Raw genomic sequence first — 56,560 nt, 5'->3', positions numbered from 1 at the left:
CAAGGTGTAGCATGCCCACATGTGCCGACCGATGTGAGGCGAGAACGCCGCAAATGGTATGGGACCACATTTCCATATCTCGTAAAACCGTTTGTATGAGAACGCCCTTCCGGTTTTTCCTGAAAAAAATAACTCTTCTGGCGGCTCCCAATCGTTCAATCGTTGCGACACACGTCGGATCGTTAGCTTACGCGTAGTGTCACGAAACAGGTGCAGCTCTATAAGAAGATCTGTGGAAATCAGTACGGATCTCTCTTTGCCGCGCTTACTTAAATCTTGCGGGCTACGCTGTCCCTTAGTACCATAACAAACGGTCATCTTAACTTCTTTGCGGCCATCTGTGGGCAAAGGAGGGAGTTGCTCTTCGCGAAAATGAATGATCTCGTCCGCACGAAGTCCCACTCCTACGCTCATTTTTGCCATCAAGCTCGCGCCCAGGCCCTTGTGCTTCTGCAGGTGGGTTAGCCAAGCTTTGGTCTCATCCAAGGTAGGCAGGCGCAGCTTGCTGGGATGGCTCCTTACAGCTCTCGTCCTGGTAGATTTTGAGGGAGCCGGCGCCGCGGACAGTGACGTTGCGAGGCGAAACCTCGCTATGTCGATTCGCTCGAAGCCACAGCAGGTCTCAAGGTAAGTGAGGAAATCGGAACACACACCCACCCGTCTTCGGATCGTCGTCGAGGACAGGGGCCTGTGCGCGTTCCTGCGCGACCAGACACCTGACTCCATATCGGCGCTATATTGCCCGGGCACCTCAGGATGCATGACTTGTCTCAATTCCAATCCGCGCACATCACGCCAATCGATGAAACAAGCTAAGTCATATCCCAGCGCCAAAGCTGAATTCTCAGATAGTGGTTTTGGTTTGGCGTAACCTGTTAGCGTCGCCTGATCAGTCCACTTACCAGTGCCCCTTGCGATCAGATATTCGCTCGCCTCGGTGTCGCACTCCCAGTGACTGGTCCAAATCATCGGTATGTGCCCGAGGTGAGGATGGCCAAGTTCCCTGCAGGTTCTTGGGTCCGAGCGCACAACGTAAACCATGTGACAGCGAGCCTAGCCCCTCACTCCGTCGAACAATCAAATTACTTCCTAAGAATGAGTATCTGGCGCAATCACCGGCTATAGTCAAGATGATACAGCGCCAAGGCCACAGCCTCGATTGTAGGAATCGAAGTATAAATTTCCTACAATGCGCATATTTAACTGTTTTTCTTCGCGGTTGAGCTCCGGCAATCCTACAACACAACAGCGCACCGTTGCCCTCGGCCGCCTTTTTTTGCGCATAGCCAATACGTTAATTAACATAGCGGCAGTTTCATCATTATAGGATGAAGTCCGAAGTGAGTGGGCTGCCCTTGCCCCCGGGGCTCGCCCCGTATGTTATCGGAAAGCCTTGCGCCTTGCGCTCGGGGCATAGGCGGCGTCCAACTGCCTCCATCGAACGAGTTTTGGGTATATGCGGCATACTATCAGGCAGCCGATACGCGTTATCGATGAGTGGCACTGTCACCAGCAGAAGCCGAACGCGGTAAGTCGCGCGCGCAGATGGTGCGCGAGACACCGCTGCTCAGGATAGCGAATCGCCCCGGCTACCTTTTCCGCTAACTCTTCAATGCCTGACGTGGCGGTTCGCAGCTCGCTCTAAGCGCTTATCGATCTGGCAGATATATCCGCGATAGTCCGAATCGATCGTGCCCGGAGCGTTCGGCACCGAGATGCCATGCTTGAGCGCGAGCCCCGAACGCGGACGCACCTGGATCTCGTAGCCGGGCGGAATCGCAAGCGCGAGCCCCGTCGCCACGGCGTGACGGCCACCGGGCGCCAGGGTCACGTCCTCAGCGGCGAGCACATCCATCCCTGCTGCACCCGCGGTGGCATAGGCAGGAAGCTCCAGGCCTTCGAAATGCGGCAGGCGCTTGACCAGTACGGGGATGCTAGGTTCCGAGTGCAAGGGCGATCCTTTCGACGATGGCCCTCCCTACCTCTTCCTTGGGCATTTCCGGAAGGTCCTCGATTCCCTTCTCGGTCACGATATGCACGGTATTCGACGAACCGCCCATGACGCTCTCGCCGCTCGGGCCCGACACGTCGTTGGCGATGATCCAGTCGACGCCCTTGCGCTTGCGCTTGTCGCGCGCGTTGTCGAGCACGTTCTCGGTCTCGGCGGCGAAGCCGATCAGCAGCTTGGGCCGCTTGGGGTGGGCCGAGACCGTCGCAAGGATGTCCGGATTCTCGGTCAGCATCAGCACGGGCGGCGCCGATCCGCGCTTCTTTATCTTCTCCTGCGCCGTGTTCTGCGTGCGCCAGTCGGCCACGGCCGCGACCATCACGCCAACGTCGGCGGGCAGCGCGTCCTTGACTGCATTGCCCATCTCCACCGCGGTCTCGACGTCGATGCGGTCGACCCCCGGCGGCGTCGGCAGATTGACCGGGCCCGAGACCAAGGTCACCCGCGCGCCCAGCGCGGCGGCGGCGGCGGCGATGGCATAGCCCTGCTTCCCCGAAGAACGGTTGGCGATATAGCGCACCGGATCGATCGGCTCGTGCGTAGGCCCGGCGGTGATCAGGATATGCTTGCCATAGAGCGGACGATGCGCGGGATCCCCCTCGAAATCGGGCTGGCCCGCCAGAACGTCCTCGGGCGCCTCGCCGAAAGGCTCGGGCACGGCGCCATGCGGCGAGACCAAGTGGTTGAGCGCCTCGGCATCGGTCGGCGGCGCAGCCCGCGCCTTGCCCTTCTTCGACAGCAGCGGCCCCGAGAGATCGAGCGGCGGCGTCTCTTCCACCGCCTCGGGGGCGAGGAAGGCCGGGCCGGTAAAGGTCACGTCGTCGAACGGATCGTCGGCGAAGACGATCGGCGTCTTGCGCGCGATCATCGTGCTCGACAGGCCGCCCAATCCGCCGGTTTCGGGTTCAGCCTCAGCCTCGTCATCAAAGGCTACCGGTAGCGCCGGCGACTGCACCGCCGGGGAAGCCAGGCCGAAATGGCCGGCAATGCGCGCCCAGATCGCCTCGGGCTCGGGCAGGCGACCGGGACCGTACTCGCCGCAGGCCATCGCACCCTCGTCGGGCGCCATCACGTCGACGCCGGCGGCGCGCAGGGTCTCGACGTTGCGCACGGTCGCAGCGTGCTGCCACATCCGCACGTTCATCGCCGGCACGGCCATGACCGGCTTGTCGGTGGCGAGCAGCAAGGTCGTCGCGAGATCGTCGGCGATGCCCTGCGCCATCTTGGCGAGCATGTTGGCCGTCGCCGGGCAGACGACGACGAGGTCCGCCTGCCGCGAAAGCTGGATATGCCCCATCTCGACCTCGTTCTTGAGATCCCAGAGCGTCGTGTGGACTTCGTTCTCGCTGAGCGCGGCCAAGGCCAGCGGCGTGACGAACTTGGCGCCGCCGTCGGTCAGCACGCAGGTCACTTCGCCGCCGCCCTTGCGGATCAGGCGGACGAGTTCGCAGGACTTGTAAGCGGCGATCCCACCGCCCACGATCAGCAGGATGCGAGGCGTACCCATCGGCGCGCTTGTGCCCGCACTATGGTTTACGCGCAATTACCTTGTTCACCTCGACGCTTCGGGCGCATCGGGAAAGGCGGACGCGATCAGCGATTTCACCGCGCGGCCCGAAAAAGCCAGGCCGATGAACATGGCCGGCGCGATCTCCGCGCCCCAATAGAAGTTGTCAGGCCGCCCGGCGATCATGAAGGCCAGACCATAGCCGAGGAACAGTAGGGTGCCGAAGGCGCCGGCCCAGCTCCGCCAGTTCGCCCAGCCGGCGATCATCAACACGATCATCGGCCCGGCGAGCCAGTGCGGCAGGAAGCGCAGGTTGCTCGACATCACGATGTTCGACAGCCAACCAGAAAGCCCGCGCAACGCGAGCCAGGGATCGGACGGGCGATCACTCGGCAGCACCTGCGCGGCGATGACCTGATGGTGCACCGACAGCGCGATCAGGAAAGCGGCGACGAGCGCGCTCCAGGCCGCGCCCTCGCGCCAGTCGCGGCGCCAGAAGGCCATGGCTGCCATGAGCAGGACGAAAGGCAGGGCATGCTCGCGGATCGCGAGCGCGAGCGCGGCAACGGCCAGCGCAGCGCCCCAGCGTCCGGTCCCGTCCTCGCGGACCCGGTGCAGGCCAAAAGCCAGTGCGAGCAAGGTGCCGCTCCACAGCTCGTGCAACACGAAGTAATAGCGGTTGAGCCCCAGCGAGACGCCCAGGAAGAGGAAGGCCAGGGTCAGCAGCCGGCGCTTCTGCTCGCCGCCGGGCTCTTCGCCCAGCCGGCGCCACCAGGCGAGCAGCACGGCGAACATCAACACGATCGCGGCGACGATCTGACCCGGCTCCCCGATCCAGGCCTCGATATAGGCCAGAGTCGGCAGGCGGATCGCGAAGCCGGGATTGACCGGATAGTTGGCGCGGCGGTGTTCGGCGACGATGAAGTCGTAGTAGTTCTCGCCCTTTCGGATGCGCGCGATAACGCGGTCGTAGAGCACGAGATCCTCGTCGCGCGGGCGCTCGGCGCCATTCTTCGCGTCGGCGCCGTTCTGGCCCGGTTTCAGGTTCTCGACGAAGGATCGGGTCTCGATCTTGTCCTCGCGCTCGCCGATCGGCACGAGGGCCGCCGCGACGAGCAGCAGGACCAGGGCCAGCAGGCCCAGCCGCGCGCGCAGCGCCGGCCAGTGGGCGAAGCGATCCCAGGCGGGCGCCAAAGCAGCCGCCTCAGGCCTTATCCCAGCACTATCCCCTGCGTCGTGGCCCATACCAGCGCGCCCCCTGCCAATGCCGCGAATATATAGCCCAGCCACGGTTTACCGCGGCGTTTACGCTGCCACATGATCTCGACATGCGGCAAGGGCGCCTGATCGGGCGCGCCGCCCTTGGCTGGGAAGCGATCCTCGATGCGGCGGATCAGCTCGGGCAGGCGCAGCAGCGTCGAGACGTCGCTGCGCAGCCGATCGGCGATCGCCGCCTCTGGCCCGAGCTCGTCGCGGATCCAGCTGCGCACGAAGGGCGCGGCGACGTCCCACATGTTGATCTGCGGATCGATCGCCGTGGCCAGCCCCTCGACCATCACCATGGTCTTCTGCAGCAACAGCAGGTGCGGCTGGGTCTGCATGTCGAAATCGCGGGTGATCGCGAAGAGCCCGTCGAGCATCTGCCCGACCGACAACTCGCTGACCGGCTTGCCCCGCATCGGCTCACCGACCGCGCGCAGCGCCGTCGCGAACTCCTCGACCGAATGGTAGCTCGGCACGTATTGCGCCTCGAAATGGATCTCGGCGACGCGACGATAGTCGCCCGTGGTCAGGCCATAGAGGATCTCGGCCAGCCACTGGCGCGCGCGGCGGTCGATCCGGCCCATGATGCCGAAGTCGATCGCGACGATCGTGCCGTCGGCCTGCACGAACAGGTTTCCCTGGTGCATGTCGGCATGAAAGAAGCCGGCGCTGATCGCCTGGCGCAGGAAGGTCAGTACCAGGCGGTGCGCCATATCGGCCATGTCGTGGCCCTGGGCGCGCAGCACGTCGATCTCGCTGATCTTGATGCCGTCGATCCATTCGATCGTCATCACGCGGCCGTTGGTGCGATCCCAGTCTATGCCGGGAATGCGATAGCCCTCCTGCCCCTTCATCGCCTCCGCAAGCTCGGATGCCGAGGCCGCCTCGCGCCGCAGATCGAGCTCGCGCACGGTCCAGCGCTTGAGATTGGCGACGATCGCGCGCGGACGCAGCCGCGCTGCCTCGCCGCCGAGCGCCTCGAGATGGGCGGCCGCCCATTCATAGGTCTCGATGTCGCGCGCGAACTTCTCGCGCACGCCGGGGCGCAGCACCTTGACCGCAACCGTGCGGCCATCGGTCGTGACCGCGCGGTGGACCTGCGCGATCGAGGCGGCGCCCACCGGCTCTGTCTCGATCGAGGCGAACAGCGCGTCGAGCGGCGCGCCGAAGCTGGTCTCGATCTCGGCACGGATAAGGTCGAAACCGATCGGCGGCAGGCGATCCTGCAGGCTCAGTAGGTTGCGCGCCGCCTCCTCGCCGACGACGTCGGGGCGCGTCGCCAGGGTCTGACCGAGCTTGATCGCCGCGGGGCCGATCGCGCGAAAGGCCGCGGCATAGTCGGGCACGCGCGGCTGAATGGTGCCCAGGCGCGCGAGCTTGCACAGCCGGCGCACGGGCGCGGGGGTGCTCGCCCCCTCCTCGATGATGCGCAGCGCGCCGTGGCGGGCGAGCACACGCCCCCAGCGCAGCAGCCGCGCGATATGCGTCGCGGGTGTGGTCAAACCTTCCACCCGGAATGGATCGCAACGAGCCCGCCCAGGATCGGCTCGACCCTGGTCTGGCTGAATCCGGCGGTACGGATCATCGCCTCGAACTCGCGCATCGGGGGAAAGCGGCGGATCGATTCGATCAGATAGCGATAGGATTCGGCGTCGCCGGCGATCGCCTGGCCGATCTTGGGGACGAGCTTGTGCGAATAGGCATCGTAGGCTTCCTTGAAGCCCGGCCATTCGGTGGTCGAGAACTCGAGACAGAAGAAGCGCCCGCCGTGCCGAAGCACGCGGAACGCCTCGGCCAGGGCCTTGTCGACGTGCGTCACGTTGCGGATGCCGAAGGCGATCGTATAGGCGTCGAAGGTGCGGTCCGCGAAGGCCAGCTCCTCGGCATTCTGCCGCGACCAGACGAGGCCGTCGATGCCGCGCTTCATCGCGCGTTCGATGCCGACGTCGAGCATGTCCTGGTTGATGTCCGAGACGGTGATCTCGGCGCCCTCGTCAGCCATGCGGAAGGCGATGTCGCCCGTGCCGCCGGCCATGTCGAGGATCACCTCGCCCTCGCGCGGCTTCACCCGGCGCACGAACTTGTCCTTCCACAGCCGGTGCATGCCGACCGACATGGCGTCGTTCATGACGTCGTACTTGCGCGCGACGCTTGAGAAGACCGCGCCGACCCGCTCGACCTTCTCGTCCGCGGGAATGTCCTCGTAACCGAAGGATGCCTGTTCGCTCATGGTGTTGCGCCTTAGGGGGAATTGCCGCGCGGGCAAAGGGTGATAGAGCGCGCAAATGCCCGAATTACCCGAAGTCGAAACCACGGTCCGCGGCCTTGCCCGTTATCTCGACGGTGCGAAGATCGCGCGGGTGTCGGTCAACCGGCCCGACCTGCGCCGCCCCTTCCCGCCTGGCCTTGTCCAGACACTGACCGGCGCCACGGTCACCGGGCTCGGCCGCCGCGCCAAGTACGGTCTGATCCACACCGATCGCGACCAGACGGTGGTGTTCCACCTCGGCATGTCGGGCCGGTGGCGAATCGAGCCCGACACGATCGAGAAGCACGACCACCTCGTACTCGAGACCGCTGCCGGCCACGTCCTCGCGCTCAACGACGCGCGCCGCTTCGGTTCGGTAGATCTCGTCGACAGCGCCGCGCTCGACCAATGGCCGCCGTTTGCCGCGCTCGGCCCCGAGCCGCTGGGCAACGATCTCACCCCGCGCCATCTCCATCAGGCCTTCAAGGATCGAATCGCACCGGTGAAACCGCTTCTGCTCGACCAGCGGATCGTCGCCGGGCTCGGCAATATATATGTCTGCGAGGCGCTCTTCCGCGCGGGCATCCGCCCGGACAAGGAGGCCGGCAAGATCTCGCGCCCGGCGCTCGAACGGCTGGTGCCGGCGATCAAGACCGTCCTCGCCGAATCGATCGAGGCCGGCGGCTCGACGATCCGCGACTATGCCCAGCCCAACGGTGAACTCGGCTACTTCGCCGCCTCCTGGCGCGTCTACGGCCGCGAGGGCGAGCCCTGCGCCTGCGGCGGCACCGTCGCACGCTTCAACCAGGGCGGGCGCAGCACCTTCTGGTGCCCGAAGTGTCAGAAGTGACGGCACCGCCGTCGCGTGTGCCATCCGCGAGATTGCTTGACGATTCGGACCCTCGCCGCTAAGGGCCGCGCTTTCCGGCGGGCTTGCTCGCCCGCGAAGCTATCGATTTTTTACCAGCTACGGCCCCTGCGGCCATGACAGAGGACAGACATGGCCAATACGCCGCAAGCCCGTAAGCGCATCCGTCGCAACGAAACCCGCGCCCTGATCAACGGCAACCGCCTGAGCCGCATCCGCACCTTCGTGAAGAAGGTCGAGGCCGCTCTCGCCGGTGGCGACAAGGATGCGGCCGCCGCTGCGCTCAAGGAAGCCCAGCCGGAACTGCAGCGTGGCGTCGCCCGCGGCGTGCTTCACAAGAACACCGCATCGCGCAAGCTGTCGCGTCTCACGAAGCGCGTCTCCGCGCTCTGATTCGCCCTTGAAGTGATGTGCGATTCGCTGGCTCACAAGGTGAGCGAGCGGGACGAAAACGGAACATGGCCGGTGCATTGCGCACCGGCCATTTTTTCATGTCCGAACGACAGGACGATGACGTTCCGGTGAAGTCCTTGAAATCCCGCGATTCGGCGCGCGCCCTGCAAAAAATCATAATGAAATCATAGGGTTGACTGCGCGTTAGGGATTGCCTCAGCCGTTCCGCTGTCAAGGCAGTATATTTCAATTTTTTTGCAGACCGCGCCTTGCTCTTCCCGCCAAGTCCTCCATAAATCGGTCCTCCCAGCGCAGGGTCGCGCCGGGAGATTGCTTACAGATATTTCGAGTGGGGCGCCGCATCCTCGATGCGGCGAGAGGGTTTCGTGCGCATGTACGATTTCCAACGGGAATCGTGTGCGTGTGTGGGGTCGTCAATTTTAAAGGAGGACCGTGTGACGGTTTCTCAGACGGGGGGACGCGTGACTGCGACACCTGGCAAAGGTAAGGTTTGCGACGCGAAAATGGATGAGGATCGGGAAGCGCTCGACTTGGCGGCCGACTGGGCCGACATCAGCCAGGGGCTCCGCAAGGACCTGGGCCAGCAACTTCACAGCCAATGGATCAAGCCGATTCAGGTCGGCTCGTTCTGCAAGGAAACGGGCACGCTCGACCTGTTCCTGCCGACCGAATTCTCCGCCAACTGGGTGGCCGATCGCTTCGCCGATCGCCTATCGCTGGCATGGAAGATCGCGCGGCCCGACGTGCGCCACGTGCGCATTTCGGTTCATCCCGGCCGTCGCCCGCTGCCCGAGCTGCGACTCGGCGGTGCCGGCGGTGGCGCGCGCCGCCCGGCAAACGATGGCGCTCCATCGCTCGACACCGGCGCCGCCAGCCTCGGCGGTCAGGAATTCGGCGCACTAGTCCAGGGATCGGTGGGCCTCGACCCGTCGCTGACCTTCACCAGCTTCGTTACGGGCAATGCCAATGTGCTTGCCTGCAACGCCGCGCAGCGCATGGCCGCGGTCGAAGCGCCGCAGTTCTCGCCGCTCTACCTCAAGGCCGCCACCGGCCAGGGCAAGACGCACCTGCTTCACGCGATCGGCCACGCCTATCTCGCCGCACACCCGCGGGCGCGCATCTTCTACTGCTCGGCTGAGCGCTTCATGGTCGAATTCGTCCAGGCGCTGCGCCAGAACCAGATGATCGAGTTCAAGTCGCGGCTGCGCGGCTTCGACCTACTGCTGGTCGACGACATACAGTTCATCATCGGCAAGGCTTCGGCACAGGAAGAACTGCTCTACACGATCGACGCGCTGCTGGCCGAAGGCAAGCGGCTGGTCTTCGCCGCCGACCGTGCGCCCCAGGCGCTCGACGGCGTCGAACAGCGCCTGCTCTCGCGCCTGTCGATGGGTCTCGTCGCCGACATCCAGCCGGCCGACATCGAACTCCGCCGCTCGATCCTCGAGCATCGGCTCGCGCGCTTCGCGCCGAGCGACGTGCCGAGCGACGTGATCGAGTTCCTCGCGCGCACGATCAATCGCAACGTCCGCGAACTGGTGGGTGGCCTCAACAAGCTGATTGCCTATGCGCAGCTGACGGGCCAGGCGGTCTCGCTGCAGCTCGCCGAGGAACAGCTTACCGACATCCTCTCGGCGAATCGCAAACGCATCACGATCGACGAGATCCAGCGCACGGTCTGCCAGTTCTACCGCGTCGACCGCACCGAAATGGCCAGCAAGCGCCGCGCCCGCGCGGTCGTGCGCCCGCGCCAGGTGGCAATGTATCTCGCCAAGGTGCTCACGCCGCGGAGCTATCCGGAGATCGGCCGCAAGTTCGGCGGCCGCGATCACTCGACGGTGATCCACGCCGTCCGCCTGATCGAAGATCTGCGCACGCGCGACGCCGACATGGATGGCGACGTGCGGAGCCTGCTGCGCCAGCTTGAGAGCTAACGCCAGTCATCCTTCGACAAGCTCCGGATGAGCGGTTAGGGGCGATATTTCCCCAATCCCGCTCGTGCCGAGCTTGTCGAGGCACGCGTGCGCAAGGCCCGCCGACATGCTCTCGCCCGATCGCCTCAATCGTTTCGCACGCCATATCGTCCTGCCCGAAGTGGGGGGCACCGGGCAGGTCGCACTCGCGAAGTCTCACGTCACATTGATGGGCTGCGGCGGTATCGGCAGCCCCGCGCTGCAGTACCTGGCGGCCGCGGGAATCGGTCGGCTGACGCTGATCGACAGCGACGTGATCGAGGAAAGCAATCTACAGCGGCAAACGATATTCACGCCCGCCGATCTTGGCCGGGGCAAGGCCGAGGTCGCGGCGGACTGGGTAACGCGCTTCGATCCGGCGATCGAGGTCCGTGCGGTCATGGCCAGGGTGGGAACCGGCAATGCCGCGGAAATCCTCGAAGGCAGCGATCTGGTACTCGACGGCTGTGACAACTTCGCGACTCGCCTCGCCGTGTCCGATGCCTGCGTCGCGCTCGGCATTCCGCTGACCAGCGCCGCGCTCGGCCGCTTCCAGGGGCAGATCGCCAACTTCGCCGGGCATCTTGACGGCGAGGCCTGCTACCGCTGCTTCGTCGGCGATGCCTTCGATGCCGAGGATTGCGACACCTGCGCCGCCGACGGCGTGCTCGGCGCCATGGCCGGCGTGGTCGGGACCTTCGCGGCGATGCATGCGATTCGCGTGCTGCTCCAAGGCCATGCCGCGCTTGGCGAGCCGCTGTGGGGCAAGCTCCAGCTGTTCGACGGTCTCGCGCCGAGCCTCCGGCCCTTGACGATCGCCAAGGATCCCGAGTGCCGGGGCTGCTCAGGCCTTCGCTAGAATTTCATCCACCCAAGCCGGCACGATCTCGCTCGCCGGCCCCAGCCGGCTCTCGTGAAACCAGGCCGAGCCCTGCGACGGCTCGAGATTGAGCTCGAGCGTCTGTGCGCCGAGATCGCGCGCGCCGCGCACGAAGCCCGCGGCCGGATAGACCGCGCCCGAGGTGCCGATCGAGACGAAGAGGTCCGCATGGCGTAGCGCGTCATGAATCTCGTCCATGCGATAAGGGATCTCGCCGAACCAGACGACGTCGGGTCGCAGCGCCCGTTCGCCACAGGCCGGGCAGGCCGGCCGGTCGATCAGCGGCCCGGTCCAGCGCGAACGCACGTCGCAAGCCGTGCACCAGGCGTTGAGATGCTCGCCGTGCATGTGCAACACCCGTCCGGCGCCGCCGCGTTCGTGGAGATCGTCGACGTTCTGCGTGACGATCAGCAGGTCTCCGCGCCATTCGCGATCGAGCCGCGCCAGCGCGAAGTGCGCTTCGTTCGGTTGCTTCTCCTGGATCGCCGAGCGCCGCATGTCGTAGAAGCGCAGGACGAGATCGGGATCGCGCGCGAAGGCTTCGGGCGTGGCGACGTCCTCGACGCGGTGCTGCTCCCATAGGCCCCCACCACCGCGGAAGGTGTCGATGCCGCTTTCCGCGCTGACACCAGCGCCGGTGAGGATCACGATGTTGCGGACCACGCGCATACCTAGCCTTTTGCCGTCACCCTGAACTTGTTTCAGGGTCCATTGTGCCCCAAGGACAGGTCCGTGTGTGAGGCACGATGGTTGCTGAAACAAGTTCAGCATGACGGTTGAGTGTGAGGCCAGGATGGCGCGTATCGGAATCATCGGCAGCGAGGGTCGCATGGGCCAGGCGATCGCCGCGGCCCTGGCGACGGCGGGCGAGACGCTGTCGGGCGGGATCGACAAGGGCGGCGACGTCGAGGCGCTGGCGAAGGACAGCGACGTGCTGATCGACTTCTCCTCGCCGCACGCGCTCGAGGCCAATCTCGACGCGGCAGTCGCCGCGGGCATTCCCATCGTCGTCGGCACGACGGGTCTCGAAGAACGCCACCATTGGCTCTGCGACGCCGCGGCCGAGAACACCGCGGTGCTCCAGACGGGCAACACCTCGCTCGGCGTCACGCTGCTCGCGCATCTGGTCCGCGAAGCGGCGCAGCGGCTCGGCGACGACTGGGACATCGAGATCGTCGAGACCCACCATCGCATGAAGGTCGACGCGCCCTCGGGTACCGCGCTGCTGCTCGGCGAAGCGGCCGCCACGGGCCGCAACATCGCCTTGGCCGACAACAGCGAGCGCGGCCGCGACGGCATCACCGGCAAGCGCGGCACGGGCACGATCGGCTTCGCAAGCCTGCGCGGCGGCACGGTCGCGGGCGACCACACGGTCCACTTCCTCGCCGACAACGAGCGCATCGCATTGTCGCACCTCGCCGAGAATCGCACGATCTTCGCCAAGGGCGCGGTGCGCGCGGCGCAGTGGCTGCTCGGCAAGCCCAAGGGCCGCTACACGATGCCCGAAGTGCTCGGACTTTGAAGCAGGCAGACGTCTTCGAGTTCTTCCGCCGTCTCGCCGAGGCCAACCCCTCGCCCGAGACCGAGCTCGAATTCGGCAATACCTACCAGCTGCTCGTCGCCGTGGTGATGTCGGCGCAGTCGACCGACGTCGGCGTCAACAAGGCGACGCGCGCGCTGTTCCGGGAGGTCAAGACGCCGCAGCAGATGGTCGACCTCGGCGAAGAGGCGCTCAAGCAGCACATCAAGACGATCGGCCTGTTCAACGCCAAGGCCAAGAACGTCGTCGCCCTGTCCGAAATCCTAGTGCGCGACTACGGCGGTGAGGTCCCGGCCGACCGCGACAAGCTGGTCGAGCTGCCCGGCGTCGGCCGCAAGACCGCCAATGTCGTGATGAATTCGGCCTTCGGCGCCGAGACCTTCGCGGTCGACACCCACATCTTCCGTGTCGGCAACCGCACGGGCCTGGCCAAGGGCAAGACACCGCTCGCGGTCGAGAAGGGGCTCGACAAGAAGGTCCCCGGCCCGTTTCGCGTCGGCGCGCACCACTGGCTGATTCTGCACGGTCGCTACACCTGCAAGGCGCGCACGCCCGAATGCTGGCGTTGCGCGGTTGTCGACCTCTGCGCCTACAAGGCCAAAGTGCTCGAGAAAGGTGCCAAGCCCGCCGCAAAAGCGCCCAGGACGGCTGCCTGAGGCATCAGGCGGGCCGCTGCGGCATAGTTCCCGCTGAAATCACCGTTGCCGCGACGAGATCGCCGACGACGTTCAAGGTCGTGCGGCACATGTCGAGGAAGCGGTCTACTCCGAGGATCAGACCGATCCCCTCGGGCGGGACCCCGACGCTGCCGAGGATCAACGCGATCACCGGCAGCGAGCCCGCGGGAACGCCCGCCGTGCCGATCCCGGCGAGGATGCAGACGAGCATGACGAAGAGCTGCTGGCTCAGCGTCAGGTCGATCCCGAAGAACTGCGCGAGGAACAGCACGGTCACGCCCTCGAACATCGCCGTACCGTTCTGGTTGGCGGTAGCGCCAATCGTCAGAACGAAGCGCGCGACCTGCGGCGGCAGGCGCAGCCGCTCGTCTGCGACGCGCAAGGTGGTCGGCAGCGTGGCGTTGGACGAGGCCGTGGCGAAGGCCATCACCGTCGCTTCCTGGATCTGGCGATAGAAGGTGACGGGGTTCTTGCCGGCGAGCAGCCGCAGCAGCAGCGGAAAGACGACGAACATCTGCACGCCGAGCGCCAGCAGCACGACGCCGACATAGGCGGCGAGCTTGAACAACAGGTCCCAGCCGAACTGCGCGGCCAGGTTGAACATGAAGCAGAAGATGGCAATCGGGGCGAGCTGGATGACGAGGCCGATCAGCTTCATCGATATCTCGAACAGCCCCTCGAACACGGTCTTGAGCGTATCGGTCTTCGGCCCCTGGGTGAGCAGCAGGCCGACCCCGAAGAACAGCGCGAAGAACATAACCGCCAGGATGTCGTTCTCGCTCATCGCCGTGATCAGGTTCGAGGGCACGATACCGACCAGCGCATCGACCCCGGTCTTGGCCTTGCCCGATTGCTCGACAACCCCCGCCGCCCCGGCGCGGGCCTGCTCAATCAACTGGCTGGCGGCCGCCGGATCGATTCCCCCGCCCGGCCGCAGCACGTTCACCGCTATCAGACTGACGGCCACGGCGATCGACGAGACGACGAGCGTGTAGATCAGGGTCCTTACCCCGACCGAGCGCAGGGCCCGAATCTCGCCCATCTCGGCGATCCCCACGACGAGCGCCGAGAACAGCAACGGCAGGACCAGCATGAACAGCAGCCGCAGGAATATCTGCCCGATCGGCGTCGTGACGTAGGTGATCGTCGGAGCGACCCAGGCCGCATCGCGCATCGTGGCGTAGACCAGCAGACCGATGACCAGGCCCAGGACGAAGCCGGCCACCATCCGCCACTGCAGCGCCGAATGCGATGCCTCGGGCGCTGTGGCATCGGGAACTGTGGCGACTTCGGTCATGTCACCTTATCGCCGGCCGAGCCTCACGGTTCCCGATCAATCGTCCGGCGTCGGGTCCAAGTTCAGGCCTTGGCGACCGTGGGCGACCGTATCGTGCGGCGCCTCGGCGACGAAGGGCGCGTCGGGATCGCGCATTGGCTGGAGCATGCCCTCCCATTTGGTGATGACCGCCGTCGCCACCGCATTGCCCAGCACGTTGGTGGCGGTACGGCCCATATCGAGGAAAGTGTCGACACCAAGGATCAGCGCGATGCCTTCAACTGGCAGGCCGAACTGGGTGAGCGTCGCGGCGATCACGACCAGGCTCGCACGCGGCACGGCGGCGATGCCCTTCGAGGTCACCATCAGGGTGAGCAGCATGGCGATCTGCTGGCCGATCGACAGGTCGATACCGTAAGCCTGAGCGATGAACATCGTCGCGAAGCTCGTGTACATCATCGAGCCGTCGAGGTTGAAGCTGTAGCCGAGCGGTAGCACGAAGCCCGAGATGCGCCGCGGCACGCCGAACTTGTCGAGCTGTTCGAACAGGCGGGGCAGGGCGCTTTCCGAGCTCGCGGTCGAGAAGGCGAGGAGCACCGGCTCGCGGATGTAGCGCGCGAGCGCGAACGCGCGTTTCTTGAGCACGAGCGCGCACATGCCGAACAGGATCGTCCAAAGGATCAGCAGCCCGAAGTAGAACTCGCTCATCAGCGCGGCATAGGTGATGACGATTCCGAAGCCGCGGATCGCGATGACCGAGGCCATGGCGCCGAACACCGCAAAAGGTGCAAAGCGCATGACGTAGTCGGTTGCCTGCATCATCACCTGGGCCAGCGCGTCGAGCCCCTTGACGATGATCTCGCCCTTCTCGCGCAGCGCGGAGAGCGCGACACCGAAGAACAGCGAGAACACCAGGATTTGCAGTACGTTGTTCTTGGCCATGGCGTCGGCCGCGCTGGTCGGGAAGACCTCGAGCACGAAGTGGCGGAAGGTGAAATCGCCGGTCGCGAGCTGGCCGATGTCGCCGCCCGCCTTGAACGCCAGCCCGACGCCGGGCTGGAACACGTTGATCAGCAACAGGCCGACGCCGATCGAGATCAGGCTGGCGGTGATGAACCAGGCCAGCGCGCGCCCACCGATCCGGCCGAGCGCTGCGCTGTCGCCCATGTTGGCGATGCCGGTGACCAGGGTGGCGAAGACCAGCGGCGCGATAATCATCTTGATCAGGTGCAGGAACACGTCGGGCAGCAGCTTCAAGGTGTCGGCGATCTGGGCGAGGGTCTTGTCGCCCTCGGGGAAACTGTGATGCAGCGCGGTACCCACCGCGATGCCCAGGAACAGGCCCGTCAGGATCCAGATCGTCAAACGTCGCGTCATTCGGGATACCCTGTCAGAAAGCCGTCGGCGCGCAGGCTATCAGCGCGGCGCAGGCCCGGCAAATACCGCAAGCGGCGCAGGCGTCAGTCGCCCAGCGCGGCGTCGGCCACGCGGCGATAGATCCGCGCCAGCACTTCGAGATCGGCGATCGCCACGGCCTCGTCGCGCTTGTGCATCGTCGCGTTGGACAGGCCGAACTCGATCACCGGGCAGAGCGCACGCAGGAAGCGCGCATCCGAGGTGCCGCCGCTCGTCGAAGCCTCGGGCACGAGGCTGGTCTCGACCTCGATGGCTTCGGATACCAGCCGCGAGAATTCGCCGGGCAGGGTCAGGAAGGCCTCACCCGAAATGACCGCGCGCGTGGTCCCATCATGGCGCGCGGCGATCTCCGCGACGCGCGCCGCGAGCCCCTCGCCCGTGTGCAGATCGTTGAAGCGGATCGACACGCGCGCCGAGGCCTTGGCCGGGATGACGTTGGTAGCCGGATTGTCGATGGCGATCTGGGTGATCTCGAGGTTCGAGGCCTGGAACCAGTCGGTCCCCTCGTCGAGCACCAGCGCGTCGAGCTCGGCCAGTAGGGCGACCAGCTTGGGTGCAGGATTGTCGGCCAGATGCGGATAGGCGACGTGGCCCTGGGTGCCCTCGACGTCGATCCAGATGTTGACCGAGCCGCGCCGGCCGATCTTCATCACGTCGCCGAGGCGCGCAGAGGAGGTCGGTTCGCCCACCAGGCAGAGATCGGGAATCGCTCCGACGCTGCGCATGTGCTCGATCAGCGCGACCGTGCCGTACTTGGCCGGGCCTTCCTCGTCGCCGGTGATGATGAAGCTCAAGGTTCCGGCGTCGGTCGGGATGTCGCGCACGGCGGCGACCATGGCGGCGATCGCGCCCTTCATGTCGACCGCGCCGCGGCCATGGAGCAGGTCGCCGCGCCGTTCGGGCGCGAAAGGCGCCGAGGTCCAGCCCTCGCCCGGCGGCACGACGTCGACATGGCCGGCGAAAGCGAAGTGGCGGCTGCCCGGCGGGCCCTGGCGGATGGCGAAGAGGTTCTCGACCGGCCCGTCGGGCGCCTCGCCGGTCACGGCGCGGTGGACCGCGAAGCCCAACGGCGCGAGCTGCGCCTCGAGGCAGTCGAACACGAGCCCCGCCGCCGGCGTAACGCTCGGACAGGCGATGAGGGCTTCGGCGAGGTCGAGGACAGTTTCGGCGACTTGCATGTGTGCGACCACGCATATGGGCTATAGCCTGCTCGCACAAGACACAGGCCGAGAACCAGGAGGGAGGTCCAAGTGCCCAAGCTCGATCTCGACGCGATCCCGCAGACCAACCGCACGGGCTATCCGGTGCCGTTCAACGAGGCGGTCAAGGGCCGCTGGTACCGCCGTCTCGCGCCGGTCGGCGGGCTCACTCAGCTCGGCGCCAGCCACGTCGTGCTCAAGCCCGGCGCCTGGTCCTCGCAGCGGCACTGGCATCGCGGCGAGGACGAACTGCTGATCATGCTCACCGGCGAGGCCGTGCTGATCGAGGATGGCGGACGGACCATCGTGCGTCCCGGCGACGTCTGCGCCTGGCCGCGCGACGTCGAGAACGGTCATCACCTGATCAACGAGAGCGAGGCCGACTGCGTCTTCGTCGCGATCAGCGCCGGACCCGACGCTGGCGGCTTCTATCCCGACATCGACATGATGTGGACGGGCGACGGTCGCTATCTGCACAAGGACGGCGAGCCCTACGAGAGCCCGGGCCGGCCGGCATGAGCCGCGTCAGACGCGCGCCGGCATCTCGTACTGCTCGATCACCCATTCCTCGGCCTCGGCTGCGGCGATCCACTGCTGGAGCCATTCGTGCTCCCAGACGGCTTCCATATAGGCCGTGGCGAAGCCGGGGACGCCGATGCCATAGGTCACGAAACGGCTGACCACGGGCGCATAGATCACGTCGGCCGCGCAGAACGAGCCGAACAGATAAGGCCCGCCTTTGCCGAAGCGCGCGCGCGCCTCGGCCCAGAGGCCGAGGATGCGGACGATGTCGCCGCGCGCATCGCCGTCGATCTCCCATTGCTCGAAGCGGCGGCGGATGTTCATCGGGCATTGCCGGCGCAGCGCGAAGTAGGACGAGTGCATCTCGGCCACCATCGAGCGCGCCATGGCGCGCGCATCGTCGGCCTTGGGCCAGAACCGATCGCGGCCGACCTTGTCGGCCAGATATTCGATGATCGCGAGGCTATCCCAGACCACCGCCTCGCCGTCCCACAGCACGGGCACCTTGCCCTGCGAGGGGGAGATCTCGCCGATCTGCTTCTTTTGCGCTTCCCAGTCGTCGCCGTGGATCGGGACCTGGATCTCCTCGAAGGCCAGGCCCGACTGCTTGGCCGCCAGCCAGCCGCGCAGCGACCAGCTCGAATAGTTCTTGTTGCCGATGATAAGCTTCATGCATCGAAAGCTAGGCGTTCAGGCTGGCGGTGTCGAGAATGAACAAGTCATCGAAGGATCACGAGCCGCCCAGAAAATCCATGAAGGCGGGTAAACGGCCCAAGTCCCCGCGTATGGGGCCATGATACTTAGATCGCCACTCCTCAAACCAGTCAAGCGCTACAGGCGAGCAATCCTGCCTTGCGGAGAATCGAAAAAAGTACCGGGTATCTCTTCGCGAACCAAAAGCAGAAGAAGGAATTCTCGCAGTGAAAGGAAAACATAATATGTAAGCTCCCTCCCGAACCGACAATCCCTGGTACGGCTCTTCAACGACAAACTGGCCATCGATAACCTGAAGATTTTCGTTACGATCGACAATTAGCCAATCAGGACTCAAGGCATCGATGTAGTCAACGGTCATATCCGCACGCATAGCTTTGATCTGCTCGTAACTTCCAACGAGCCCCTCAAGCTGAATGAAGCGAAACCGGTCGTCGAGAAAATAGCCGAGACTCCCCGCGCGATCACCCATTACGAAGGTCGTTCTGCCCGGGTCCGTGCGGTTTAACGCTTGCGCGACGAGCACGTTGTCGCGCTCAAAAAAAACCTCGACTTCGACCACCCCATTGTAACGCTCACCCAAAGGCCAAAAGCGTCCGTGATAAATCCAAAATGCCGCCGATATATGTGATAGAAGCACAATAAGGCCAATGATCCGCCCAGGTCCGCCCATCACAAAATATCGCTCTGTCAGACGACTTTCGATCCCTGCCAGTTCGACGAGGACAAAATAGACTGCCAGCATCACCGCCCAGAGATACCATGACCACAATGGCCAACCGGAAAACACGCCGTAATACAGAGCCGAAGCCGTCACGGCAATTAGGCAGGCCGTGAGCGCCGCAGGATTCCGGAATGAATAATTTCGCCGCAAGCGCAGCAACGCAAGTGGCGTTAGGACAATGAGCGTGGGAAGCAGCCGATGTAGTAACCGCAAGCCGGTCGGAAGATTCTCTCCAGGCACGTTGCCCACCGCTTTGGCCAATCCAGAAACGGGCACCGGAGAACCGAAGAAGAAATAATTCAGCGCAAAGTATGATACGACAGTCACCAGGAGGATGGCATGCTCTCGCCAGTCAATCCTGCGGCGGAGGATCAAATCGTATAGTGCGTGCCCGGCGACAAGAGCCAAAGCGTCAAGGCGGGAAAGAAACAGGAGGCTCGCGAAAAGCCCCCGTCTCTGCCAAGTTCGCGACTGGAAATAAAGAATGGCCAGCGGCGGAATTAGCACCGTTTCCATTCCCGAGGTCATGATATTGGGAAACAATAATATTGCAAGTGCCGCCGGCCAAGCACAACCATAGTGCCGTCGCGACAACACCATAAACCCGATGATGGCAGCGAGCTCGAGCGCGTGGGTCAGGACCACGAGCAGTACCCTGTCGCCCTCGACTATCTTCGCCGCGATGCTGAGGATCATCAGCCATAGCGGCTGGTAACCATTGGTTTCAATCGGAAGGCTGAACGCACTGATCCCATGCTCGGCCATGTTTCGAGCAATGCCTAGATAGTAATACGCATCGTCCTGAAAAAACTCGACCCATTCGAAGGGATCTAAGGTCAGGGTGATCCAGATGGCAAATATCTGCTGGACGATGACAAAAGCAATTAATGAAAAGGATGCGATATGTCCAAGCGCTCGGAAGAGCGGGTAGCCTGCGCGTCCTGACGTTGATCTTTCGGGTTTCGGACTGCTGCCCCATTCCATTATCGTTCCCCAACGATCATTGTCCAACTTCGAACGGCGACCACGACCCTGACGACCGTCAAATCTCCGCGTCGGCGAGCACGGCAGCGCGCAGTTCGTCGATGCCCATCTTGAGCTCGGACGAGGTAACCAGCACTTCGGGATAGGCGGCGGGGTGCTTGCGCGCTTCGGCCTCGGTCGCGGCCTTGACCGCGGCCAGGTCGCTGGCCTTGATCTTGTCGGCCTTGGTCAGGACCAGGCGATAGCCGACCGCCGACTGGTCGAGCATCTCCATCATCTCGACGTCGACCTTCTTGGGCCCGTGGCGCGAATCGATCAGCACCAGGGTGCGCCGGAGCACGTCGCGGCCGCGCAGGAAGTCGCGCACCAGCCGCTTCCAGTTCTCGACCACCTTGGGCGGCGCCTTGGCGAACCCGTAGCCGGGCATGTCGACCAGCCGCAGGACCGGCGGCCCGCCCTCTTCGAGCCCGCCTACGTCGAAGAAGTTGAGTTCCTGCGTGCGCCCCGGCGTCACCGAGGCGCGCGCGATCGAACGGCGGCCGGTCAGCGCATTGAGCAGTGACGACTTGCCGACGTTCGAGCGCCCCGCGAAGGCGATCTCGGGCGCGTCGGGATCGGGCAGGAACTGGAGCGCGGGCGCACTCTTGAGGAATTCCACCCGGCCCGAGAACAGCCTCCCGGCCCGCTCGATTCGCTCCGCCTTGAGTTCGTCCTCGGGGCTCACTTCGTCGAGCGCGCCGTCACGACGGCGTCCTTGCTGGCTTGCGCCTTAAGCTGCGGATGCTTCGAATAAAGGTACTTCTGTTGCGCGATCGTCAGGATGTTCGAGGTGATCCAGTAGATCAGCAGGCCCGCGGCGAAAGGCGCCATGACGAACATCATGACCCAGGGCATGATCGCGAACATCTGCTGCTGGATCGGATCCATCGCCGCCGGGTTCAGCTTGAACTGGAAGTACATCGTGATGCCGAGCAGCAGCGCGAGCACGCCGATCGCCAGGAACGAGGGTGGGGTGAAGGGCAACAGGCCGAACAGGTTGAGGATATGCAGCGGATCGGGAGCCGAAAGATCCTTGATCCACAGCACAAAGGGCTGGTGGCGCATCTCGATCGCCAGGATCAGCACCTTGTAGAGTGCGAAGAAGATCGGGATCTGCAGAAAGATCGGCAGACAGCCGGCGAGCGGATTGACGCCCTCCTGCTTGTACAGCGCCATGATCTCCTGCTGCTGCTTCTGCTTGTCGTCCTTGTAGCGATCCTGGATCGCCTTCATCTTCGGCTGGATAGCGCGCATCGCCGCCATCGAGGCAAACTGCCGCTGGGCGACGGGGAACATGATGCCGCGCACGATCAGCGTCAGCAGGATGATCGCCACGCCGAAGTTGCCCACCGTGTGGAACAGCGCGGTCAGGAGCATGAAGATCGGCTTTTCGAACCAGCGGAACCAACCCCAATCGATCGCCAAGCCGAAGCGCGCGATGCCGCTTTCCTCATAGCGATCGAGCACGGCGCTTTCCTTGGCGCCGGCGAAGAGCCGCGTGGTGCGCGTCAGTTGCTGACCCGGCGCGATGGCGACCGAGCGGTAGAGCAGGTCCGAGCGGAAGATGCTGCCGCCCAGCGAGCGGAAATCGCTGGTCGCCTGAACCTTGTCGGGAATCAGCGCCGAGAGCCAGTAGACGTCGGTGAAGCCGACCCAGTTCGTCTTGCCGGGATTGGCGATCGTCCCCGCCTCACGCACGTCCTCGTAGTTGGTGCCGAAATTCGCCGAACCGTCGAAGGCACCGATCGGGCCCGAGTGGACGTTGAAGCTGTCGAGGCTGGCGGTCTTGTCGGTGCGGTTGACCAGCGCGAAGGGGCGGACGGTCACAGGGGCGCCGCCGCGGTTCACCACGCTCTGCGTCGCCGTGATCATATAGTCCTGATCGATCGCGAAGCGGATCGTGAAGGTCTGGCCGGTGGGGTTGGTCCAGGCGATGCTGACCGGCGTCGCCGGGGTCAGCTTCGCGCCGGCCGGCGCGGTCCAGACGGTCGCAGCGTTAGGCAGCGCGACGCCCTCACCCACCCAGCCGAACTGCGCGAAGTGCTGCGCCGGCGTGCCGGCGGGCGAGAAGATGCGCGCGGGGCCGCTGTTCTTCTCGACGCTCGCGGTGTGGCGCTTCGTGGTCAGATCGTCGACCAGCGCGCCGGTCAGATTGATCGAGCCGGCCAGGCCCGGTGCGTCGACCGGAATGCGACCGCCCGTGGCGAGCGCGGACTTGAGGTCGCGCGCTTCGAGCGCAATGTCGGCCGAATTGGTCAGCCCACCCTCGCGCGTCGGCTTGCCGGGCGCCGCCGCTTCGGGCGCGGCCGGCGCCGCGGCGACGGGCTTAGGCTTGTTGGCGTTCGGGTAGACCTGCTTGACCCCGTAGTCCCAACCGAAGAGGATCAGCGCGGTCAGCACGACCGCAATGATGATGTTACGCTGATTGTCCACGAAGGGTCCCTATTCTTGTCCGGCGCGATCAGGGGACCGGATCATAGCCGTGTCCGCCCCAGGGGTGGCAGCGCAATATACGCTTCAACGTCAGCCAGCCACCCTTAATCGCACCGTATTTCCCCACCGCTTCGATGCCATATTGGGAGCACGACGGGGCATAGCGGCAGGAGGGCGGAAGCACGCGCGAAGGGCCGAGTTGCCAGGCGCGCGCAATCCAGATGAGCAAGTGCTTCACCGCTTCGCCCCGCGGCCCTTGCCGGGTCCTTTACGCGGCGGATCGCCCTTGCCGTCCTTGGCGCGGCCGAGTGCGGCGAGGAGTTCGGCCTGGAGCAGCGCGAAATCGCGCTCGACTCCGCCTTCGCGGCCGATCATGACGTGGTCGGTATCGGCTAGGCCGTGGAGCGGCAGCAGATCGCGCAGCAGCGCCCGGAAGCGGCGCTTCATGCGATTGCGCACGACCGCGTTGCCGATTCGCTTGGTGACGGTGATGCCGAAGCGCAGCCCCGCGCCGTCATTGGGACGAGCGAGCAGCACGAAACCGGGGCGCGAGACTCGCAAGCCCCGATTGGCGGCGAGAAAATCCGACCGCCGCGTCAGGACCGCGGGCTTCACCGCGCGATCCTGGACCGAATCGATCAGGCCGAGAGCTTCTTGCGGCCGCGGGCGCGACGCGCGGCCAGGACCTTGCGGCCACCGACCGTGACGGTGCGGGCGCGGAAGCCATGGCGGCGAGCGCGAACAAGGTTGCTGGGCTGGAACGTGCGCTTCATCGCAAAACCTCAAATCTCAAACGAAATAGGGCCGCCCGCGAAGGCGGCCGGATTACAGACGGGCGCCGTTAAGGCAGGGCGCTGGACGAGTCAAGCGCGGCGAGTTGGAACGGGCCAGCAATCGGCGCCGGAACGGGCGCTGCGCGGTCGAGCCGCACCCACTGCGCAAGCTCGCCGCGGCTGAGCCACTTGGCGCTCGAGAAGGGCACCGAATTGGTCATGGCGTAGAAGGCGCGCGCTTCGACAGAGGTCATCCCGACGGCCTGGTAGTAGTCGAGGTAGGCGCGATTCTTTGGAGCGTCGGCGGCATAGTCGCTCGCCTGACGACCCGCGTCGTCCTCCCACGAGTGAACCGCGAACAGCGCGGCGGGCTCGGCCGAACGCGTCTCGCCGGCAAGGAACAGCTCGACCGCGCCCGAGGCGACGAAACCGCCGTCGGGAACGTGAGTCGCGACGCCGTGCTCGCGCAGCATCAGGCCGAGGCGCAGATTGGCGCGATCGTCCTCGGTGCCGGGGCAAAGCACCATCTCGAGCACGGCGATGCCTGGATGGTCGCGCAGCATGGCCGCGAACTGGCGCGGCGTGGTGGCGTCGGTCACGTCGACCAGCGCGGCATGGCCCTCGTCGAGCACACGAAACGGCCCGTAGGCGGCGAGCCCGACCGGCACCGGCGCCGGTCGGTAGGTGGCGACGACGCGTTCGGCGCTCAGTTCTTCGGAAGCGGCCGTCTGGGTCAGCACAGCTGGCTCGGCCGCCATCGGCGCGACCGCATCCTGCGTCACGTCGGCATAGACGATCTCCTGGGCCATCGCCGGGGTAGCGACGAGCGAGAGGAGCGGAAGCAGGAGCTTGGCGATCGAGCGCATGCCACCTTGTGCGCCCAATTCCTTTACCCGATGGCTGACCGGCATCGTTAATCGCGTGTTACCGGGCGCGATTACTCCGTTCCCGAGACATTCCCTCGACAGCCGCGCGCACCTGGGTCACACCACCCGGGCAAGACTGCGCAGGGGGCAAGCTTGGTCGCGCTGGTTTCGACGGTTGCCTATCTGGGGCTCGAGGCGCGCGCGATCGAGGTCCAGTGCCAGATTGCGCCGGGGCTACCGCGCTTTCATGTCGTCGGCCTGCCCGACAAAGCGGTGAACGAGAGTCGCCAGCGCGTGACCGCGGCGCTTGCAGCAATGGGCCTGTCGCTGCCGCCCAAGGTCATCACGATCAACCTCTCGCCCGCCGACCTTCCCAAGGAAGGCTCGCACTACGACCTGCCGATCGCGCTGGCGCTGCTCGCGGCGATGGGCGTGACCGATGCCGAGCTGCTGGCCGACTATGTCGCGGTGGGCGAGCTCGCGCTCGACGGCCGCGTGATCGCCTCGCCCGGCGTGCTGCTGGCCGCGCTCCACGCCTCGGCCAGCGAGCGCGGGCTGATCTGCCCGGCCGCGCAGGGCTCCGAGGCGCGTTGGGCCAGCGGCATTGCGATCATCGCCGCGCCGGACCTCATCAGCCTGCTCAACCACCTCAAGGGCTATCAGGTGCTGCCCCCGCCCATACCGGGCGAAGCCGCGCCGCCGCCACGCGGGCCTGATCTCGCGCAGGTCAAAGGCCAGGAAGTCGCCAAGCGCGCGCTCGAGATCGCCGCAGCGGGCGGGCACAATCTTGCGATGATCGGCCCGCCCGGCGCGGGCAAGTCGCTGCTAGCGAGTTGCCTGCCCGGCGTACTGCCAGCGCTGACTCCGGCCGAGGCGCTCGAAGTCTCGATGGTCGCCTCGGTCGCGGGAACGCTCGAAGATGGACGGATCAGCCGCGCCCGCCCGTTCCGCAGCCCGCACCATTCGGCCTCGATGGCGGCCTTGACCGGCGGAGGGCTGCGCGTGCGACCGGGCGAAGTCAGCCTCGCGCATCTGGGCGTGCTGTTCCTCGACGAACTACCGGAATTTCAGCGTGCCGTGCTCGATTCGCTGCGCCAGCCGCTGGAAACGGGCGAGGTCTCGGTCGCGCGCGCCAATGCTCACGTGACCTATCCCGCGCGTTTTCAGCTGATCGCGGCCATGAACCCTTGTCGCTGCGGCCACCTCGGCGATCCGGCACTCGGCTGCAGCCGCGCGCCGCGCTGCGCCGCCGATTACCAGGCGAAGATCTCGGGCCCATTGCTCGACCGGATCGATCTCCATGTCGAGGTCGACCCTGTCAGCGCTGCCGACCTGTCGCTGCCGCCTCCGGCCGAGGGTTCTGCCCAGGTCGCCAGTCGCGTCGCCGCGGCGCGCGCGATCCAGACCGCACGGCTCGACGACACCGGCGCGCGCACCAATGCCGAGCTCGACGGCACCGCGCTGGAAACTTACGCCACGCCCGACGAGGCCGGGCGCAAGCTGCTGGCACAGGCCGCCGACGCGATGCGCCTGTCCGCGCGCGGCTATACGCGCGTGCTGCGCGTCGCGCGGACAATCGCGGATCTCGCCAGCGCGAAAGCCATTGGCCGCGCCCATATCGCCGAAGCACTCAGCTATCGCCGAAGGCCACCACGCGCCTGACGCGTTGAGGCGCACGGCCAGCTGTGCCAAGACAGGCGCATCCTCCCGGTTCGAAAGGTATGGACGATGACCCTCGGCAGCCCCCCGCGCAGCCCTGCTGAAATGGACTTCACGATCGCCGGCCCCAGCCACGTCGAGGCCTATCGCGCGACCGGCGGCGAGACCGGCTACATCTGGAACAACGCCACCACCCTGCTGCTGACCACCAAGGGGCGCAAGTCGGGCGAGGACAAGACCGTGCCGCTGATCTTCGTCAGCGACGGCCCAAACTACGTGATCATCGCCTCGCTCGGCGGCGCGCCCAAGCATCCGGTCTGGTATCTCAATCTCGAGGCCGAGCCCGTCGTCACGCTGCAGGTCAAAGACAAGGTGTTCCAGGCCCGCGCCCACACCGCCCCCTCGCCCGAGCGCGAGCGGCTCTGGGCCAAGGCGGTCGAGGCCTGGCCTCAGTACGACGACTATCAGGCCAAGACCGAACGCGAGATTCCCGTGGTCGTGCTCGAGCCGATCACCGGCTAGAGCGCGCGGACCATATAGCGCGACGCCGCGCCATAACTTTCGAGCTTGCGCGCGAGCGTGGCGTCGCCGGCAAGCGGCTCGAAGCCCAGGCCCTGCCAGAACGGCACCGAATCGTTGACCGAGACGAGCGCGATCCGCACCGCACCCTGCGCGCGCGCTTCGCTGGCCAGACGCTCGACGATCGGCCGTGCATGCCCCTGCCCGCGCATGTCGGGATGCAGGGCCAGGTCATGCAGATACCAGGTGTCGCGGGCCTCCGGCAGTGCGCCGAGCAGGCTGTTGAGCGGTGGTATCGCGCCGAGCGGCCAGGGATAGGCGATCAGATAGCCTTTCACCGCGTCGCCTTCGGCCAGAACGAAACAACCCTGCGCGAACAGTGCGAAACGCTCGGCGAAGCAGTCGCGTCGTTCGAAATGATCGGGAAAGGCCGAGGCCGCCACCGCGACGACGCCATCGACGTCATCAGCCCGCATCGGGCGCCATTGGGCAGCGGCCGTCATGCCGGACCTACTTGGCCATGCCCGCGAAAAGCCCCTTGAGATCGACCGGGCCGCCTTTGGCCTCGGCGCGCTTGTAAGCCTCGCGTTCGCGCATGCGCGCGAGGTGCGCCTTCATGTTCGGCCAGTTGTCGATCTGGCCGAAGCCTTCGAGCAGTTCCTCGAAGAAGGTCAGCTGGATGTCGGCGGCGGTGAACTGGTCGGGGACGATCGTCTCGGCGCCGTCGAGCGCAGCTTCCAGCAGCCCGAACGAAGCTGCTGCCGCCTGAGCGACCATGTCGCGCATTGTGTCGTCGGCCTGACCCATCGCCAGCCGGACGAACTGCATCGCCGGCCCCTTGGCCGAGCCTTCGATGAAGGTCAGCCACTGGTAGAAGCGCATGGCATCGGCGGTCCCCGGTGCCGGGCGCAGGCGTCCCTCGCCATAGGCTTCGAGCAGGTAGAGCAGCACGCCGGTCGATTCGACCATGGCGAGGCCGTTGTCCTCGATCGTCGGCGCCTTGGCCGCCGGATGGATCGCGCGCAGCGTATCGGGCGAGCGGCGCGTCACCGGGTCACGCCGGTGGAGCACCATTTCGTAAGGTACGCCCAGTTCCTCAAGCAGCCAGAGAACGACATGCGAATGCGAATTGGTCAGGTGATGGACGGTGATCACGCGGGCTCTCCTCGGATGCGCCGTTCGGCGCGGCTTGTCGGCCTAGCCGATCGGTCGCCACGCAGGAATGACCACGGGGGCAAATCGCCCCCGCGTTTGCCCGCCCTCAGTGCTTGTCGGGTGCGGTCTCTTCGTGAACGCGTTGACGCGCCTTGTCGGCGCCATGCTCGATCTTCTCGCCCGCGCGATCGGCGGCAGCCTCGGCCTTGTCGACCGCACTGCTGATCGCTTTGGCGCTGTCGTTCGCGGCATTGCCCACCGCATTGGCGGCATCGCCCGCGGCATGGTCCACCGCGGTGCCCGCCTTACCCGCAGCGCCGTCGACGGCGTTGTCGACGTCCTGGCCGACCGCTTCCGCGGTCTTCTCGGCATGGTCCTGGGTCTTCTCCGAACAGCCGGCCAAGGCGAGGCCCGCGGTGAGCGAGAGGGCGATGATCAAGGTCTTGCGCATGGGTGTTCCCCTTTCGAATTGCGCCCTGAACAATGATCGTCGCGCCTCGAAGTTCCCTCAGCTAGCGTCCTCGAGGATCATCGCCGCCGCCTTTTCGCCGACCATGATCGCCGGCGCATTGGTATTGGCCGCGGGCATAATCGGCATGATCGAGGCATCGACGACGCGCAACCCTTCGACGCCGCGCACACGCAGCCGCGGATCAACCACCGAGGTCGCGTCGCCACCCATCCGGCAAGTGCCCACCGGGTGATAGCCGATGCCGCTCTCGTTGCGGATCCGCTGCTCCCACTCGGCATCGCTCGTCGGTACCGGGCTTGGCGTAAACCCGCCGACGGTGACCGCAGCCAAGGCCGGAGTCTTGAACAGTTCCTGCACCTGCTTGGCGCCACTGATCATCGTCGCAATGTCGTCGGGATGGCCGAGCAGGCGATGGTCGATCACCGGCTTGTCGGCGGCATCGGCGCTCTTGAGTCGGATCTCGCCGCGGCTCTTGGGCTTGGCGACGTTGCAATAGACCGTCACGCCCGGCAGGTGGTGCGGCTTGCGCTTGGCCATGTCGTAGCACATCAGCCCGAACGACAGCTTGATGTCGGGGAACGACAGATCGGGCGTCGAGCGCAGATAGGCCATGGCCTCGACCGGCACGATCGTCATCAGCCCCTTGCGAGTGAAGACATAGCGCAGGAATTCGCGCGCCAAGGTCAGCGGCTTCATCATCTGGTTGTAGGTGCGCTGGGTGACCTGGAAGGTCGAATGGAAGCTCGCGTGCTCCTGCAGGTTCTGGCCGACCTCAGGCGCGTCGACCAGTACCTCGATGCCCTGGGCCTTGAGCTGCCCGGCCGGGCCGATGCCAGAGCGCATCAGCACCGCCGGCGAGGCGATCGCACCGGTGCTGACGATCACTTCGCGGCGCGCCTCGACGATCTTTTCAACGCCGTTTTGGCGATAGCGCACGCCGGTGGCGCGCCCATGCTGGATCACGACCTTGTCGACCAGCGCGCCGGTGATGACGGTCAGGTTCGGCCGTCCCTCGGCCGCCTTGAGGAAGGCAGCCGCGGCGCTCGACCGCTGACCGTTCTTCTGGGTCACGAACATGCGGAAGGCACCGTCGACGTCGCCCGAGCAATAGTCCTCGATCGCGCGCAGGCCGTATTCTTCGCAGCCCTCGACGAAGACCTTGGCGAGCGGATGCTGCGAGGTCGGCAGGCCGACACCGAGCGGCCCGGTCGTGCCGTGGAGCTGGCTCGGCGGGCCAGAGAAGTCCTCGGACTTCTTGAAATAGGGCAGGACCTCGTTCCAGCCCCAGCCGGTGCAGCCGAGATCCTTGTCCCAGGCGTCGTAGTCCGACCGGTCGCCGCGGATGTAGATCATGCCGTTGATCGACGAGCCGCCGCCGAGCAGCTTGCCTGCATTCCACGGCACGCGTCGGCCATTCAGCGAAGGGTCGGGCTCGGTAAGGTGCTGCCAGTCGTGCTCGCCGAAAATCATCTTCATGCCGCCGGCCGGCATCCGATTCATGAACCCGTCCGAGGTCCCGCCCGCTTCGAGCAGCACGACCGAATTGGTGGGATTTTCCGACAGGCGCGCCGCCAGGGCGCAGCCGGCGCTACCACCGCCGGCGATCACATAGTCCGCACTCACCACAATCACCCCCTCATCCGGCCGCGCGCAGCGCCGGTATCACTTCGCGGGCGAACAGACCTGCCGCCTCGCCCCATTCGTTCGGATAGAACCCCGGCCCGACCACGACGAACCGCTCGAGCCCCGCCGCGCGCAGCGTCAGCAGCCGCTCGGTACAGTGATCGGGCGTGCCGACCACGGCGAACCGCTTGACGAATTCTCGTGTCATGCCGCCACCGACGATGCGGTCCTCGGCGTCGTGGACGCCGTGCTTGGTCATGTCGTAGCCGTCCTTGATGGCGTCCATGTTCTGCGCCATCGCCGCGTCGGCCGGGCCCACGGTCTTGCCCTGGATCACCTGGAAGCGCGCGAGCGGCGGCGCCATATGCATGGCCACCTCCATCGCCGTTGCCTCGTTGGGATGGCAGACGACGATGACCTGCGCGCCATAGGAGCGCGGCGCGGGTTCGTGCTCGCGCGCGAGATCGAGCGCCCATTGCATCCTCTCGAGCTCTGCGCCGACGCTGAAGGTCACGCGCTCGGCGATCCGTGCAGCCATGGCGATGACCTTGGGGCCGGTCGCGGCGACGTCGAGCGGCACCTTGGGCAGGCCATTTGGCAACCAGCGCAGCCGCACACCCTCGGGCCGCGCACCGAGCGACAGGCCCTCGTGCGAGGGCGCCGCGCCGGTCGTGCTGCCGCTGTCGGCAAACGGCACTTCCGCGCCCGACAGCAGCGCCTGCAGGGTCTCGAGCGATTTCTCGAACCAAGCGAGCTTCACCGGCGCATAGCCGAGATAGGCGAGCGCCGAATCGCCGCGGCCGATGCCGAGCACGGCGCGGCCCTGGGAGATTGCCTGGATAGTCGCGATCGAGGTGGCCGAGACTGCGAGGTTGCGCGTGAACGGATTGGTCACGCCGGGCGAAAGCTTGAGCCGCTCGGTCCAGGCCGCCCAGGCGCCCATCTGCGCATAAGGATCGGCCGAGAGCGACTGCGAATCCATGAACATCTGGCCGTCCCAGCCCTCGGCCTCGACGCCGCGGGCGAGTTCGGGCGTCGCGCCCGTGTTCGAGCCTCCGGCTCGCCAGATTTCCAGCATGGCTCTCTCCCTACCTGCGCGGCCTATGCAGCCGTTTGCGAGGTGAGAGTCAAATACCGTCTAATGTTTCGCGATGACGAACGCTCAGTAGTCCATGTCCAACTGGCGCAGCACTTCTGCGATTACGCGCGGATCGTTGGCGAAGCCGAGATGATTGCAGCGAACGGCTACCGCGCGGTCCCGCTCACTGGGCCAGCCGCAGGCCGAACGCGGCGCCACGACCCCGTCGCGCGGGCTCCACAATGCGATCGTCGGCACGGGCGGTTTCGACGGCTCGCACTCGATCGGGGGCTCGTCAACCGCGTGCCCCGTTATGAGCTGGTAGGCGCGCCAGGCGTTGTTGGCGCGGCGATCGCCCGAAAACGGCGTGCCCATGGTGATCACGCGCGAGACTGAATCGGGCTGTCGATGCGCAATCTCGCGCGCGAACAGCCCACCCAGGCTCCAGCCGACGAGCGCCACCGGCTCACCGTATTCGCGGGCCAGCGCGCCGACGCGACGCATCAGGAAGACGAAGTTGGCCTCGGTCGGGCCGAGGTTGAAGCCCATGCCCCAGTCCTGCGCCTCGTGGCCCGCGGCGAGCAGAGCCTGCTCCATCCGCCGCATCCGGCCCGGATGCGCGCCGAAGCCCGGCAGCAGCATGACCGGTTGCGGATTGCGCGCGACGTGGCTGGGCACCTCGCGCGGCAGTCCGCGTCCCGCCAGCGCGCCGAGCTCCGCGAGCAAGAGCTTGAGGGGCGGACCGCTCACGCCTTCGGGGCGCGGCTGACGCGCGAGCGCCGTGCGCCGGGCCATTTCCCGGCTCGCGCCCATCGCCCTATCGCGGAAAGTCCCGAACATCGTCGCTATCATCGACTCCGTGTAGCGGCGTTAGGATAACGCCGGCTGAACGTCATGGCTTGGCCGGCGGCGCGGCGGCGCTGACCTCGGTGCCGTTGCATTCGCCGGCGCGATGCGAGGCGATCGACATCTCCATCGACATCGGCATTCCCGGCTGGACTTCACCCTGCGACTTCACCGCGATGTCATAGCTCGTCTCGCTGTAGGTGCCGGCCATCGTCATCTTCAGCGTCTGGCCGCCACGATCGCAGGTCATCGCGGCATCGATCTTGCCGCCCGCCATGACGAAACTGTCGTACTTGCAGTCCTTCGCACCGGCTTGGAAGAACCCGGCATCGGGCTTGGCGGCCTGTTCGGGAGTCAGACAGCTCGCGAAGGTCTGGGTAGCGCCCATCTGCTTGCCCATCGCCTCTTTGGCCTGCGGCGGCAGGCCGGGCAGGTCCATCTTGCCGATCTTCACGCTCGATTCCCAGCGACCGGGCTGGGGCTTGATCCCGCTCTCGTCGACCTTCTTGGCGACCGATTCGACCGACTCGTCCTTGGCGACGACGCCCTCCTTCTTGCAGGCCGAGAGCGACAGCGCGGCGAGCGCGGTGGCGGTCACGAGGGCGGCGGTACGGAATGCGGTCATATTGGTCTTCTCCCTGAGCGCCGCCACGGTATCAGGCGACCCCGACCTGCCAAAGCATTTTACGGCGCCGGGTTCCTGACGAAAGCGCGATCCCGTCAGTCGAGGCGCCAGGTATAAGAGGGATCGTTGCGATCGCGCGACCCGCCGCTGCTGCCCATGCTGGCATCGCCGGGCAGAACCGGATCGGTACGCGTATAGTCGACCAGCATCTTGCGCTTGGCGATGCGCCATGCGCCGTCACGCTTCTCGAAACGATCGACGTAGCGACCGAAGACGATGAAGTCGCGCTCGGGTCCCTTGTCGTCGGCCGGCGAGCGGTGCGAGGAGGTCGTGTAGTGCTCGGCCCAGGCCACGTCGCCCTTGACCTCGACGAGCTGGTTGCCCGTGTTGTGCCAGGTAACCGAGAATAGGCCGAGCACCATCCGGCCCATGCCTATGAAGCTTTCGACATCGAGCGGCTCGTGCAGTTCGATCACCGCGTCGGGGTGAAAGCACGATCGCATCAGTTCCTCGTCGCGGCGATCGTTCGCGCGACAGTAGCGCAAGTGCACGTCCTTGATCTCGGACTCGGCAATCACGTCTTCGATGGTCTTGGGCATCTTTCTCTCCGATCTCTCGGCGGCGTTACAGACAGTGCGGAGCATGGCGTCAATCCCCGGATGGGAAGGTTGAACCCCGCCGCGTCGTTCGCCATATGTACGCGCATGGCCGAACTCGTTATCCGTCGCGGACTCGAAGAGCCCGTCACCACCGAAACCTTCGTTCCCCACCGTCCGGCCCGTCCCGAGAAGAGCGATGGCGGCAAGCGCTTCGAACTCGTCTCCGAATATCAGCCCTCCGGCGACCAGCCGACGGCGATCGCCGAACTGACCGAGGCCGCGCTGGCGGGCGATAAGACCCAGGTGCTGCTCGGCGTCACCGGCTCGGGCAAGACCTTCACGATGGCCAAGGTGATCGAGGCGCTGCAGCGGCCCGCGCTAATTCTGGCACCCAACAAGATTCTCGCGGCGCAGCTCTATGGCGAGTTCAAGAGCTTCTTTCCCAACAACGCGGTCGAGTATTTCGTCTCCTACTACGACTACTACCAGCCCGAGGCCTATGTCGCGCGGTCGGACACCTACATCGAGAAGGAAAGCTCGGTTAACGAGGCGATCGACCGCATGCGCCACTCGGCCACGCGCGCGCTGCTCGAACGCGACGATGTGATCATCGTCGCCTCGGTCAGCTGCCTCTACGGCATCGGTTCGGTCGAGACCTATTCGGCGATGATCTTCGACCTCAAGAAGGGCGAAACCGTCGACCAGCGCGAGATCGTTCGCAAGCTCGTCGCGTTGCAGTACAAGCGCAATGACGCTGCCTTCTCGCGCGGCAATTTCCGCGTCCGCGGCGACAGCCTGGAAATCTATCCCTCGCACTACGAGGACATGGCCTGGCGCATCAGCTTCTTCGGCGACGAGATCGAGGAAATCGCCGAATTCGACCCGCTGACCGGCAAGGCGGGCAACAAGCTGAACAATATCCGCGTCTACGCCAATTCGCACCACGTTACCCCGGGGCCCACGCTCAAGCAGGCGAGCGAGGCGATCAAGTTCGAGCTCAGCGAAAGGCTCAAGGAACTCGAGGCCGAGGGCAAGCTGATCGAGCACCAGCGGCTCGAACAGCGGACCAATTTCGATCTCGAGATGATCGCCGCCACCGGCTCCTGCGCAGGCATCGAGAACTACAGCCGCTTCCTGACCGGGCGCATGCCCGGCGAACCGCCGCCGACGCTGTTCGAATACCTGCCCGACAACGCGCTGCTCTTCGTCGACGAGAGCCACCAGACCGTGCCGCAGATCGGCGCCATGGCGCGCGGCGACCACCGCCGCAAGCTGACCCTGGCCGAATACGGCTTCCGCCTGCCGTCTTGCATCGACAACCGCCCGCTGCGCTTCAACGAGTGGGAAGCCATGCGTCCGCAGACCTTCGCGGTCTCGGCCACGCCGGGCAATTGGGAGATGGAGCAGACCGGCGGCGTCTTCGCCGAGCAGGTGATCCGACCCACCGGCCTGATCGACCCGCCGGTGCTGATCCGCCCGGTCGAGGACCAGGTCCAGGACTGCATCAACGAGTGCCGCGAGACCGCCAAGGCCGGCTATCGCACGCTCGTCACTACCCTGACCAAGCGCATGGCCGAGGACCTGACCGAATTCATGCACGAGGCCGGGCTGCGCGTCCGCTACATGCACAGCGACGTCGAGACGCTCGAACGCATCGAGCTGATCCGCGACCTGCGCCTCGGCGTCTATGACGTGCTTGTCGGCATCAACCTGTTGCGCGAGGGCCTCGATATTCCCGAATGCGGGCTCGTCTGCATCCTCGACGCCGACAAGGAAGGCTTCCTGCGCAGCGAAACCTCGCTGATCCAGACGATCGGCCGCGCCGCGCGCAATGTCGACGGCCGCGTCATCCTCTACGCCGACCGCATGACCGGCTCGATGGAGCGCGCGATCGCCGAGACCGACCGCCGCCGCGAGCGGCAGGAGGCCTACAACCTCGAACACGGCATCACCCCGCAGACGATCAAGCGCAACATCCACGACATCGTCGCCGATACGGCGAGCCGCGACGGCGTGCTGGTCGACATCGAGGCCGAGGGCGCGAACAACCTCGTCGGGCATAATTTGCGGTCGTACATCGAGGACCTCGAAAAGAAGATGCGCAACGCCGCGGCAGACCTCGAGTTCGAGGAGGCCGGAAGGCTGCGTGACGAGATCCGGCGGTTGGAAGCCGGCGAGCTCGGGCTGCCCGAAGGTCAGCAGAAGGCACCGCTGGTCGGGCGGAGCAACGAGGGCAAGCCGGGGACGCGCAAGGGTCGGTTCGGCAAGGAGAGCAAGCGGAAGTGGGGGCGTTAAGCCGCCAGCCTCTCCTTCGCCGCCTTAACGTCCCTGGCCGGCGATAGCCCGAAAAACCGCCCATACTCGCGCGTGAACTGTGGCACGCTTTCGTAGCCCACCTCGAAAGCTGCGTGGCTCGACGACAGCCCCCGCGCCAGCATCAGGCGGCGGGCTTCGATCAGGCGGAGCTGCTTCTGGAACTGCAGCGGCGAAAGCGAGGTCACCGCGCGGAAGTGCTGGTGGAACGACGACGGACTCATACCCGCGACCGCCGCCAGCCGCTCGACCGGCAAGGCGCGCGCATAGTCGGCGCGCAGCACGGCGACCGCGCGGGCGATGCGCTGGACGTGGCCATCGGGCAGGCCGAGCAGGCGGATGGCATTGCCGTGGCGGCCGGCGAGCAGCCAGTAATGCATCTCGCGCAGGAGCTGTACCTGGAGCACCGGCGCGGCCGCGGGGCGGTCGAGCAGGCGCAGCAGCCGCAGCGCAGCGTCGGCGACCTCGCGCTCGGTCGTATCTACGCGCACTGGCGCTTCGACCGAGGCAGCCGCGGCCACCTCGATCTCGGCCGAGAGTTCGGCGACGATCGCGGCATCGAGCTGGAGCACCAGCGAATAGTAGGGCGCCGCGGGACTGGCGCGGACGATCTGGCTGGTGGTCGGAACGTCGGCCGCGATCAGCAGGGTCTCGCCAGCGGAAAAGGCAAAGGTCTGCGCACCCATCGTCACGGTCTTGGCGCCCTGCACGACGATCACGACGTGCGGCTGGGCCATGGCGTGGATCAGGTCGCTCGGATGGAGCGACCGTGCCAGGTTCATACCCGGGATCGCGGTGGGAATTATCACCTCGTCCTGGACCAAGGCCTCGGCATGCCGGCGTACGGTATCGAGCAGGTCGTTCATGCCGTGTCTTCTATATGCAAGACTGGGCGGCGAAAACCGGCTCGTAGGAATAGGCAAGGATCGACGAGCTTCCGGCAACGCCGCGTCCGTGGCTTGCGGCACAAGAGCATGGTCACTCCGACCGAAAGGACCCTCCCATGAGCAAGATCACTCTCATCACCGGCGGCAGCCGCGGCCTGGGCCGCAACACCGCGCTCTCGATCGCCAAGCGCGGCGGCGATGTCGTCCTCACCTATCACAGTCAGGCCGATCACGCGCAGGCCGTCGTCGCCGAGATCGCCGCGCTGGGCCGCAAGGCCGTGGCGCTCCAGCTCGACACCGCCAAGGCGGCGACCTTCCCGGCTTTCGCCGAAAGCCTGCGCGCGGCGCTGGGCAAGACCTGGCAGCGCGACAGCTTCGACCACCTCGTCAACAACGCCGGCTATGGCGAATATGCGACGATCGCCGAAACCACCGAGGCGCAGTTCGATGCCATGGTGAACGTCCACTTCAAGGGCACGTTCTTCCTCACCCAGGCGCTGCTGCCGGTGATCGCCGACGGCGGCCGCGTGGTGAACCTGTCGACCGGTCTGACCCGCTTCGCCCTGCCGGGCTATGCCGCCTATGCCGCCGCCAAGGCCGCGGTCGAGGTTCTGAGCGTCTACATGGCCAAGGAGTTCGGCGCGCGCGGCATTGCCGTGAACACCGTGGCGCCGGGCGCGATCGAAACCGATTTCGGCGGCGGCGCGGTGCGCGACAACGCCGATCTCAACCAGCACCTGTCGAGCATCACCGCGCTCGGCAGAGTCGGTTTGCCCGACGACATCGGCCCGATGATCGCCAACCTGCTCGACGAGGGCAACCGCTGGGTCAACGCGCAGCGGATCGAGGTATCGGGCGGCCAGGCGATCTGACCGCCGCGGGGCCGGGTGTCAGAGCTTGCCGAACCGGCCCTCGAAGCCCGCCGTATCGCCTGCCGCCAGGAACTGCGCCTGCTCCACCCAGCTATCGCGGCGGATGCGGCCAGCGAAAGTGCCGAGCTGCGCATCGACGCGGTCGATGTCGGCATCGGTCCAGGCGGCGACCTGGGCATAGGTGGTGATGCCCAGCGACTGTAGCAGCGCGACGAGCTTGGGGCCGACGCCCTTGATCCGGCGGAGGTCGTCGGCCTCACCGGCAGCGGGTATGGCCGCAGGGGCCGGAGAAGGAGCCGCGGGCGGCGGCGTAGGCTGGGCTTCTTCTTCGGCGTCGATCACTTCGCTCGCAGCGGCCGCAGCGATGACCTCGCCCATGCCGCCCATGACCGAAGGTCCGGTGTCGGCGAAAGCGGCTGCCGTCACCGCGGAGGGCGCATCGATCAGCGCCTGATTGCGCGCGGCGGGAGCGGCGCCCTCGTCGAGCACGTCGGGCTTATGGCTGCGCTGACGATTGTCGCGCGAGCCGCGGCCGAACAGCCACCAGGCGACCAGCAGGCCGATGACGAGCGCGAGCGCAAAGGCGACCCAATTGGCTTCGATGGTCTGCAGCACGGTCCTACCCCCTCCGGTTGAGCGCCAGCCGTCCGATTCCCAGCCCCACGGCATAGGTGCCGAGCAGCATGGCCATGAGCACCGGCCCACCGACCGCGCCCTTGTGGGCGAGGATCATCGAGAAGGCGATGCCAGCGACGGCGATGGCGCCGGCGGGGATGAGGATCAGATGATGGCTGTTCACACCGCCGGCATAGCATTGCGCGGAAAAGTGGGAACCGGTTTTTCTCCCGTCATCACCGCCAAGGCGCCGGAAGGGAAAAGCCGCCAGCTCAGCCGCCCTTATCCTCGCGCGGCTCCGGGCTTTCGTTGCGCGCGAGCGATCCGGCCACGCCGACCAGCCGCAGAAACTCTTGCCGCCAGAAATCCTGCTGGCGGCCCGCAAGTGTGACAATCTGCGCGGGGGTGAAGCCGTTCATCATCGCATCGCCGCGGAGGGTCTGGCCGAAGGCGGCGACGGCCGTGGCGAAAGCGAAGTCGCCGGTCGGCCGCGCCGAGGCCTGGAGAAGCCGCGCCGGGAGGGGCCGCTCGATCAACCGCGAGGTCGTACCGTCAGGCAGCTTGTAGCGCAGCTTGACGAAGGCCAGTTCGCCGACCTTACCCGCAGCCGCCGCGGCAGGAGCATCGTCATAGCGCCGCGGACCGATCCAGCCTTGGGCACCGGCAGGCACGATCTCGTAGATCGCGGTCACCTGATGGCCCGCACCGATATCGCCGGCATCGACCTTGTCGTTATTGAAGTCCTCTTCTCGCAACGCCCGGTTCTCGTAGCCAAGCAGGCGATACTGGCTGACCTGGGCGGGATTGAACTCGACCTGGATCTTCACGTCCTTGGCGATCGTGAACAGGGTCGAACTCATCTGGTCGCCGAGCACCTTGCGCCCCTCGAGCGCGGAATCGATGTAGGCGTAGTTGCCGTTTCCGTGGTCGGCGATCTGCTCCATCATCGCTTCGTTGTAGTTGCCCGTGCCGAAGCCGAGCGTGGTCAGGGTGATGCCGCTGTCTCGCTCGCGCTCGACCATCTCGATCAGCGCCTTGTTGTCGCTGACGCCGACGTTGAAATCGCCGTCGGTGGCGAGGAGGATGCGGTTGACGCCGCCCTTGATGAAGTTGTCGCGCGCGATGTTGTAGGCGAGCTGGAGCCCGGCTCCGCCCGCGGTCGAGCCGCCGGCGTCGAGCCGTTCGAGCGCAGCCTTGATCTTGGCCGGATCGTTGGTCGGCTCGAGCACCAGCCCGGCAGCGCCGGCATAGACCACGATCGAGACCTTGTCCTTCGGCGCCAGTTCGCCTGCCAAGCCGGCAAGCGCGGACTTGACCAGCGGCAGCTTGTCTTCGCTCGACATCGAGCCCGAGACGTCGACGAGGAACACGAGGTTCGCCGGCGGGCGTCCAATTCCGTCCTTGGCCCCCGCGCTCGGCAGATCGTAGCCGCGCAGGCCGATGCGCATCAGCCGCGTCGCCGGGTTCCACGGCGTCACGGCGACATCGGTGGTAACGGTGAAAGGCACGTCGCGCGTGGCCGGGGTCGCATAGTCGTAGCGGAAGTAGTTGATCATCTCCTCGCTGCGCACGGCATCCTTGGGCGGCATCTGGCCGAGCCCGAGAAAGCGGCGGGCATTGGCATAGGCGCCGGTGTCGACGTCGACCGAGAAGGTCGAGACCGGGTCGGTCCGGGCGACGTGAACCGCGCCGACATCCTGGCCGTCGTAGCGCTCGGAACCCGCGGGAACGGGGACGATGACCGGGCGAACATAGGTGCGGGCATAGCGCTCCTGCATCGCCGCGCCTTTGGCCGGAGGGGAAGCGAGCGGAACGGACTGCAAGCGTTCTTCAACCCGTCGCGACGTGACGACGATGTCGTGAGAGGATGGGTCCTGCGCTGCCACCGGCGGCGGCGCTGGCGGAGCCTGGGTCACACGCGGCGCATCGCGCTGACTGGCGCATCCGGCAATAAGCGCGATTGTGCAAGTTGCGGTCAGTGTCTTGGCCAAATGCATGGCATTCCTCCTCCGTCGATCGCTCGGTGGAGAAGGCCTAGAAAGCCGTGAACCGCGACTGAATGTTCGTGGTGTACGACTAAGCGTTTAGCTCGATAACGGAGCTAAGCCTTGGCGCTCTTGCGGAACAGCACGCGATCCTCGGCGCCGAAGCCCTTGTTCCAGATCACCCAGCAATAGACCGCGAGGATCGCCGGGATGCCGAAGGCGAGCTCGGCCCATTCGGGCAGGAAGCGCGTCGCCGCCCAGCCGACCACCGAGGCAGCGCCGGCGGCCCAGACAAGCGGCCAGCGCCAGTTGTTGATCCGCTCGCCGAGCAGCCGCGAGAGCAGCCAGGACTTGAGGATCGAGGCGATCGCCAGCGACAGCATCAGCGCCGCAGCGGCCGCGGCGGCGCGATAGAGCTGGTCGAGCCCGAGGTCGTCGACGAGCAGGATGCCGCCGACGGTCAAGCCCGCCTGGATCGCGATCGTCAGCAGCGAGATCGCCAGGTTCTTCATCCGCGCCATGTAGATCAGCGCCGAATCGGCGACGACGGCGGTCGCCGCGACGACTTCGGCCGCGAGCAGGAAGGCCAACGCGCCCGTGCCGCCGACGAAGTGCGGGCCGACCAGCCCCATCACGCCCTCGCCGGGAATGCCCAGGGCGAGCGCGATGCCGCACTGCGCCGCGGTGATCCAGAAGCCCACCTGGCAGACCTGCAGCGCGATCGCGTGATAGTCCTTGTTCTTGAGGCTGCGCGTGATCACCGGGCCGAGGATCGGCTCGAAGCTGGTCTTGAGCTTCTGCGGCAGGCTCGCGACCTGCTGGGCGATGTAATAGACGCCAACCGCACTCGGCGAGGCGAACATGCCGAGGATGAACACGTCGAGCCGGCGCGAGCCCCATTCGACGCCTTCGGCCAGGGCCAAGGGCAGGTTGGCGCGCGCCAGCTTGAGCAGGTGGATCGGATGCGGGCGCCATTGCTGCGGCAGGCCATAGGCGCGCAGCAAGGGCACGACCGCGGCCAGCATCGTGCAGACATTGGCGAAGATGAAGGCCAGCGCCAGCCCGCCCTCGGGAACGAGGTAATAGAAGCCCAACGCCGCGCCCGAGATCGTCCAGGGCTCGACGATCGAGCGCGCCTTGACCGTCGCGCCGACGTTGAAGTGATAAGCGCATGCCGCGAGCGCGATGTCGGTCACGGTGATCGGAATGATCGCCAGCGGCAGCATCAGGTCGTAGATCGAGTAGCGCCCGCTCGGGAACATCGGCGCAGGGAACAGCCATAAGGCCGTCGCGGCACAGGCGCCGAAGAACACCGAGATCAGCATGGCGTCGCCCACGGCATTGGCCGGGTGCGTGTCCTCTTCGGTCAGCCGCCGCGCGAGCCCGCGCTTGAGCCCCATCGAGCTCAGCAGCGCGAGGAATTCGATGACCACCAGCGCCGAGGCGAGGCGGCCGAGCGAATCGGCGCCATAGAGCCGGCCCGCGATCAGCAGGAAGGGAATCCGGCCCATCAGGCGGATCGGGAAGCCAAGCAGATTGGTCCGCCCGCCTTTGGCGATGGCAGCAATGTCGTCGCGCTGGGGGTCCCCCGCGCCCGTGGGTGCGGTGCTCAAGCCTTGCGCTCCAGCTCGGCCTTGAGCGGGCGCGCGAGCAGCTCGGAAACCACCGCGCGCGCCGGCGCCTCGCCCGCGAGCAGGCGCGCGACGGCCTCGACGATCGGCATGTCCATGTTTGCGGCGCGCGCCAGTTCGGCGAGCACGGGCGCGGTAGCGGCCCCTTCGGCGACGCTGGTCTTGCCCGCGAGCGCCTCGGCCGCGCTCTGGCCCTCGCCGAGCGCCTTGCCGAGCGAGAAGTTGCGGCTCGAGGTCGAGGAGCAGGTCAGCACGAGATCGCCGAGCCCGCAGAGACCCGACAGCGTCTCGGCACGCGCACCGCGCGCCAGGCCGAAGCGCAGCATCTCGGCATAGCCCCGCGCGATCAGCGCAGCGCGCGCGTTCTGGCCGAGTTGCAATCCCTCGACCACGCCGCAGGCGATCGCCAGAACGTTCTTGACCGCGCCGCCGATCTCGGCGCCGATCAGATCGTCGGAATAATAGGGCCGGAAAGCCGGCCGCGCGATCAGCGGCGAGAGCCGCGCCCACTGCGCCTCGCCGCCGGCGCAGGCGAGCGTGACCGCGGTCGGCAGCCCGGCGGCGACCTCGTGCGCGAAGGTCGGTCCCGAGAGCACGGCAAGGCTGGCCGCAGGCGCGGCGTCTCGCGCGACGTCGGCCATCAAGCGGCCCGAGCCAGCCTCGATGCCCTTGGCGCAGAGCACGAGATCGCGTGTCCCATCGGGCAGGCCCGCCAGCACCGAGCCGAGGAACTGCGCGGGCACGACCGCGAGCAAGGCCGGCAGCGCGCCGAGTTCGGCGATGTCGCCGGTGGCGCGCACGCTACCGGCCAGTTTCGCGCTCGGCAGGAACAGGCTGTTGGTGTGCGTCGCATTGATCTCGGCGACGAGTTCGGGCTCGCGCGCCCAAAGCACGACCTCGCTGCCGTCGCTGGCCAGCGCCTGGGCGAGCGCGGTGCCCCAGGCGCCCGCGCCGATCACTCCAATCCGCTCACCCTGAGCTTGTCGAAGGGTCGTCATGCTTTCACTCCCGCGCCGCGCACCGGTTCGGCCGCCGCATCGAGCGGCCAGCGGGGCCTTGGGGCGAAATCGAACGGATCATCCTGGCCGAGCCGCTCGACGCCGGCCCAGGCAATCATCGCGGCATTGTCGGTGCAAAGCTGCAACGGCGGCGCAACGAAGCGCAGGCTGTTGTCCGCGGCCAGCGCCTCAAGCGCCGCGCGGATGGACTTGTTGGCTGCTACGCCCCCCGCAACTACCAGGGCGGTGACGGGGCCGGCTGCCTGGATCGCGCGTTTGCTGCGATCGATCACGCAGTCGACTGCGGCCTGCTGGAACGATGCAGCGATGTCGGCATCGGCGTGCACGCCGGCCTGTTTCGCCCGCAACACTGCGCTCTTCAGACCCGCGAAGGAGAAATGCGGTTCGGCGCTGCCCAGCAAAGGACGCGGCAGCGGCACCTTCCTGACATCGCCCTCCCCCGCCAGCCGCTCGACCGCGGGGCCGCCCGGATAGCCGAGGCCGAGGATCTTGGCGGTCTTGTCAAAGGCTTCGCCCAAAGCGTCGTCGATCGTCGTCGCGAGCCGGCGGAAGCGGCCGACGCCCTCGACCAGCAGCAACTGGCAATGACCGCCCGAGGCGAGCAGCAGCAGATAGGGGAATTCCAGCGTCTCGTCGGCCAGCCGCGGCGACAGCGCGTGCCCTTCGAGGTGGTTGATCGCGATCAGCGGCTTGTCGGCAGCCATGGCCAGTGCCTTGGCGGTGACCAGCCCCACCATCACCCCGCCGATCAGCCCCGGCCCGGCGGTCGCGGCGACGGCGTCTACATCGGCCAGGGTCATGCCGGCATCGGCCAGGGTCGCCTCGATCAGCGGCGTCAGGATCTCGGCATGGGCACGGGCAGCGATTTCCGGAACAACGCCACCATAGGGCCGATGCGCCTCGTCCTGCGAGGCGATGCGCTGCGCCACGATGACGCGCCCGTCGGTGACCAACGCAGCGGCGGTTTCATCGCACGAGCTTTCGATGCCAAGGACTATCCTCATCCGTGCTTCCACTTAGTGAGATTGCAGACTAGCACAAGCCGCGCCATGACCCTCAACGCTCTTGACCGTCCGCTCCGCCTGGGAACCCGCAAGTCCCCACTCGCCATGGCCCAGGCCGAAGAGGCGCGCGCCCGCCTTATCGCCGCGCACGGTTGGACCGAAACCCAGGTCGAGCTCGTCTCCGTCACTGCCAGCGGCGACCGTATCCAGGATCGCCCGCTCGCCGAGATCGGCGGCAAGGCACTATGGACCAAAGAGCTCGACGCCGCGCTAATCGCGGGCGAGATCGACTTCGCCGTGCATTCCGCCAAGGACGTCGAGACGATCCGCCCGGCCGAGATCGCCATCGCCGCGGTTCTGCCGCGCGAGGATGTGCGCGACGTGCTCGTCGGCGCGGCCAGCGTCCAGGCGCTGCCGCAAGGCGCCGTGGTCGGCACCAGCGCGCCGCGCCGCGCCGCGCTCCTGCTCCACGCGCGGCCCGACTGCAAGGTCGTGCCGATCCGCGGCAATGTCGCCACGCGCCTCGCCAAGCTGGCCGCGGGCGAGGCCGACGCAACCTTCCTCGCCGCCGCCGGGCTCAACCGGCTAGGCGAGACGGGCACCGGCCACCCCCTGCCCGCCGACGAATGGCTGCCCGCACCAGGGCAGGCCGCGATCGCCATCGAATGCCGTGCCAACGACGCGGCTACCCGCGCACTGCTCGCCGCGATCGACCACGCGCCGAGCCGCGACGCGGTCCTCGCCGAACGCGCGCTGCTCGCGGCGCTCGGCGGCAATTGCCACAGCCCGATCGCGGTGCTGACCGCGGCCGAGGGCGACCGGCTCTCCTTGCGTGCCGCGATCTTCAGCCCTGACGGCGCGCACCGCGTCGAAGCCGAAGCGCGCTTCGCCGCTGGCGATGCCGAAGGCCCGGCGCGGCTGGCAGCGCAGCTCCTCGCCGAGGCGCCGGAAGCCGTCACCGTGCATTTCGCCGGCCCGCCCGCCGACTGATCATGATGCCGCTGCCATGATCCCTCTGGCCGTCATCCGGCCGCAGCCGGGCTGCGACGCCACGGTCGCGACGGCCTGCGCGCTCGGACTCGACGTCCACGGCTTCCCGCTCTTCGCAGTAGAGCCAGTCGCCTGGGATCCGCCAGCGCCGGACCGGTTCGACGCGCTGCTGCTGGGTAGCGCCAACGCACCGCGCCACGCCGGTCCGGCACTGACGGACTATGCCGGCAAGCCTGCCTATACGGTCGGCGCGATCACAGCCGAGGTTGCGCGCGCGGCCCGGCTCGATGTCGTCGCCAGCGGCGTCGGCGGAATCAAGGCGCTGCTGCCGCTGATCCGCCCCGAGCATCGCCGGCTGCTGCGGCTTTCGGGCCGCGAGCGCATGGTGCTGACCCCGCCGCGCGGCGTGTCGATCCTCGAGCGCGTGGTCTACGCTAGCGAACCTTTGCCCATGCCATCGGCGCTCGGGCAGTTGCTCAAAGGGCGCGTGGTGGTGGCGCTGCATTCGGCAGAGGCCGCGCACCACCTGGCCGCGCTCTGCGACCAGCACCGCGTCGACCGCGGCCTAGTCGCGCTCGCCACGATCGGCCCGCGAGTCTCGCGCGCGGCTGGACATGGCTGGGCCGCGATCCGCGCCGCGGCTGCACCGAACGATACGGCATTGCTGGCCTTGGCGCAGGACTTGTGCCAAACCCCGGCCGCTGAAAGGAATTGCGGGCCTGATGCAGGATGAAACGCTGAGCGAACCGTTGCCGCTGCCGCGGCCGCGCCGAAATCTGACCACCACCTTGCTGGCCGCGTTGCTGGCCTTCCTCGTGGGCGGCGGCATCGTCGGCTGGCTGGCGACGACCGGCCAACTGCCCGCGAGCCTGCGCGAAGCGCGCGCGGCCAGGCTAGTAACGCGACCGACCGGGGCCGTGCCGCTGGCCGCCAGCGCCCCAACGCCCCAGCCCCCGTCGACGCCTGCCGATCCCGCGACCCTGGGCGGCGTCGAAACGCGCCTCGCGCTGCTCGAAGACCGGCTGACGCGGATCGATAGCGAGGCTACGGCGGCTTCGGGCAATGCCGCGCGCTCCGAGGCCCTGCTCGTTGCCTATGCCGCGCGCCGCCGCCTCGACAAGGGCGAGCCGCTGAGCTTTGTCGCCGACCAGCTGACCCTCCGCTTTGGCGGCGCCCAGCCGCAAGCCGTGCAGACGATCATCGCCGCCGCCAAGCGTCCGATCACCCTCGACGAGCTGATCGGCCAGCTCGAGGCCGCCGCGCCCGTGCTCACCGGCACCCTGCGCGACGAGAGCACCTGGACGCGCCTGCGCCGCGAGATCGCGAGCCTGTTCGTCGTGCGTCGCGCGCCCGTCCCCGCAGCCACCGCCGAAAACCGCATCGCCCGCGCCCGCCTGATGCTCGCACGTGGCAAGATCGGCGAAGCCGTCGCCGAGGTCGAGCGCCTTCCGGGCGCAGAGGGCGCGCAGCTTTGGATCGAGGAGGCCCGCCGCTACGAGAACACCCAGCGCGCGCTCGACGTCATCGAGACCGCCGCCATGCTCGAACCGCGCGCTCTGCGCGACGGCGCCGGTCGGTCGGTCGATCAGCCAAGCCCGCTGGCGCCGAATGCCGATACGGCACCGGAGGCGGTGGAGACATCGGCGCCTTAGTGGCGGTGACGCATCACCTGCCGACGGAGGCGGACGAAAACAGCATAGCGATACGAGCGGCAAACAAGCGGCGGAAGAGCTTCAAGGGAAAGGAGCGATATGCCGGGGCATCTTGGGGAATGGGTAAATCGGACTGACGCCTAGCGACTTTCGTTCGCATTTCGATCGGTGGCAGCGGACCGTCGAACCGGGAGCGATAGGACGATGTCCAATGGCCCGGCGCGAATTTGAGGAACAGGCCCGTGTTGCAACACGATGCAACGAAGCGCTGCGTCGGCGCATCCGGCTTGAGCTTGTAGCCGACGAGCAAGTCAGCACCTTCGACGCAGGCGAAACGGTCGTCGCGATAAGTAAGGTACGGTGATCCGCCGTCTGGATCGAGCACCCTGCACGCGCCGGCCAAAGCTTCGATCTGGTATCCCCCGGCCTGACAATCGCTGCAGTAGCAGACCGTGCTCAAGATCGGCGTGCCGAGGCCCACGCACCGAACCCGACCGCAGGAACAAGTTGCTGTACGCACCGCCAACCCCATGGGCCGCTCCCCTACCATGTTGCCCGATAGCGGGCTGAACGCACCCGTTCGGGAAAGAAAGCGCTCGCGCTATGCAATCGCGATCACCAGCCCGTCCTCGGCGGTCTCATAGAGCGCGCGGTCGGGATGGCCGAGCATGTCGTCGCTCATGTGCGTGAGCACGAGCCGCTTGGGCCGCATTTCGGTCAAGTTAGCCTCGATCGCGTCGAGGCTCAGATGGGTGGCGATCGTCCTGTCACGGAAATAGGCCTCGACGATGAACAGGTCGGCGTCGCGCGCCGCAGGGATCAGCTCGGGCGTCCATTCGGTGTCGCCGGTATAGGTCACCGATCGGCCTTCGGCCTCGACGCGCACCGACAGATAAGGTCCGCCCGGCGGGCCGTGGAGCGCCTGGAATGCGCTGACCCCGATCGCGCCGACCGCAAGTGTCTCGCCAGCAGCGATTTCGACGAGTTCCAGCGCGAACTTCTGCGCCGCCCCCGATGATCCGGGGAAGGCGGTCTCCATCACCCGCTCGTACCAGGCGGGCAGACCCACGGGTCCGACGATCGTCAGCGGTGTGCGACGCTTGCTGAAGAACTGCGCATCGAGGATGAAGAAGGGAATGCCGCCGAAGTGATCGGCGTGAAAATGGGTAACGACGATTGTCCGGATCGCATTGCGATCGATGCCGAGCTGCTTCATCGCCACAAGCGACGAGGCACCACAGTCGATCAGCAGGTTGGTCGTCTCGCCGGTGAGGTGGAAACAGGTATTGAAGCGTCCGCCCGAGCCGAAGGCATCGCCGCAGCCGACGAATTGCAGCGACAACCCCATTCAGCCCCCTTCCTATCCGCGCAGCAGCTCCGGCAGATTGCCAGAGACGCCACGCGCCTCGTCCATGAAGAAACGCTTGAGCACCGGTAGCCGCTGGATCGCGCCCATGCCCAGGCGGCGCACCGCGCTCGGCAGGCGGCCGGGTACGCCGAACAGGCGGTTTATGCCGTCGGTCACCGACATGACTGCGAAGGCATCGAGGCTGCGCCAGCGTTCGTAGCGCGCGAGGAGCTGGGCGTCGCCGGGGTCGAGCCCCAGCCGCATGCCCTCGGTCAGCACTTCGACGAGCGCGCCGACGTCGCGCAGACCGAGGTTGAGCCCCTGTCCGGCGATGGGATGCATGCCGTGCGCGGCATCGCCGATCACGGCCAGGCGATCCTCGACAACGCGCGCGGCGTGGTGGAAGTTGAGCGGATAGGCCATGCGCGGCGCCGACAGTTCGATCTCGCCAAAAATGCCCTGCATGCGCTTGGTCACTTCGGCGAGGAACCCGCGGTCGGACAGACCGATCACGCCCTTCGCGTCCTTCTCTGCCACGGTCCAGACGAGCGCCGAGCGATGCCGCCCGTCGGCCGTGTCGAGCAGCGGCAGCAGCGCGAAAGGTCCCGAGGGGTAGAAGATCTCCCAGGCGACATTGTCGTGCGGCTTCTCGTGATAGAGGCCGGTGACCATAGCGCGGTGCTTGTAGTCCCACTTCGCCAGCGAGAAGCCCGCCTCGTCGCGCGTCGGCGACTGGCGGCCCTCGGCGGCGACGAGCAGGCTGCCCGCGAGCACCCGGCCGTCCTTGAGCCTAACCGAAACGCCGTGCGGTCCGCGCTCGCGCCCATCAGGCCCAGGGGCCACTTCGGCGCTGGTGTGCCAGGCGATCGCCGGCTCCTCGCGCGCCGCGGCGAACAGCGCGAGCCGCAGGTCGCGGTTGGCGAACATGCGGCCCAAGGTGCCCTCCTCGGGCTCCGGGCGGAAATCGATGCGACCCGGCTTCATGCCATCGGTCACGGCGATCGCCGCGATCGGGCAGCCGAGCGGTTCGAGTCTTTCGGTCAGGCCGATATTGCCGAACAGGTTCCAGCTCGCGGTCGAGATCGCCGAAGCGCGGCCGTCGGCACCCTCGGCGGTCAGCTCTTCGGGGCTCGCCTTGTCGACGACGTGGCTGGTGATGCCCGCCTTGGCGGCGGCGAGCGCCAGCGTCATGCCGACGAGCCCGCCCCCGAGAATGACCAGATCGCGGCGTTCTTCCATGCTCGCCGGACTAGGCGTCACGGCTGGGGCTGGCAAGTATCCCCGGCGCCGCCGTCGAGATCGAGGCAACGGCCGTCGAATTCACCCGAAGCAACCTTGAGGCCGAGAACCGCAGCCAGCGACGGCGCGATGTCGACGGTCTCGACCGGGGCCGGCTGCTCGAAGCCCGGCAAGCCGCGGCGCCAGAACAGCATCGGTACGCGGCGGTCGTAGTCCCAGACGCTGCCGTGCCCGGCGGTATAGCCCGGCGCCGGATCGGGGATCGCCATCACGCCGCGCTTGAGGAAGGCGACGACGTCGCCCGAGCGCTCGGCGTCGAACGATTCGCGCGCGCGCTCGAGCAGGGTCCAGTCCTGCGGCGAGGCGGTCGGACGCGGTTGGGCGGCGATCTCCTGCGCGGCATAGGCCGCGGCGACCTCCGGGCTGGCCTTGAGCTTCGCAACCAGCGCGGCCTGAACCTTGGCCTTCTGCTCGGGGCTCAGGTTGCGCGCGATGTAGTAGTCACCGCCGGGGCCGTCGCCAAAGATCAGCGCGCCTGCGGGCGGGGTCACGCCGGTCTCGGCGGTGATCGCCTGGCCGAGCGCCGCAGGTTGGAGCGCCTTGTCGACACGGATCGCCGCCGGATAGGCCTGCTGGTCGAGGCGTTCGGTGGCGTCGAGGCCGCCGTGGTCGGCGCTGAGCACGACGACATAGTCAAGCTTGCGCGCGTCGAGCCCGGCGAGCAGACGGCCGATCGTCTTGTCGAGCTCGGCCAACTGGACACACATCTCGGCGCCGCCGTTGCCCAGCGCATGGCCGACATAGTCTGTCGCCGAATAGGACACCGAGAGGATGTCCGGCGCCTTGCCCTTGCCGAGCTGTATCTCGTCGACCAGCTTGAGCGCGAGATCCCCCGTCGCCGCATCAATGCGCGGCGAGACGCGGAAGCCGTCGGGCTTGTTCGGTTCGAGCACGAAGCGGCCGTTGCCGATGGTGAAGTTCTTGACCGGCACGGCGCGGTCGGCAGCGTTGCACCAGGCGGGCAACGCGATCGCAGGGGCACCTGCCTGCAGCAGCTTGGCGACCGCGGCGTTCTCCGCCTGGACCGCAGGCGACAGCGGCTTGCCGGCAAAGCTCGTGAAGGCGCTGCCCTTCCACCAGTAGCCGGCGTCGATCGCATGGCCGCCCATCATCACGACGGCGCGATCCTTGGCCGAAACCGCGACGTTGCGGCTCTCGGGCCAGGCGGCCTTCATCCGCTCGCCCAGGGTCGGCACCTTGAGGTGCCAGGCCGAGACCACGGGATCGCGCGAGGTGCTGGCCGGATCGCGCTCGTCTTCCGAGCAGTAGACGCGCTTGTCGGCGCGGGCGATCGATGGATCGAACCAGTTGTTGGCGATGATGCCGGTGCGCGACGGGCGGGCGCCGGTCAGCAGGGTCGAGTGGCCTGGGCAGGTCTCGGTCGCGGCGTGCGACTGGAAGCCCGAGGGGAACACCGCGCCTTCCTGCAGGCGCGCCAGGCCGGCGGTGAAATAGCGGCGGTAGCGTGCAAAGAGATCGGCCGAGAACTGATCGACCGAGATCGCCACGATCAACCGCGGCGGCGCCTTGGGAGTCGGCGCCGACGTCGGCGCGGCGGGCGGTGGCGCGGGTTCGGCGGCCTTCGCGAGCGCGGCGCCCGAAGCCGAGAGAGCCAGAACGAGAGCGAGCGGGGCGAGCGAGCGGCGCATAGGGATTCCTTGAAAATTCGACGCGAAACCGGCAGAGCCCTGATGGCTGGCCCGCGCTGCGTGCGCAAGGCCCTGTCAGGAGCGACGACGGAAATGCGCTGCTATCGCGTGGTTGTTGCGGTGCTGTGGCAGCTCTGCGTTCTGATGTTGACCGCCGCGCCGGCCCAGGCCGCGGCGATGCATATCCAGGCCGAACTCGTTGCAGAGAGCGCCGGACAACCGGGCGAGACGGTGTGGCTCGCGCTGCGCATGCGGCCCGGGCAAGGCTGGCACGGCTATTGGTCGAACCCCGGCGACGCGGGTCTCGGCATGACGCTCGACTGGACCTTGCCGGCAGGCATGAAGGCCGGCGAACCGCTCTATCCGGTTCCCGAGACCCTGCTGATCTCCGGATTGATGAACCACGTCTACGAGCACGAATATGCTGTGCTCGTGCCGCTGACTCTGAGCGCCGATGCGGCACCGGGCGGCGGTCGGACGGTACGGGTCGATGCCCAGTGGCTGGCCTGCACCGACAAGATCTGCGTTCCCGAGCAGGCGCGTCTCGAAACGGCGGTGACTGTAGGCCCGCGCGGCGCGCCCGATCCGCGTTTCGACACGTGGCGCCGGCACCTGCCCGCCCCGCTCGGCGCCCAGGCGCAGTTCGCTCGTTCAGGCAATATTATCCGGCTGGGCATTCCGCTGCCCGCCAGCCTGGAACTCGAGGATCCTCACGTCTTCGCCACCGAGGACCGGCTCGTCGCCTATGCCGCGCCGCAGAGGTTCAGTCGCAAGGGCGATCTGCTGATCGTCGAGCTCGAACGCCCCAAGCTCGCGGCGAAGGAACCGGCCCGGCTGGCCGGCGTGCTGCGGCTCAATGCGGCCGGCGACGGCGTCGTGTTCGATGCCGCGCCGGGCACCGTGCCCAGCAATGGCGAACCGCTGGCCGGAGCCGCGCAGGCCACGACCGCGAGTCTGCCCTGGCTGCTGCTGCTGGCTCTGGCGGGAGGACTGCTGCTCAATGTCATGCCTTGCGTCTTCCCGATCCTCAGCCTCAAGGCGCTGAGCCTCGCGCGCTCGGGCGAGAGCGCGACCCATGCCCGCCGCGAGGGCCTTGCCTATACTGCGGGCGTGGTGCTGGCCTGCGCCGCGCTCGGCGCGCTGCTGCTGGCCCTGCGCGCCGCGGGCGAGGAAGTGGGCTGGGCTTTCCAGCTGCAGGAGCCCGGCGTGGTCGCGGCACTGCTGCTGCTGGCCGTGGCGATCACCGCCAACATGCTCGGTCTGTTCGAATTCGCTGTTCCGGGCTTCGCCACCGAAGGTTCGCCCCAGGGCGCCTTCGCCACAGGGCTGCTCGCGGCCTTCGTCGCGACCCCCTGTACCGGCCCGTTCATGGCCGCGGCCATGGGCGCGGCGCTGCTGCTGCCGGTGCCCGCGGCGATGGCGCTGTTCGTCGCGCTCGGCGTGGGACTCGCGCTGCCGTTCCTGGCGATCGCCTTCGTGCCGGCGCTGCGCCGCGCGCTGCCCAAGCCCGGCGCCTGGATGGCGAAGTTCAAGCTGGTGATGGCCGTGCCGATGGCGCTGACCGCGCTGGCGCTGCTATGGCTGACCTTTCGGATCGGCGGCGCAGACTTCGTGCGAATGGCCGCGGTCATGGCGGCGGGCGTCCTGGCCGTATTGGCCGAGATCGGACGGCGGCAGCGGCTGGGGCATTCGGCCCTGTCGACCGCCCTGGCCGGTCTTGCCGTCACCGTCATCGGCGGCGCCGTGGCGCTATCGATGATCGACGCCAGGCCCGCGGCGGCGACACAGGGCATTCTGCCCGCCAAGCCGTTCTCCGAAGCCGCCCTTGCGCAGGCACGTGCTGCCGGCAAGCCGGTCTTCGCCTATTTCACCGCCGACTGGTGCCTGACCTGCAAGGTCAACGAGCAGGTCGCGATCGAGCGCGAAGAAGTGCGTGACGCTTTCGCCAAGGCTGGCGTGATCGTCCTGCGCGGCGACTGGACGCGGCGCGATCCGGCGATCACGCGCTACCTGACCGCGCAAAGCGCCGCCGGCGTGCCGCTCTATGTCTGGTATCCCGCCGGCAAGGGCCTGCCACGGCAATTGCCGCAAGTGCTCACCGCGCAAGGCCTGGTCGAACTCTCGCGCTAGCCCGATCGTCACCCCCCTGGGGTCGGCGCCCTCGTTAAAGAGTCCGTTTCCGATGTTCTGGAAACCAATCGGCAATAAACGGGTTAGAAAGACATCCCTCTTCTCCCCAACTCAGAGCGGCTTCTTCTTCGTGAAAGCCGCTCTTTCTTTATCCGGGATCAGAGGACTTCAGCGACACCTTCGAGCTCCTTGCGCAGATGGCCGAGCGCCTGCGCCTTGAGCTGGTGAACGCGCGGAATGCTGACCGAAAGGACTTGCGCGATCTCCGAGAGATTGAGCTCCTCCACGAAATAGAGCTGGATCACCATCTGCAGGCGTTCGGGCAATCCGGTGATCGCCGCAATCACCGCACCACGCGTTTCCTCGTCCACCAGCATCGAGAAGCTGTCGGGACGATCGTCGGCGAAGGCCAAATCGCTATCCGAATAGGCGTCGTCGATCGCCTCGAAGCGTAGCGGCTCGCTGGCATGGCGCAGGCTGGCGAGCTCGTTCTGGTCGATACCCAAGGCCTGGGCCAGTTCGAGCGGCGTCGCCTCGCGGCCGAGCTGGAGGCGCAGCGCCTCCTCGGTGGCGCGCAGCTGCTTGCGGCGCTCGGTCGCGCCGCGCGACAGCGGCACGGAGCGGCGAATCATGTCGACCATGGCGCCACGCACCCGCATCTTCGCATAGGCTGCGAAGCCATCCTCGCCGGGACCCGCATGCTTCTGCGCGCACTCGGTCAGAGCGACCAGACCCGACTGGATCAGGTCCTCGATCTCGATGCCCGGCCGTCCCGAGCCATGGACGTGCCAGGCAATGCGGCGGACCATCGGCAGGAAGCGGCGAATACGGTCGCCGATATCGCCCCCATAGGCGCCGGCGACGGCATTGCCGTAGGCACCGGTTACGGATTTGCCGGAGGCGAAGGACCTATGATCGTATTTCATGCGGCCAGGCTTTCGTCGTGGTAGTTGGGTTGCGGCAGGCCAGGCGCCTGCGGCGGAGCGGCACCGACGACGTCGATCACTTCGATCGGCTGCGACGGCGGAAGTTCGGCGATCGACAGCACGAGGCAGGTCGGAGCGCGAAGCTTGAGGAGACCGGCCAGCGCACGGCGCGCGCGCGGCTGGACGATCAGGGCGAGCGGCAAGGCGCCCGGCCCGCGGTCGGCGATCAGCGCCGAAACGTGCTCGCCGATCGTGCGGGCGAGATCGGGCTCGATCACGGGGATGTTGGTGGTCGGATCGACCATGCCCTGGACGATCATGTTCTCGAGCTGGGCATCGAGCGTGATGACCGGCAGGCGCTCGTGCGGTCCGCAGATGCGGCCGACGATCAGCGAGCCGAGATCGGCGCGAAGCAGTTCGATCAGGCGATCGTGATCGTTGGTCAGCTGGACCGACTTGCCGAGGCTGGCGAGGATCGGCAGCGGGTGCGAGATCGGGATGCCGTCCTCGAGAACCGAGCGCAGCACGCGGGTGATTGCGGCCAGCGACAGAGGCGTCGGATAGACCGTCTCGACAAGGCCGGCCGAATGCTCCTTGATGCCGTCGAGCAGGCTGCGGACCTCGTCGGGGCCGAGCAGTTCCTGCGGACGCTCGGACAGCAGCTGGTTCAGGTGCGTGGCGATGACGGTGCTGGCGTCGACGGTCAGGAAACCTTCGGCGATGGCGATGTCGCGCGAATTCTGGTCGATCCAGATCGCCGGGCAACCGAAGCTCGGATCCCAGGTCTCTTCGCCCTGAAGCATGTGGCCTTCGCGCGCCTCGCCGGCGTTGATCGCGAGGATCTTGTCGGGGCGCACGCTCGAGCCGCCGAGCGGCACACCGCCCAGGACGACGCGATACTCGTGCGGCGGCATCTCGATCGCGTCACGGACGCGGAACTGCGGGACGACGAAGCCGAACGACTGGCTCAGCTGCTTGCGCACGCCGGTGATGCGAGCGACCAGCGGCGAGCCGCGGCGATCGTCGACCAGATGGACGAGACCATAGCCCAGTTCGATCGTGACGAGCGTGTGATCCGAGACGTCCTGCAGCGTGATCTTGGCAGGGTCCACGGGCGGCGGCGGCGCTTCCACGACGGGGATCGCCAGACGTTCCTCACGCTTCTTGAGCTTGTGCCAGATGAAGCCGGCCATGCCGGCGGCGGGCAGGAAGATCGTCTGCGGCATCGCCGGGATGACGCCGATCAGGCCGAGGATGATCGCGACCGGCAGCCAGGTGCCGGGCGAGGCGAACTGATGGCCGATCTGGCCGGCAAGATCGTTGCTGTCGGCCACGCGGGTGACGATGACAGCGGCCGCGATCGAGAGCAGCAGCGAGGGAACCTGTGCGACCAGCGCGTCGCCGATGGCCAGGGTGATATAGGCCGAAGCCGCTTCGCCCGCCGACATGCCGTGGCTGATCATGCCGAGGCAGAAGCCGGCGATGATGTTGACGCCCAGGATCAGCAGCGCGGCGACCGCATCGCCCTTCACGAACTTGGAGGCACCGTCCATGGCGCCGTAGAACTCGGCCTCGGTGCCGACTTCGACGCGGCGCTTCTTGGCCTCGTCGGCGCTGAGCAGACCGGCGGCGAGATCGGCGTCAATCGCCATCTGCTTGCCGGGCAAGGCGTCGAGAGTGAAACGAGCCGAAACTTCCGACACGCGGCCCGCGCCCTTGGTGACCACGACCATGTTGATGATCATCAGGATCATGAACACGAAGATGCCGACCGCGAAGTTGCCGCCGATCAGGAAGGCGCCGAACGCCTCGATGACGTGGCCCGCCGCAGCTTCGCCCTCGTGGCCGTGGACCAGCACGACGCGGGTCGAGGCGACATTGAGCGCCAGGCGCAACAAGGTCGCGAACAGCAGCACGGTGGGGAACGACGAGAAGTCGAGCACCTTGGCCGCGTTCATCGCCGCCATCAGAATAGCGATCGACAGCGCGATGTTGAGCACGAAGGAAACGTCGAGGATGATCGCCGGCACGGGGATGATCATGAGCCCGATCAGGGTCATGATGCCGGCGGGAAGCGCCAGGGCCGATCCACGGAACATACGGGTAAACGCAGACATCGATTACATTCCGAACTTCTGGAGCTGGCCGTAGGCGGCGCGGATATTGGCGGGGACAGTTGCCGCGCCGCCGGGGCTGGCGGCGGCGAAGGCGTTCTGCAGCGTTTCAGCCATCGATCGGCGGCCGGGCTGGACGTCGGTCATCTCTTGCCGGGCGGCAGCGAATTGCCGGGCGATCGGGCCGCCGGTCACTTCCGGCTGCCCCTGCGGCTGGAAATTGGCGAGCTGGGTCATGCCGAAGCCGGTGTCGTAGTCCATCGGCGGCAGGCCGCCGCTTTCCATGGCGTTCGAGACCTTGGTGCGCATGAGCTCCATGACGCCGGCGACCGAACGTGGCACGCCGCCGTCGAAGAAGATGCCGCGGTTGGCCGCGGCCGCCTTGGGCAGGATCGCGGCGGCGCTCTGGCCGGGGTTGGCCTGGAGCGCGGTGAGGAATTCACGCGCGCCGGCCGAGCCGAGGAAATGTGCCATGTAGAGCTCGGCGGCATCGGGCTCGCGGCCCAGCACGGCGGTGAGATCGGCCTTGTTGTCGTTGGCCAGTTCGGCCGCCATCAGCGCCGAAGTATCGGCATCATAGCGCATCGCCATGATCTGCGAGCGGGCCGAGGGATCGTTGACGCGGCCGCCATCGATCATCCCGTCGGCCCAGCCCATGCCATGGTCGCCGCCATGCTTCTCGAGCGTGCGGAGCCAGGTGCCGTTGGTGAACTGATAGAGGCCCGCGGCGCTGGAGGTCGGGGCCTTGGCGCCGGGATTGAGGCTGGATTCGATCTTCGCCTGGGCGAGCAGGTAATTGAAGTCGACGCCCGTCGCCTGGGCGGCGCGAGCAATCGCGGCGCGCACGCCGCCATCAGCGGGTGACGCACGCCCGGCCGAATATCCTGCAATGGATTGAGGCTCGCTCAAGCCAAACTCCCGGTACCAAAATGAACCGGAAGCTTACTCAGCAAACATCGTGCCAATTATGTCTGGATTGCCGGATGCAGGGTGTGCGATCCGACCAAAGTCTAGGACGGGCGCGGGGTCGAACCGCGCCCGGACCTAGTGATCAAGGTCGATCAGGCCCGAGCGTAAGCATAGGCCGCGCGCGACCCCGTGGGGCCGGGCTTATAGACCGCGCCGGTGCCCGTCAGCGTCTCGATACGCGAGGAAACGTTGGCGGCAATGAGGTTGCGCACCTGCCGATTGACCTCGTTGAGGCGCTTGGCGGCCTCGAGCAGGCCGCGGCACTCGTCGTCGATCTC

General features: G+C 66.7%; 55 protein-coding genes and 1 pseudogene (2 of these 56 running past the window's edge). 15 read left to right on the top strand and 41 right to left on the bottom strand.

Annotation, left to right across the window (positions count from 1 at the left end):
• The 6 genes and pseudogenes from WG901_RS13095 to WG901_RS13070 all read right to left on the bottom strand — a co-directional run.
• A protein-coding gene (locus tag WG901_RS13095) for a site-specific integrase (protein WP_339587511.1) crosses the window boundary here: on the bottom strand, positions 1 to 486 show its 5' portion. 225 nt of this gene lie to the left of the window's left edge; the window shows 486 of its 711 coding nt (coding positions 1-486); it begins with the start codon at positions 484 to 486; its stop codon lies beyond the left edge, outside the window.
• A 1,183-nt stretch (positions 487 to 1,669) separates the two neighbouring features.
• Positions 1,670 to 1,951: pseudogene (dut, locus tag WG901_RS13090) on the bottom strand (dUTP diphosphatase); the annotation flags it as partial.
• Positions 1,935 to 3,515 carry a bifunctional phosphopantothenoylcysteine decarboxylase/phosphopantothenate synthase gene (locus tag WG901_RS13085; RefSeq protein WP_339587510.1) on the bottom strand — a complete coding sequence of 527 codons (1,581 nt, stop codon included), beginning with the start codon at positions 3,513 to 3,515 and terminating at the stop codon, positions 1,935 to 1,937. The pseudogene dut and the gene WG901_RS13085, both read right to left, overlap by 17 nt.
• A 45-nt stretch (positions 3,516 to 3,560) precedes the next feature.
• Entirely contained in the window at positions 3,561 to 4,709 is a 1,149-nt protein-coding gene (locus tag WG901_RS13080; RefSeq protein ID WP_339587509.1) for a hypothetical protein, read from the bottom strand.
• 17 nt (positions 4,710 to 4,726) lie between these two features.
• The gene (gene ubiB / locus WG901_RS13075) at positions 4,727 to 6,280 is read right to left on the bottom strand and encodes a 2-polyprenylphenol 6-hydroxylase (protein WP_339587508.1); all 1,554 of its coding nucleotides are present in this window, start codon (positions 6,278 to 6,280) and stop codon (positions 4,727 to 4,729) included.
• Complete coding sequence (locus WG901_RS13070) at positions 6,277 to 7,008, bottom strand: class I SAM-dependent methyltransferase (protein ID WP_339587507.1); 732 nt, start codon at positions 7,006 to 7,008, stop codon at positions 6,277 to 6,279. The genes ubiB and WG901_RS13070 overlap by 4 nt, the downstream gene beginning before the upstream one ends.
• Before the next feature lie 55 nt (positions 7,009 to 7,063).
• On the opposite strand from WG901_RS13070, the gene mutM reads away from it, so the two are divergent.
• The 4 genes from mutM to WG901_RS13050 all read left to right on the top strand — a co-directional run bounded on the left by mutM (position 7,064) and on the right by WG901_RS13050 (position 11,119).
• Positions 7,064 to 7,876: a bifunctional DNA-formamidopyrimidine glycosylase/DNA-(apurinic or apyrimidinic site) lyase gene (gene mutM, locus WG901_RS13065; RefSeq protein ID WP_339587506.1), complete on the top strand. Its 813-nt coding sequence runs from the start codon at positions 7,064 to 7,066 to the stop codon at positions 7,874 to 7,876.
• 150 nt (positions 7,877 to 8,026) lie between these two features.
• The gene (gene rpsT, locus WG901_RS13060) at positions 8,027 to 8,287 is read left to right on the top strand and encodes a 30S ribosomal protein S20 (RefSeq protein WP_339587505.1); all 261 of its coding nucleotides are present in this window, start codon (positions 8,027 to 8,029) and stop codon (positions 8,285 to 8,287) included.
• A gap of 524 nt (positions 8,288 to 8,811) precedes the next feature.
• The gene (gene dnaA / locus WG901_RS13055) at positions 8,812 to 10,242 is read left to right on the top strand and encodes a chromosomal replication initiator protein DnaA (RefSeq protein WP_339587504.1); all 1,431 of its coding nucleotides are present in this window, start codon (positions 8,812 to 8,814) and stop codon (positions 10,240 to 10,242) included.
• Between the two features lie 106 nt (positions 10,243 to 10,348).
• The gene (locus tag WG901_RS13050) at positions 10,349 to 11,119 is read left to right on the top strand and encodes a HesA/MoeB/ThiF family protein (RefSeq protein WP_339587503.1); all 771 of its coding nucleotides are present in this window, start codon (positions 10,349 to 10,351) and stop codon (positions 11,117 to 11,119) included.
• Here the strand turns inward: WG901_RS13050 and WG901_RS13045 are convergent.
• Entirely contained in the window at positions 11,105 to 11,809 is a 705-nt protein-coding gene (locus WG901_RS13045; protein WP_339587502.1) for an NAD-dependent deacylase, read from the bottom strand. The two genes, WG901_RS13050 and WG901_RS13045, sit on opposite strands and share 15 nt — an antisense overlap.
• 124 nt (positions 11,810 to 11,933) lie before the next feature.
• Between WG901_RS13045 and dapB the strand changes: the two genes are divergently transcribed.
• Positions 11,934 to 12,662 (top strand): 4-hydroxy-tetrahydrodipicolinate reductase, encoded by a 729-nt coding sequence (dapB, locus tag WG901_RS13040; RefSeq protein WP_339587501.1) that lies wholly within the window; start codon positions 11,934 to 11,936, stop codon positions 12,660 to 12,662.
• Complete coding sequence (nth, locus tag WG901_RS13035; protein ID WP_339587500.1) at positions 12,659 to 13,336, top strand: endonuclease III; 678 nt, start codon at positions 12,659 to 12,661, stop codon at positions 13,334 to 13,336. The genes dapB and nth overlap by 4 nt, the downstream gene beginning before the upstream one ends.
• A 4-nt stretch (positions 13,337 to 13,340) precedes the next feature.
• Here nth and WG901_RS13030 read toward each other — a convergent pair whose 3' ends face one another.
• The 3 genes from WG901_RS13030 to dapE form a co-directional block, all read right to left on the bottom strand.
• Entirely contained in the window at positions 13,341 to 14,654 is a 1,314-nt protein-coding gene (locus tag WG901_RS13030; protein WP_339587499.1) for a dicarboxylate/amino acid:cation symporter, read from the bottom strand.
• A gap of 36 nt (positions 14,655 to 14,690) precedes the next feature.
• Positions 14,691 to 16,010, bottom strand: a complete 1,320-nt coding sequence (locus WG901_RS13025; RefSeq protein ID WP_339587498.1) for a dicarboxylate/amino acid:cation symporter — start codon at positions 16,008 to 16,010, stop codon at positions 14,691 to 14,693.
• An 83-nt stretch (positions 16,011 to 16,093) separates the two neighbouring features.
• On the bottom strand, positions 16,094 to 17,227 hold the full coding sequence (dapE, locus tag WG901_RS13020) for a succinyl-diaminopimelate desuccinylase (protein ID WP_339587497.1): 1,134 nt from the start codon (positions 17,225 to 17,227) through the stop codon (positions 16,094 to 16,096).
• Positions 17,228 to 17,299: 72 nt separating this feature from the next.
• Between dapE and WG901_RS13015 the strand changes: the two genes are divergently transcribed.
• Positions 17,300 to 17,767, top strand: coding sequence for a cupin domain-containing protein (locus WG901_RS13015; RefSeq protein WP_339587496.1), 468 nt, complete (start codon positions 17,300 to 17,302; stop codon positions 17,765 to 17,767).
• A 6-nt stretch (positions 17,768 to 17,773) separates the two neighbouring features.
• Here WG901_RS13015 and WG901_RS13010 read toward each other — a convergent pair whose 3' ends face one another.
• The 8 genes from WG901_RS13010 to WG901_RS12975 form a co-directional block, all read right to left on the bottom strand.
• The gene (locus WG901_RS13010) at positions 17,774 to 18,442 is read right to left on the bottom strand and encodes a glutathione S-transferase family protein (protein ID WP_339587495.1); all 669 of its coding nucleotides are present in this window, start codon (positions 18,440 to 18,442) and stop codon (positions 17,774 to 17,776) included.
• 58 nt (positions 18,443 to 18,500) lie between these two features.
• Entirely contained in the window at positions 18,501 to 20,192 is a 1,692-nt protein-coding gene (locus WG901_RS13005; protein WP_339587494.1) for a hypothetical protein, read from the bottom strand.
• A gap of 58 nt (positions 20,193 to 20,250) precedes the next feature.
• Entirely contained in the window at positions 20,251 to 20,916 is a 666-nt protein-coding gene (yihA, locus tag WG901_RS13000) for a ribosome biogenesis GTP-binding protein YihA/YsxC (RefSeq protein WP_339587493.1), read from the bottom strand.
• Positions 20,913 to 22,664, bottom strand: a complete 1,752-nt coding sequence (yidC, locus tag WG901_RS12995; RefSeq protein WP_339587492.1) for a membrane protein insertase YidC — start codon at positions 22,662 to 22,664, stop codon at positions 20,913 to 20,915. The genes yihA and yidC overlap by 4 nt, the downstream gene beginning before the upstream one ends.
• Before the next feature lie 28 nt (positions 22,665 to 22,692).
• Positions 22,693 to 22,902, bottom strand: a complete 210-nt coding sequence (yidD, locus tag WG901_RS12990; protein ID WP_339587491.1) for a membrane protein insertion efficiency factor YidD — start codon at positions 22,900 to 22,902, stop codon at positions 22,693 to 22,695.
• Positions 22,899 to 23,279 (bottom strand): ribonuclease P protein component, encoded by a 381-nt coding sequence (rnpA, locus tag WG901_RS12985; RefSeq protein WP_339587490.1) that lies wholly within the window; start codon positions 23,277 to 23,279, stop codon positions 22,899 to 22,901. The genes yidD and rnpA overlap by 4 nt, the downstream gene beginning before the upstream one ends.
• Positions 23,280 to 23,302: 23 nt before the next feature.
• Positions 23,303 to 23,437: a 50S ribosomal protein L34 gene (rpmH, locus tag WG901_RS12980; protein WP_339587489.1), complete on the bottom strand. Its 135-nt coding sequence runs from the start codon at positions 23,435 to 23,437 to the stop codon at positions 23,303 to 23,305.
• A 68-nt stretch (positions 23,438 to 23,505) separates the two neighbouring features.
• Positions 23,506 to 24,348 carry an alpha/beta hydrolase gene (locus tag WG901_RS12975; protein WP_339587488.1) on the bottom strand — a complete coding sequence of 281 codons (843 nt, stop codon included), beginning with the start codon at positions 24,346 to 24,348 and terminating at the stop codon, positions 23,506 to 23,508.
• 108 nt (positions 24,349 to 24,456) lie between these two features.
• Here WG901_RS12975 and WG901_RS12970 point away from each other — a divergent pair, with 108 nt between their 5' ends.
• Complete coding sequence (locus WG901_RS12970) at positions 24,457 to 25,965, top strand: YifB family Mg chelatase-like AAA ATPase (protein ID WP_339587487.1); 1,509 nt, start codon at positions 24,457 to 24,459, stop codon at positions 25,963 to 25,965.
• Between the two features lie 66 nt (positions 25,966 to 26,031).
• Entirely contained in the window at positions 26,032 to 26,484 is a 453-nt protein-coding gene (locus tag WG901_RS12965) for a nitroreductase family deazaflavin-dependent oxidoreductase (RefSeq protein ID WP_339587486.1), read from the top strand.
• Here WG901_RS12965 and WG901_RS12960 read toward each other — a convergent pair.
• From WG901_RS12960 to WG901_RS12925, 8 genes are all read right to left on the bottom strand, one after another.
• Positions 26,481 to 26,984, bottom strand: a complete 504-nt coding sequence (locus tag WG901_RS12960; RefSeq protein ID WP_339587485.1) for a GNAT family N-acetyltransferase — start codon at positions 26,982 to 26,984, stop codon at positions 26,481 to 26,483. The two genes, WG901_RS12965 and WG901_RS12960, sit on opposite strands and share 4 nt — an antisense overlap.
• A 7-nt stretch (positions 26,985 to 26,991) precedes the next feature.
• A complete protein-coding gene (locus tag WG901_RS12955) occupies positions 26,992 to 27,636 on the bottom strand; it encodes a glutathione S-transferase family protein (protein WP_339587484.1) in 645 nt (214 codons plus the stop codon).
• Between the two features lie 106 nt (positions 27,637 to 27,742).
• Positions 27,743 to 28,087, bottom strand: coding sequence for a hypothetical protein (locus tag WG901_RS12950; protein WP_339587483.1), 345 nt, complete (start codon positions 28,085 to 28,087; stop codon positions 27,743 to 27,745).
• A gap of 57 nt (positions 28,088 to 28,144) precedes the next feature.
• Positions 28,145 to 29,731 carry a GMC family oxidoreductase gene (locus WG901_RS12945; protein WP_339587482.1) on the bottom strand — a complete coding sequence of 529 codons (1,587 nt, stop codon included), beginning with the start codon at positions 29,729 to 29,731 and terminating at the stop codon, positions 28,145 to 28,147.
• A gap of 13 nt (positions 29,732 to 29,744) precedes the next feature.
• The gene (locus tag WG901_RS12940) at positions 29,745 to 30,809 is read right to left on the bottom strand and encodes an LLM class flavin-dependent oxidoreductase (RefSeq protein ID WP_339587481.1); all 1,065 of its coding nucleotides are present in this window, start codon (positions 30,807 to 30,809) and stop codon (positions 29,745 to 29,747) included.
• An 84-nt stretch (positions 30,810 to 30,893) separates the two neighbouring features.
• Entirely contained in the window at positions 30,894 to 31,622 is a 729-nt protein-coding gene (locus WG901_RS12935; RefSeq protein WP_339587480.1) for an esterase/lipase family protein, read from the bottom strand.
• A gap of 79 nt (positions 31,623 to 31,701) precedes the next feature.
• Positions 31,702 to 32,280 (bottom strand): DUF3617 domain-containing protein, encoded by a 579-nt coding sequence (locus tag WG901_RS12930; protein WP_339587479.1) that lies wholly within the window; start codon positions 32,278 to 32,280, stop codon positions 31,702 to 31,704.
• Positions 32,281 to 32,375: 95 nt separating this feature from the next.
• Positions 32,376 to 32,879, bottom strand: a complete 504-nt coding sequence (locus WG901_RS12925; protein ID WP_339587478.1) for a nuclear transport factor 2 family protein — start codon at positions 32,877 to 32,879, stop codon at positions 32,376 to 32,378.
• Between the two features lie 105 nt (positions 32,880 to 32,984).
• On the opposite strand from WG901_RS12925, the gene uvrB reads away from it, so the two are divergent.
• Positions 32,985 to 35,174, top strand: coding sequence for an excinuclease ABC subunit UvrB (gene uvrB / locus WG901_RS12920; protein WP_339587477.1), 2,190 nt, complete (start codon positions 32,985 to 32,987; stop codon positions 35,172 to 35,174).
• On the opposite strand, the gene WG901_RS12915 is transcribed toward uvrB, so the two are convergent.
• Positions 35,171 to 36,058 carry an AraC family transcriptional regulator gene (locus WG901_RS12915; protein ID WP_339587476.1) on the bottom strand — a complete coding sequence of 296 codons (888 nt, stop codon included), beginning with the start codon at positions 36,056 to 36,058 and terminating at the stop codon, positions 35,171 to 35,173. The genes uvrB and WG901_RS12915 overlap by 4 nt on opposite strands.
• Positions 36,059 to 36,195: 137 nt before the next feature.
• Between WG901_RS12915 and WG901_RS12910 the strand changes: the two genes are divergently transcribed.
• On the top strand, positions 36,196 to 36,951 hold the full coding sequence (locus WG901_RS12910; RefSeq protein WP_339587475.1) for an SDR family oxidoreductase: 756 nt from the start codon (positions 36,196 to 36,198) through the stop codon (positions 36,949 to 36,951).
• Positions 36,952 to 36,969: 18 nt separating this feature from the next.
• Here WG901_RS12910 and WG901_RS12905 read toward each other — a convergent pair whose 3' ends face one another.
• From WG901_RS12905 to tsaD, 6 genes are all read right to left on the bottom strand, one after another.
• Positions 36,970 to 37,566, bottom strand: coding sequence for a hypothetical protein (locus tag WG901_RS12905; RefSeq protein ID WP_339587474.1), 597 nt, complete (start codon positions 37,564 to 37,566; stop codon positions 36,970 to 36,972).
• 4 nt (positions 37,567 to 37,570) lie between these two features.
• On the bottom strand, positions 37,571 to 37,750 hold the full coding sequence (locus WG901_RS12900; protein WP_339587473.1) for a hypothetical protein: 180 nt from the start codon (positions 37,748 to 37,750) through the stop codon (positions 37,571 to 37,573).
• Positions 37,751 to 37,838: 88 nt separating this feature from the next.
• On the bottom strand, positions 37,839 to 39,389 hold the full coding sequence (locus WG901_RS12895) for a vWA domain-containing protein (protein WP_417602920.1): 1,551 nt from the start codon (positions 39,387 to 39,389) through the stop codon (positions 37,839 to 37,841).
• A 278-nt stretch (positions 39,390 to 39,667) separates the two neighbouring features.
• The gene (locus WG901_RS12890) at positions 39,668 to 41,062 is read right to left on the bottom strand and encodes a lipopolysaccharide biosynthesis protein (protein WP_339587713.1); all 1,395 of its coding nucleotides are present in this window, start codon (positions 41,060 to 41,062) and stop codon (positions 39,668 to 39,670) included.
• 98 nt (positions 41,063 to 41,160) lie between these two features.
• A complete protein-coding gene (locus WG901_RS12885) occupies positions 41,161 to 42,180 on the bottom strand; it encodes an NAD(P)H-dependent glycerol-3-phosphate dehydrogenase (protein ID WP_339587472.1) in 1,020 nt (339 codons plus the stop codon).
• A complete protein-coding gene (gene tsaD / locus WG901_RS12880) occupies positions 42,177 to 43,205 on the bottom strand; it encodes a tRNA (adenosine(37)-N6)-threonylcarbamoyltransferase complex transferase subunit TsaD (RefSeq protein ID WP_339587471.1) in 1,029 nt (342 codons plus the stop codon). Before tsaD ends, WG901_RS12885 begins: the two co-directional genes overlap by 4 nt.
• Positions 43,206 to 43,250: 45 nt before the next feature.
• Between tsaD and hemC the strand changes: the two genes are divergently transcribed.
• The 3 genes from hemC to WG901_RS12865 are packed head-to-tail and all read left to right on the top strand — an operon-like array spanning position 43,251 to position 45,847.
• A complete protein-coding gene (gene hemC / locus WG901_RS12875; RefSeq protein ID WP_339587470.1) occupies positions 43,251 to 44,195 on the top strand; it encodes a hydroxymethylbilane synthase in 945 nt (314 codons plus the stop codon).
• A 16-nt stretch (positions 44,196 to 44,211) separates the two neighbouring features.
• Positions 44,212 to 44,928: a uroporphyrinogen-III synthase gene (locus tag WG901_RS12870; protein WP_339587469.1), complete on the top strand. Its 717-nt coding sequence runs from the start codon at positions 44,212 to 44,214 to the stop codon at positions 44,926 to 44,928.
• Complete coding sequence (locus WG901_RS12865) at positions 44,918 to 45,847, top strand: hypothetical protein (RefSeq protein ID WP_339587468.1); 930 nt, start codon at positions 44,918 to 44,920, stop codon at positions 45,845 to 45,847. The genes WG901_RS12870 and WG901_RS12865 overlap by 11 nt, the downstream gene beginning before the upstream one ends.
• Before the next feature lie 13 nt (positions 45,848 to 45,860).
• On the opposite strand, the gene WG901_RS12860 is transcribed toward WG901_RS12865, so the two are convergent.
• From WG901_RS12860 to WG901_RS12845, 4 genes are all read right to left on the bottom strand, one after another.
• Entirely contained in the window at positions 45,861 to 46,379 is a 519-nt protein-coding gene (locus tag WG901_RS12860; protein ID WP_339587467.1) for a GFA family protein, read from the bottom strand.
• Between the two features lie 69 nt (positions 46,380 to 46,448).
• The gene (locus tag WG901_RS12855) at positions 46,449 to 47,195 is read right to left on the bottom strand and encodes an MBL fold metallo-hydrolase (RefSeq protein WP_339587466.1); all 747 of its coding nucleotides are present in this window, start codon (positions 47,193 to 47,195) and stop codon (positions 46,449 to 46,451) included.
• 12 nt (positions 47,196 to 47,207) lie between these two features.
• Positions 47,208 to 48,434, bottom strand: a complete 1,227-nt coding sequence (locus WG901_RS12850; RefSeq protein ID WP_339587465.1) for a UbiH/UbiF/VisC/COQ6 family ubiquinone biosynthesis hydroxylase — start codon at positions 48,432 to 48,434, stop codon at positions 47,208 to 47,210.
• Positions 48,435 to 48,451: 17 nt separating this feature from the next.
• Positions 48,452 to 50,143 carry an alkaline phosphatase family protein gene (locus tag WG901_RS12845; RefSeq protein WP_339587464.1) on the bottom strand — a complete coding sequence of 564 codons (1,692 nt, stop codon included), beginning with the start codon at positions 50,141 to 50,143 and terminating at the stop codon, positions 48,452 to 48,454.
• Between the two features lie 93 nt (positions 50,144 to 50,236).
• On the opposite strand from WG901_RS12845, the gene WG901_RS12840 reads away from it, so the two are divergent.
• Complete coding sequence (locus tag WG901_RS12840) at positions 50,237 to 52,273, top strand: protein-disulfide reductase DsbD family protein (RefSeq protein WP_339587463.1); 2,037 nt, start codon at positions 50,237 to 50,239, stop codon at positions 52,271 to 52,273.
• Between the two features lie 158 nt (positions 52,274 to 52,431).
• Here WG901_RS12840 and WG901_RS12835 read toward each other — a convergent pair whose 3' ends face one another.
• The 4 genes from WG901_RS12835 to WG901_RS12820 all read right to left on the bottom strand — a co-directional run.
• Positions 52,432 to 53,199 carry a sigma-70 family RNA polymerase sigma factor gene (locus WG901_RS12835; protein WP_339587462.1) on the bottom strand — a complete coding sequence of 256 codons (768 nt, stop codon included), beginning with the start codon at positions 53,197 to 53,199 and terminating at the stop codon, positions 52,432 to 52,434.
• Positions 53,196 to 55,316, bottom strand: coding sequence for a flagellar biosynthesis protein FlhA (locus WG901_RS12830; protein ID WP_339587461.1), 2,121 nt, complete (start codon positions 55,314 to 55,316; stop codon positions 53,196 to 53,198). The genes WG901_RS12835 and WG901_RS12830 overlap by 4 nt, the downstream gene beginning before the upstream one ends.
• Before the next feature lie 3 nt (positions 55,317 to 55,319).
• Complete coding sequence (locus WG901_RS12825) at positions 55,320 to 56,222, bottom strand: transglycosylase SLT domain-containing protein (RefSeq protein WP_339587460.1); 903 nt, start codon at positions 56,220 to 56,222, stop codon at positions 55,320 to 55,322.
• A gap of 152 nt (positions 56,223 to 56,374) precedes the next feature.
• On the bottom strand, positions 56,375 to 56,560 hold the 3' portion of the coding sequence (locus WG901_RS12820; RefSeq protein ID WP_339587459.1) for a flagellar protein FlgN. Its footprint extends 156 nt past the window's final position; the window shows 186 of its 342 coding nt (coding positions 157-342); its start codon lies beyond the right edge, outside the window; its stop codon occupies positions 56,375 to 56,377.

The organism is Novosphingobium anseongense (assembly GCF_037482895.1).
In the GTDB taxonomy this organism is placed as follows: domain Bacteria; phylum Pseudomonadota; class Alphaproteobacteria; order Sphingomonadales; family Sphingomonadaceae; genus Novosphingobium; species Novosphingobium anseongense.
This window is presented reverse-complemented; position numbering and strand designations above follow the sequence as displayed.

Coding starts and splice junctions, on each gene's coding strand:
- WG901_RS12860 (WP_339587467.1), bottom strand. CDS start 46,379: ATGGGGTTGGCGGTGCGTACAGCAACTTGTTCCTGCGGTCGGGTTCGG.
- dapB (WP_339587501.1), top strand. CDS start 11,934: ATGGCGCGTATCGGAATCATCGGCAGCGAGGGTCGCATGGGCCAGGCG.
- WG901_RS13010 (WP_339587495.1), bottom strand. CDS start 18,442: ATGAAGCTTATCATCGGCAACAAGAACTATTCGAGCTGGTCGCTGCGC.
- dnaA (WP_339587504.1), top strand. CDS start 8,812: ATGGATGAGGATCGGGAAGCGCTCGACTTGGCGGCCGACTGGGCCGAC.
- WG901_RS12835 (WP_339587462.1), bottom strand. CDS start 53,199: ATGAAATACGATCATAGGTCCTTCGCCTCCGGCAAATCCGTAACCGGT.
- WG901_RS12930 (WP_339587479.1), bottom strand. CDS start 32,280: ATGACCGCATTCCGTACCGCCGCCCTCGTGACCGCCACCGCGCTCGCC.
- WG901_RS12910 (WP_339587475.1), top strand. CDS start 36,196: ATGAGCAAGATCACTCTCATCACCGGCGGCAGCCGCGGCCTGGGCCGC.
- WG901_RS12935 (WP_339587480.1), bottom strand. CDS start 31,622: ATGGGCGCGAGCCGGGAAATGGCCCGGCGCACGGCGCTCGCGCGTCAG.
- WG901_RS12950 (WP_339587483.1), bottom strand. CDS start 28,087: ATGCGCAAGACCTTGATCATCGCCCTCTCGCTCACCGCGGGCCTCGCC.
- WG901_RS12870 (WP_339587469.1), top strand. CDS start 44,212: ATGATCCCTCTGGCCGTCATCCGGCCGCAGCCGGGCTGCGACGCCACG.
- mutM (WP_339587506.1), top strand. CDS start 7,064: ATGCCCGAATTACCCGAAGTCGAAACCACGGTCCGCGGCCTTGCCCGT.
- WG901_RS12890 (WP_339587713.1), bottom strand. CDS start 41,062: ATGGGCCGGATTCCCTTCCTGCTGATCGCGGGCCGGCTCTATGGCGCC.
- rpmH (WP_339587489.1), bottom strand. CDS start 23,437: ATGAAGCGCACGTTCCAGCCCAGCAACCTTGTTCGCGCTCGCCGCCAT.
- WG901_RS12965 (WP_339587486.1), top strand. CDS start 26,032: ATGACCCTCGGCAGCCCCCCGCGCAGCCCTGCTGAAATGGACTTCACG.
- WG901_RS12850 (WP_339587465.1), bottom strand. CDS start 48,434: ATGGAAGAACGCCGCGATCTGGTCATTCTCGGGGGCGGGCTCGTCGGC.
- WG901_RS13030 (WP_339587499.1), bottom strand. CDS start 14,654: ATGACCGAAGTCGCCACAGTTCCCGATGCCACAGCGCCCGAGGCATCG.
- WG901_RS12840 (WP_339587463.1), top strand. CDS start 50,237: ATGCGCTGCTATCGCGTGGTTGTTGCGGTGCTGTGGCAGCTCTGCGTT.
- WG901_RS12925 (WP_339587478.1), bottom strand. CDS start 32,879: ATGCCCAAGACCATCGAAGACGTGATTGCCGAGTCCGAGATCAAGGAC.
- WG901_RS13070 (WP_339587507.1), bottom strand. CDS start 7,008: ATGAGCGAACAGGCATCCTTCGGTTACGAGGACATTCCCGCGGACGAG.
- WG901_RS13050 (WP_339587503.1), top strand. CDS start 10,349: ATGCTCTCGCCCGATCGCCTCAATCGTTTCGCACGCCATATCGTCCTG.
- WG901_RS12855 (WP_339587466.1), bottom strand. CDS start 47,195: ATGGGGTTGTCGCTGCAATTCGTCGGCTGCGGCGATGCCTTCGGCTCG.
- WG901_RS12960 (WP_339587485.1), bottom strand. CDS start 26,984: ATGACGGCCGCTGCCCAATGGCGCCCGATGCGGGCTGATGACGTCGAT.
- WG901_RS12915 (WP_339587476.1), bottom strand. CDS start 36,058: ATGAACGACCTGCTCGATACCGTACGCCGGCATGCCGAGGCCTTGGTC.
- WG901_RS13025 (WP_339587498.1), bottom strand. CDS start 16,010: ATGACGCGACGTTTGACGATCTGGATCCTGACGGGCCTGTTCCTGGGC.
- WG901_RS12830 (WP_339587461.1), bottom strand. CDS start 55,316: ATGTCTGCGTTTACCCGTATGTTCCGTGGATCGGCCCTGGCGCTTCCC.
- hemC (WP_339587470.1), top strand. CDS start 43,251: ATGACCCTCAACGCTCTTGACCGTCCGCTCCGCCTGGGAACCCGCAAG.
- WG901_RS12865 (WP_339587468.1), top strand. CDS start 44,918: ATGCAGGATGAAACGCTGAGCGAACCGTTGCCGCTGCCGCGGCCGCGC.
- WG901_RS12845 (WP_339587464.1), bottom strand. CDS start 50,143: ATGCGCCGCTCGCTCGCCCCGCTCGCTCTCGTTCTGGCTCTCTCGGCT.
- WG901_RS13085 (WP_339587510.1), bottom strand. CDS start 3,515: ATGGGTACGCCTCGCATCCTGCTGATCGTGGGCGGTGGGATCGCCGCT.
- WG901_RS13045 (WP_339587502.1), bottom strand. CDS start 11,809: ATGCGCGTGGTCCGCAACATCGTGATCCTCACCGGCGCTGGTGTCAGC.
- uvrB (WP_339587477.1), top strand. CDS start 32,985: ATGGCCGAACTCGTTATCCGTCGCGGACTCGAAGAGCCCGTCACCACC.
- rpsT (WP_339587505.1), top strand. CDS start 8,027: ATGGCCAATACGCCGCAAGCCCGTAAGCGCATCCGTCGCAACGAAACC.
- dapE (WP_339587497.1), bottom strand. CDS start 17,227: ATGCAAGTCGCCGAAACTGTCCTCGACCTCGCCGAAGCCCTCATCGCC.
- tsaD (WP_339587471.1), bottom strand. CDS start 43,205: ATGAGGATAGTCCTTGGCATCGAAAGCTCGTGCGATGAAACCGCCGCT.
- WG901_RS12940 (WP_339587481.1), bottom strand. CDS start 30,809: ATGCTGGAAATCTGGCGAGCCGGAGGCTCGAACACGGGCGCGACGCCC.
- WG901_RS13005 (WP_339587494.1), bottom strand. CDS start 20,192: ATGGAATGGGGCAGCAGTCCGAAACCCGAAAGATCAACGTCAGGACGC.
- WG901_RS12975 (WP_339587488.1), bottom strand. CDS start 24,348: ATGCCGGTCAGCCATCGGGTAAAGGAATTGGGCGCACAAGGTGGCATG.
- WG901_RS12885 (WP_339587472.1), bottom strand. CDS start 42,180: ATGACGACCCTTCGACAAGCTCAGGGTGAGCGGATTGGAGTGATCGGC.